The sequence below is a fragment of the Alteromonas sp. 4NH20-0104 genome, from assembly GCF_057547795.1.
In genome coordinates this window covers 115343-173013 of sequence record NZ_BAAJLP010000002.1, presented here as the reverse complement: position 1 = coordinate 173013, position 57671 = coordinate 115343, and the positions used below count along the sequence as shown (strand labels likewise).

The 57671-nt window shown below is 49.3% G+C and carries 52 protein-coding genes and 5 tRNA genes (2 of these 57 running past the window's edge); 15 read left to right on the top strand and 42 right to left on the bottom strand.

Features of this window, described 5'->3' with window-relative positions:
- On the top strand, nt 1-103 hold the end of the coding sequence (locus AC27IB_RS02375; protein WP_487118648.1) for a type IV pilin protein. Its footprint begins 263 nt before the window's first position; only the last 103 of its 366 coding nucleotides appear in the window; its start codon lies beyond the left edge, outside the window; it ends in the stop codon at nt 101-103.
- A 66-nt stretch (nt 104-169) separates the two neighbouring features.
- On the opposite strand, the gene ispH is transcribed toward AC27IB_RS02375, so the two are convergent.
- The 7 genes from ispH to AC27IB_RS02340 all read right to left on the bottom strand — a co-directional run bounded on the left by ispH (nt 170) and on the right by AC27IB_RS02340 (nt 8099).
- Nucleotides 170-1114 carry a 4-hydroxy-3-methylbut-2-enyl diphosphate reductase gene (gene ispH / locus AC27IB_RS02370; RefSeq protein ID WP_487118646.1) on the bottom strand — a complete coding sequence of 315 codons (945 nt, stop codon included), beginning with the start codon at nt 1112-1114 and terminating at the stop codon, nt 170-172.
- 19 nt (nt 1115-1133) lie between these two features.
- Nucleotides 1134-1589 (bottom strand): FKBP-type peptidyl-prolyl cis-trans isomerase, encoded by a 456-nt coding sequence (gene fkpB / locus AC27IB_RS02365; protein WP_487118644.1) that lies wholly within the window; start codon nt 1587-1589, stop codon nt 1134-1136.
- A gap of 16 nt (nt 1590-1605) precedes the next feature.
- Nucleotides 1606-2115 (bottom strand): signal peptidase II, encoded by a 510-nt coding sequence (gene lspA / locus AC27IB_RS02360; protein WP_487118642.1) that lies wholly within the window; start codon nt 2113-2115, stop codon nt 1606-1608.
- Nucleotides 2108-4930: an isoleucine--tRNA ligase gene (ileS, locus tag AC27IB_RS02355; RefSeq protein WP_487118640.1), complete on the bottom strand. Its 2823-nt coding sequence runs from the start codon at nt 4928-4930 to the stop codon at nt 2108-2110. Before ileS ends, lspA begins: the two co-directional genes overlap by 8 nt.
- Before the next feature lie 44 nt (nt 4931-4974).
- Nucleotides 4975-5919, bottom strand: coding sequence for a bifunctional riboflavin kinase/FAD synthetase (ribF, locus tag AC27IB_RS02350; RefSeq protein ID WP_487118638.1), 945 nt, complete (start codon nt 5917-5919; stop codon nt 4975-4977).
- An 80-nt stretch (nt 5920-5999) separates the two neighbouring features.
- Nucleotides 6000-7559, bottom strand: coding sequence for a murein biosynthesis integral membrane protein MurJ (murJ, locus tag AC27IB_RS02345; RefSeq protein ID WP_296045328.1), 1560 nt, complete (start codon nt 7557-7559; stop codon nt 6000-6002).
- A gap of 105 nt (nt 7560-7664) precedes the next feature.
- Nucleotides 7665-8099: a CBS domain-containing protein gene (locus AC27IB_RS02340; protein WP_296045326.1), complete on the bottom strand. Its 435-nt coding sequence runs from the start codon at nt 8097-8099 to the stop codon at nt 7665-7667.
- 291 nt (nt 8100-8390) lie between these two features.
- Here AC27IB_RS02340 and rpsT point away from each other — a divergent pair, with 291 nt between their 5' ends.
- The 3 genes from rpsT (at nt 8391) to olsF (ending at nt 11443) form a co-directional block, all read left to right on the top strand.
- Nucleotides 8391-8654, top strand: a complete 264-nt coding sequence (gene rpsT, locus AC27IB_RS02335) for a 30S ribosomal protein S20 (RefSeq protein WP_296045324.1) — start codon at nt 8391-8393, stop codon at nt 8652-8654.
- A 169-nt stretch (nt 8655-8823) separates the two neighbouring features.
- Nucleotides 8824-9624 carry a UDP-2,3-diacylglucosamine diphosphatase gene (locus AC27IB_RS02330; protein ID WP_296045322.1) on the top strand — a complete coding sequence of 267 codons (801 nt, stop codon included), beginning with the start codon at nt 8824-8826 and terminating at the stop codon, nt 9622-9624.
- Between the two features lie 100 nt (nt 9625-9724).
- Complete coding sequence (gene olsF / locus AC27IB_RS02325; protein WP_487118634.1) at nt 9725-11443, top strand: bifunctional ornithine lipid synthase OlsF; 1719 nt, start codon at nt 9725-9727, stop codon at nt 11441-11443.
- A gap of 3 nt (nt 11444-11446) precedes the next feature.
- Here olsF and AC27IB_RS02320 read toward each other — a convergent pair whose 3' ends face one another.
- The 3 genes from AC27IB_RS02320 to AC27IB_RS02310 are packed head-to-tail and all read right to left on the bottom strand — an operon-like array spanning nt 11447 to nt 14492.
- Nucleotides 11447-12586, bottom strand: coding sequence for an ABC transporter permease (locus AC27IB_RS02320; protein ID WP_487118632.1), 1140 nt, complete (start codon nt 12584-12586; stop codon nt 11447-11449).
- Complete coding sequence (locus AC27IB_RS02315) at nt 12583-13512, bottom strand: ABC transporter ATP-binding protein (protein ID WP_487118630.1); 930 nt, start codon at nt 13510-13512, stop codon at nt 12583-12585. The genes AC27IB_RS02320 and AC27IB_RS02315 overlap by 4 nt, the downstream gene beginning before the upstream one ends.
- Nucleotides 13509-14492, bottom strand: coding sequence for an HlyD family secretion protein (locus tag AC27IB_RS02310; RefSeq protein ID WP_487118628.1), 984 nt, complete (start codon nt 14490-14492; stop codon nt 13509-13511). The genes AC27IB_RS02315 and AC27IB_RS02310 overlap by 4 nt, the downstream gene beginning before the upstream one ends.
- Before the next feature lie 199 nt (nt 14493-14691).
- Here AC27IB_RS02310 and AC27IB_RS02305 point away from each other — a divergent pair, with 199 nt between their 5' ends.
- The 3 genes from AC27IB_RS02305 (at nt 14692) to AC27IB_RS02295 (ending at nt 16730) form a co-directional block, all read left to right on the top strand.
- Nucleotides 14692-15249 carry a DUF5655 domain-containing protein gene (locus AC27IB_RS02305; protein WP_487118626.1) on the top strand — a complete coding sequence of 186 codons (558 nt, stop codon included), beginning with the start codon at nt 14692-14694 and terminating at the stop codon, nt 15247-15249.
- A gap of 107 nt (nt 15250-15356) precedes the next feature.
- A complete protein-coding gene (locus AC27IB_RS02300) occupies nt 15357-16466 on the top strand; it encodes an acyltransferase family protein (RefSeq protein WP_487118624.1) in 1110 nt (369 codons plus the stop codon).
- A gap of 93 nt (nt 16467-16559) precedes the next feature.
- Entirely contained in the window at nt 16560-16730 is a 171-nt protein-coding gene (locus AC27IB_RS02295) for a hypothetical protein (RefSeq protein WP_487118622.1), read from the top strand.
- A gap of 73 nt (nt 16731-16803) precedes the next feature.
- Here the strand turns inward: AC27IB_RS02295 and AC27IB_RS02290 are convergent, their stop codons facing one another.
- The 11 genes from AC27IB_RS02290 to AC27IB_RS02240 form a co-directional block, all read right to left on the bottom strand.
- Nucleotides 16804-18690: a SurA N-terminal domain-containing protein gene (locus AC27IB_RS02290; protein WP_487118620.1), complete on the bottom strand. Its 1887-nt coding sequence runs from the start codon at nt 18688-18690 to the stop codon at nt 16804-16806.
- A gap of 198 nt (nt 18691-18888) precedes the next feature.
- On the bottom strand, nt 18889-19161 hold the full coding sequence (hupB, locus tag AC27IB_RS02285; RefSeq protein WP_073323035.1) for a nucleoid-associated protein HU-beta: 273 nt from the start codon (nt 19159-19161) through the stop codon (nt 18889-18891).
- A gap of 325 nt (nt 19162-19486) precedes the next feature.
- The gene (lon, locus tag AC27IB_RS02280) at nt 19487-21847 is read right to left on the bottom strand and encodes an endopeptidase La (RefSeq protein ID WP_487118617.1); all 2361 of its coding nucleotides are present in this window, start codon (nt 21845-21847) and stop codon (nt 19487-19489) included.
- A 195-nt stretch (nt 21848-22042) separates the two neighbouring features.
- The gene (gene clpX, locus AC27IB_RS02275) at nt 22043-23320 is read right to left on the bottom strand and encodes an ATP-dependent protease ATP-binding subunit ClpX (protein ID WP_487118615.1); all 1278 of its coding nucleotides are present in this window, start codon (nt 23318-23320) and stop codon (nt 22043-22045) included.
- Between the two features lie 62 nt (nt 23321-23382).
- Complete coding sequence (clpP, locus tag AC27IB_RS02270; RefSeq protein ID WP_487118730.1) at nt 23383-24012, bottom strand: ATP-dependent Clp endopeptidase proteolytic subunit ClpP; 630 nt, start codon at nt 24010-24012, stop codon at nt 23383-23385.
- Between the two features lie 96 nt (nt 24013-24108).
- Nucleotides 24109-25413 carry a trigger factor gene (tig, locus tag AC27IB_RS02265; RefSeq protein WP_487118613.1) on the bottom strand — a complete coding sequence of 435 codons (1305 nt, stop codon included), beginning with the start codon at nt 25411-25413 and terminating at the stop codon, nt 24109-24111.
- Between the two features lie 641 nt (nt 25414-26054).
- Nucleotides 26055-26131, bottom strand: a tRNA-Pro gene (locus tag AC27IB_RS02260).
- Between the two features lie 32 nt (nt 26132-26163).
- Nucleotides 26164-26248 (bottom strand) — tRNA-Leu (locus AC27IB_RS02255).
- 7 nt (nt 26249-26255) lie between these two features.
- Nucleotides 26256-26331 (bottom strand) — tRNA-His (locus AC27IB_RS02250).
- 211 nt (nt 26332-26542) lie between these two features.
- A tRNA-Arg gene (locus AC27IB_RS02245) sits at nt 26543-26619 on the bottom strand.
- Between the two features lie 25 nt (nt 26620-26644).
- Nucleotides 26645-26721, bottom strand: a tRNA-Pro gene (locus AC27IB_RS02240).
- A gap of 253 nt (nt 26722-26974) precedes the next feature.
- On the opposite strand from AC27IB_RS02240, the gene folD reads away from it, so the two are divergent.
- Both folD and AC27IB_RS02230 read left to right on the top strand, forming a co-directional pair.
- A complete protein-coding gene (gene folD, locus AC27IB_RS02235) occupies nt 26975-27829 on the top strand; it encodes a bifunctional methylenetetrahydrofolate dehydrogenase/methenyltetrahydrofolate cyclohydrolase FolD (protein WP_487118611.1) in 855 nt (284 codons plus the stop codon).
- Nucleotides 27830-27835: 6 nt separating this feature from the next.
- The gene (locus AC27IB_RS02230) at nt 27836-28393 is read left to right on the top strand and encodes a DUF1415 domain-containing protein (protein ID WP_487118609.1); all 558 of its coding nucleotides are present in this window, start codon (nt 27836-27838) and stop codon (nt 28391-28393) included.
- 18 nt (nt 28394-28411) lie between these two features.
- Here AC27IB_RS02230 and AC27IB_RS02225 read toward each other — a convergent pair whose 3' ends face one another.
- The 4 genes from AC27IB_RS02225 to AC27IB_RS02210 are packed head-to-tail and all read right to left on the bottom strand — an operon-like array spanning nt 28412 to nt 32910.
- Nucleotides 28412-29386 (bottom strand): DUF4340 domain-containing protein, encoded by a 975-nt coding sequence (locus tag AC27IB_RS02225; protein WP_487118607.1) that lies wholly within the window; start codon nt 29384-29386, stop codon nt 28412-28414.
- Nucleotides 29383-31251 (bottom strand): Gldg family protein, encoded by a 1869-nt coding sequence (locus AC27IB_RS02220; RefSeq protein WP_487118605.1) that lies wholly within the window; start codon nt 31249-31251, stop codon nt 29383-29385. Before AC27IB_RS02220 ends, AC27IB_RS02225 begins: the two co-directional genes overlap by 4 nt.
- 2 nt (nt 31252-31253) lie before the next feature.
- Nucleotides 31254-31988, bottom strand: coding sequence for an ABC transporter permease subunit (locus AC27IB_RS02215; protein WP_296050979.1), 735 nt, complete (start codon nt 31986-31988; stop codon nt 31254-31256).
- Complete coding sequence (locus AC27IB_RS02210; RefSeq protein WP_487118603.1) at nt 31981-32910, bottom strand: ABC transporter ATP-binding protein; 930 nt, start codon at nt 32908-32910, stop codon at nt 31981-31983. Before AC27IB_RS02210 ends, AC27IB_RS02215 begins: the two co-directional genes overlap by 8 nt.
- 300 nt (nt 32911-33210) lie before the next feature.
- On the opposite strand from AC27IB_RS02210, the gene tsaA reads away from it, so the two are divergent.
- The 4 genes from tsaA (at nt 33211) to AC27IB_RS02190 (ending at nt 37405) form a co-directional block, all read left to right on the top strand.
- Nucleotides 33211-33924: a tRNA (N6-threonylcarbamoyladenosine(37)-N6)-methyltransferase TrmO gene (gene tsaA / locus AC27IB_RS02205; RefSeq protein WP_296050974.1), complete on the top strand. Its 714-nt coding sequence runs from the start codon at nt 33211-33213 to the stop codon at nt 33922-33924.
- A gap of 71 nt (nt 33925-33995) precedes the next feature.
- The gene (locus AC27IB_RS02200; protein ID WP_296050972.1) at nt 33996-35582 is read left to right on the top strand and encodes a proline--tRNA ligase; all 1587 of its coding nucleotides are present in this window, start codon (nt 33996-33998) and stop codon (nt 35580-35582) included.
- 49 nt (nt 35583-35631) lie between these two features.
- The gene (locus AC27IB_RS02195) at nt 35632-36483 is read left to right on the top strand and encodes an MBL fold metallo-hydrolase (protein WP_296050971.1); all 852 of its coding nucleotides are present in this window, start codon (nt 35632-35634) and stop codon (nt 36481-36483) included.
- Complete coding sequence (locus tag AC27IB_RS02190) at nt 36461-37405, top strand: phospholipase A (protein WP_296050969.1); 945 nt, start codon at nt 36461-36463, stop codon at nt 37403-37405. Before AC27IB_RS02195 ends, AC27IB_RS02190 begins: the two co-directional genes overlap by 23 nt.
- 2 nt (nt 37406-37407) lie before the next feature.
- Here AC27IB_RS02190 and AC27IB_RS02185 read toward each other — a convergent pair whose 3' ends face one another.
- From AC27IB_RS02185 to guaB, 5 genes are all read right to left on the bottom strand, one after another.
- The gene (locus tag AC27IB_RS02185; RefSeq protein WP_487118600.1) at nt 37408-38307 is read right to left on the bottom strand and encodes a histone deacetylase family protein; all 900 of its coding nucleotides are present in this window, start codon (nt 38305-38307) and stop codon (nt 37408-37410) included.
- A gap of 57 nt (nt 38308-38364) precedes the next feature.
- Entirely contained in the window at nt 38365-39987 is a 1623-nt protein-coding gene (locus AC27IB_RS02180; RefSeq protein WP_487118598.1) for a methyl-accepting chemotaxis protein, read from the bottom strand.
- Nucleotides 39988-40163: 176 nt separating this feature from the next.
- A complete protein-coding gene (locus AC27IB_RS02175) occupies nt 40164-40394 on the bottom strand; it encodes a hypothetical protein (RefSeq protein ID WP_296050966.1) in 231 nt (76 codons plus the stop codon).
- 484 nt (nt 40395-40878) lie between these two features.
- A complete protein-coding gene (guaA, locus tag AC27IB_RS02170; RefSeq protein ID WP_296050964.1) occupies nt 40879-42456 on the bottom strand; it encodes a glutamine-hydrolyzing GMP synthase in 1578 nt (525 codons plus the stop codon).
- Between the two features lie 78 nt (nt 42457-42534).
- Nucleotides 42535-44004 carry an IMP dehydrogenase gene (gene guaB / locus AC27IB_RS02165; RefSeq protein WP_296050962.1) on the bottom strand — a complete coding sequence of 490 codons (1470 nt, stop codon included), beginning with the start codon at nt 44002-44004 and terminating at the stop codon, nt 42535-42537.
- 102 nt (nt 44005-44106) lie between these two features.
- Here guaB and xseA point away from each other — a divergent pair, with 102 nt between their 5' ends.
- Nucleotides 44107-45468 (top strand): exodeoxyribonuclease VII large subunit, encoded by a 1362-nt coding sequence (xseA, locus tag AC27IB_RS02160; RefSeq protein WP_296050960.1) that lies wholly within the window; start codon nt 44107-44109, stop codon nt 45466-45468.
- Nucleotides 45469-45542: 74 nt separating this feature from the next.
- Nucleotides 45543-46619: a hypothetical protein gene (locus AC27IB_RS02155; RefSeq protein ID WP_487118595.1), complete on the top strand. Its 1077-nt coding sequence runs from the start codon at nt 45543-45545 to the stop codon at nt 46617-46619.
- Nucleotides 46620-46666: 47 nt separating this feature from the next.
- On the opposite strand, the gene der is transcribed toward AC27IB_RS02155, so the two are convergent.
- The 12 genes from der to AC27IB_RS02095 all read right to left on the bottom strand — a co-directional run.
- On the bottom strand, nt 46667-48115 hold the full coding sequence (gene der / locus AC27IB_RS02150; RefSeq protein WP_296046236.1) for a ribosome biogenesis GTPase Der: 1449 nt from the start codon (nt 48113-48115) through the stop codon (nt 46667-46669).
- 99 nt (nt 48116-48214) lie between these two features.
- The gene (bamB, locus tag AC27IB_RS02145; RefSeq protein ID WP_296046242.1) at nt 48215-49435 is read right to left on the bottom strand and encodes an outer membrane protein assembly factor BamB; all 1221 of its coding nucleotides are present in this window, start codon (nt 49433-49435) and stop codon (nt 48215-48217) included.
- Nucleotides 49436-49489: 54 nt separating this feature from the next.
- Complete coding sequence (locus AC27IB_RS02140; protein WP_296046234.1) at nt 49490-50107, bottom strand: YfgM family protein; 618 nt, start codon at nt 50105-50107, stop codon at nt 49490-49492.
- Nucleotides 50108-50134: 27 nt separating this feature from the next.
- Nucleotides 50135-51415: a histidine--tRNA ligase gene (gene hisS, locus AC27IB_RS02135; RefSeq protein WP_296046232.1), complete on the bottom strand. Its 1281-nt coding sequence runs from the start codon at nt 51413-51415 to the stop codon at nt 50135-50137.
- Between the two features lie 93 nt (nt 51416-51508).
- Nucleotides 51509-52627 carry a flavodoxin-dependent (E)-4-hydroxy-3-methylbut-2-enyl-diphosphate synthase gene (ispG, locus tag AC27IB_RS02130; protein WP_296046231.1) on the bottom strand — a complete coding sequence of 373 codons (1119 nt, stop codon included), beginning with the start codon at nt 52625-52627 and terminating at the stop codon, nt 51509-51511.
- Nucleotides 52627-53604 (bottom strand): RodZ domain-containing protein, encoded by a 978-nt coding sequence (locus tag AC27IB_RS02125; RefSeq protein ID WP_296046228.1) that lies wholly within the window; start codon nt 53602-53604, stop codon nt 52627-52629. The genes ispG and AC27IB_RS02125 overlap by 1 nt, the downstream gene beginning before the upstream one ends.
- A 12-nt stretch (nt 53605-53616) precedes the next feature.
- Nucleotides 53617-54798: a type IV pilus biogenesis/stability protein PilW gene (pilW, locus tag AC27IB_RS02120; RefSeq protein WP_487118592.1), complete on the bottom strand. Its 1182-nt coding sequence runs from the start codon at nt 54796-54798 to the stop codon at nt 53617-53619.
- Nucleotides 54799-54833: 35 nt separating this feature from the next.
- Nucleotides 54834-55952, bottom strand: a complete 1119-nt coding sequence (gene rlmN, locus AC27IB_RS02115; protein ID WP_296046225.1) for a dual-specificity RNA methyltransferase RlmN — start codon at nt 55950-55952, stop codon at nt 54834-54836.
- A gap of 122 nt (nt 55953-56074) precedes the next feature.
- On the bottom strand, nt 56075-56506 hold the full coding sequence (ndk, locus tag AC27IB_RS02110; protein WP_073323091.1) for a nucleoside-diphosphate kinase: 432 nt from the start codon (nt 56504-56506) through the stop codon (nt 56075-56077).
- Between the two features lie 122 nt (nt 56507-56628).
- Nucleotides 56629-57042, bottom strand: a complete 414-nt coding sequence (locus tag AC27IB_RS02105; RefSeq protein WP_296046221.1) for a SufE family protein — start codon at nt 57040-57042, stop codon at nt 56629-56631.
- A 14-nt stretch (nt 57043-57056) separates the two neighbouring features.
- Nucleotides 57057-57590 carry a putative Fe-S cluster assembly protein SufT gene (gene sufT, locus AC27IB_RS02100; RefSeq protein ID WP_296046219.1) on the bottom strand — a complete coding sequence of 178 codons (534 nt, stop codon included), beginning with the start codon at nt 57588-57590 and terminating at the stop codon, nt 57057-57059.
- Between the two features lie 8 nt (nt 57591-57598).
- Nucleotides 57599-57671, bottom strand: partial view of a HesB/IscA family protein gene (locus tag AC27IB_RS02095; protein WP_296046218.1) — the 3' portion only. Its footprint extends 284 nt past the window's final position; only the last 73 of its 357 coding nucleotides appear in the window; its start codon lies off the right edge, out of view; it ends in the stop codon at nt 57599-57601.

Genomic DNA, 57671 nt, shown 5'->3' with positions numbered 1-57671 from the left:
TACGCTTACCGCTACAGCCAAAGGGAGTCAAACCAGTGATACCGGCTGCACCACTCTCACGCTGGATGAGTCGATGAACCGTTTGCCAGCCAGTTGCTGGTAATAGTGAGTACAGCCTGCTTGCCCCGCCGACCTCAGGGTTCGGCGAGGCGGGTAGTTAAAGCGTCGCCTAGCCTACCTGCTTAACACGTAATTCTTTAGGCACGGCAAATTCAATACTTTCTTCACGACCGCTTCGCTCACTGGCTTTTACCGCACCCCAGTCGAGTAATCGCTGAATAACCCGTTTTACCAGAATCTCTGGTGCGGAGGCACCGGCGGTAACACCGATATGTTCTACGCCATCGAGCCATTCCCGCTGAATACAGTTTTCATCAGCAATCAGATGAGCCTGCGCGCCCATTTTGCCTGCCAGCTCACGCAGGCGATTGGAGTTAGAGCTGTTTTGCGCGCCCACTACCAACAACACCTGACAGTCCTGGGCCAGTTCGCGTACCGCATCCTGACGGTTTTGCGTAGCGTAACAAATATCGTCTTTGCGCGGCCCTTCGATCGCAGGGAAACGCTCACGCAGCGCGTCAATGACTTCAGCCGTATCATCTACCGATAACGTCGTCTGACTGCAATAATACAACGCATTGGGGTTTTTAACTTCCAGCGTTTGCACATCGTCACTGGACTCAACCAGATAGATGCCGCCTTCAGGATTATCGTACTGGCCCATGGTCCCTTCGACCTCCGGGTGTCCGGCGTGACCAATCAAAATACATTCCGTACCACGACGACTGGCGCGGGTGACTTCAAGATGCACTTTAGTAACTAGCGGACAGGTCGCATCAAACACTTTCAAACCGCGACGCTCAGCTTCCTGACGAACGGCCTGGGATACCCCGTGTGCAGAGAAGATAACAATATTATCGTCAGGCACCTCATCCAGTTCATCCACAAAGATCGCACCCCGCTCTTTCAGGCCATCCACAACAAATTTGTTGTGGACCACTTCGTGGCGTACGTAAATAGGAGGCTGAAAAATTTCCAACGCCCGTTCAACGATGGTTATTGCCCGGTCAACGCCGGCACAAAATCCTCGGGGATTCGCTAAATGAATTTGCATGATACGCCCTTACTTAGGTCTAAGCGTTGATAACATCGATGATTTCAACATCAAAGATCACAGTTTGTCCAGCCAGCGGATGATTAAAATCCACCGTGACCGAGGTGCCGGCAATACTGCGAATGATCCCGGGCACTTCACTGCCGTCCGGTTGCGCAAAAGCCATGATCATCCCTTCTTCAAGGGTCATGTCAGCGGCAAAGCGGGTTTTATCCATGTGATGCACATTATCCGGGTTAGGCTGGCCAAAGGCATCTTCGGGAGCCAGCTCAAAGGATTTCTTGTCGCCGGCTGACAAGCCAAGTAAACAGGCTTCGAAGTTTGGCGTAAGGCTGCCATCCCCCATCACCAGTTTGGCTGGCTTTTTATTCACTCGTGTACTGTCGGCGGCAGAACCATCTGCCAGCTTGAGGTCAAAGTGCATAATGACTTCGCTCTTATCACCGATAATTTTTGATGCTTCGCTCACAATCACTCTCTCTACGTTCAGGTTAATTAGCGCTACTGGTTGATGCTTTTTCGTCTTTACTGGTCAGCATGTCCCAGATAAGCAGAGCAGCCCCAATAAAAATGGCGCTGTCGGCCAGATTAAAAGCCGGCCAATGCCAGTCATTTACGTAGAAATCCAGAAAATCGATGACATATCCATGCACGATTCGGTCGTAAACGTTACCCAGCGCGCCGCCTAAAATAAAACTAAAGGCTACCGGCAGCAGCTTTTGTTGTTTAGGCGTTTGCTTGAGCCACCAAAGGATCACGCTGCAAACGGCTACCGCAATGGCAGTAAAAAACCAGCGCTGCCAGCCGCCTGAGTCATGCAGAAAGCTAAACGCGGCGCCGTAATTATGCACATAAGTGAAGTTGAAAAACGGTGCCAGCTGGACCGATTCATATAACTCCATGCTACCCATCACGGCGTACTTGCTCCACAGATCAAGTATCACAGTGATCGCGCTAATCCATAAAAAGCGCAAGCCGGTTTCGCTGATGAACTTAGGCATAGTGACGTGTTTCTCCGTCACCATCAACATTGGTTACACAGCGTCCACAGAGTTCCGGATGTTCACTGTGTGAACCCACATCATCGCGTACGTGCCAGCAACGAACGCACTTCTCACCGCTGCTTTTCGCCACACTGACAAACAAGCCTTCGACTTCGGTGGCAGTAGCATCAGCCGGCTTATTCGCCAACGCCTCAACGCTCACACCAGAGGTGATCAGGACAAAGCGTAATTCATCTGCCAACAGTGCCAACTGGCTCTTAAGTGAATCATCGGCATACAAGGTAACAGAGGCCTCCAGTGAGCCACCCAGTAACTGCGCTTTGCGAGCTTGTTCCAGTGCCTGGTTAACCGCATCTTTAACCACCATTACCTGTTTCCAGTATGCATCGTTAAATGTGTTATCTTCAGCAAAGTCACTGAATCCCTGATACCAGGTTTCGGTAAACACAAAGCGGGCTCTGTCGCCCGGCAGTTCCTGCCAGATTTCCTGTGCGGTAAAGCTGGTGATGGGTGCCATCCAGCGAACCAGCGCTTCCACAATATGGTACAGCGCGGTCTGGCAAGAACGACGGGCTACGCTATCTGCTTTGGCGGTATACTGACGATCCTTAACGATATCCAGGTAGAAGCTGCCCAGTTCAATGGAACAGAAGTGAGCCAGTTTTTGGGAAACCACCAGCATGTCGTACTTTTCATAATCAGCGACAATTTCAGCTTGTAACTGTTTGGCCCGAGACACCACCCAACGATCCAGCGCCACCATATCGGACTCGGCCACTGCATCGGTTTCAGGATTAAACCCATTCAGGTTGGCCAGTAAGAACCGCGCGGTGTTACGCAAGCGACGGTAGTTGTCGGCCGCCCGTTTCAGGATTTCATCAGATACCGCAATTTCACCACGATAGTCGGTAGACGCCACCCACAGACGCAGAATATCGGCGCCCAGCTTGTTGGTGACTTCCTGCGGCGCTACCACGTTACCCAGTGACTTGGACATTTTCTTGCCCTGGGCGTCAACGGTAAATCCGTGGGTCAGTACCTGACGGTACGGTGCATGACCATGCATGGCGGTGGATGTCATCAGTGACGACATAAACCAGCCTCGGTGTTGGTCGGAGCCTTCCAGATATAAATCGGCTTTGGCCGGAATATCGTCACGGCAGTCCACAACAAAATAGTGTGTTACGCCTGAATCGAACCATACATCCAGCGTGTCGGTCACTTTGTCGTATTGGTCGGCATCGCTGCCTAACAAGGCGGCATCGTCGATGTCCCACCAGGCCTGAATGCCAGTCTTTTCTATTTGCACTGCGACCTTCTCGATCAGAGAAGCGGTATCAGGGTGTAATTCACCACTCACTTTGTGGATGTACAGAGGGATCGGCACGCCCCAGGTACGCTGACGAGAGATACACCAGTCAGGTCGACCTTCCACCATCTTGGTGATACGGTTTTCGCCCCACTCCGGGATCCACTCCGTGTTACGAATTTGTTCCAGTGACTGCTCGCGCAGACCCAGTTTGTCCATACTGATAAACCACTGCGGCGTGGCGCGGAAGATAATTGGCGTTTTGTGGCGCCAGCAATGGGGGTAGCTGTGTTCAAAGTTAACATTCAGCACCAGGTTGCCGCTTTCAGCCAGGGTATCGATGATAGGCTGATTGGCTTTAAATACGTGCATACCGGCAAACAGTGGCGTGTTTTCCAGATAAACCCCATTATTACCTACCGGGTTATAAACCTCGATATCGTAGTGCTTACAGACGTTAAAGTCGTCCACACCGTGAGCTGGCGCGGTATGAACACAACCGGTACCCGCGTCGGTAGTGACGTGATCACCTAGTACGATTAACGATGTTTTATCGAGGAACGGATGCTGTAGTTTAGCTTTATCCAGTGCCTGACCTAAACAAGTAGCCACGGTTTTGTATTCTTCAACGCCATAGCGCTGCATGCAGCTTTCCACCAGGTCGGTCGCCAGCATCATCCACTGAGATTCATCGCCAAATTCAACCAGTGAATATTCTAACTCCGGATGTAAGCTCACCGCCAGGTTGGCTGGTAAGGTCCATGGTGTGGTAGTCCAGATCACTACGCCGGCTTTATGCGCGGTTAGCTCGTCGCTGCTCAGGCCAAAAGCTGTGGCAAACGTCTCGACATCTGCCAGCGGGAATTTAACGTCGATAGCCGGTGACGTTTTATCTTTATATTCCACTTCGGCTTCTGCCAGTGCAGAACCGCAATCAGTACACCAGTGTACCGGCTTAAAGCCTTTTTCCAGATGACCTGCGTCGATGATTTTGCCCAGCGCACGCACAATATTCGCTTCTGAATCAAAATCCATGGTTTTGTATGGTTTGGCCCACTCACCGAGGATGCCCAGACGTTTGAAGTCAGTCATCTGACCCTCAATTTGCTTCTGCGCGTAATCACGGCATTTTTGGCGAAATTGAGCCGCCGTGACTTTTTTACCGGGCTTACCAACTTTCTTTTCGACCATTAATTCGATCGGCAATCCGTGGCAATCCCAGCCAGGCACATAAGGCGCATCAAAATCGGCTAAGGTTTTGGACTTAACAATAATATCTTTGAGGATTTTGTTGACCGCGTGACCAATGTGAATATTGCCATTGGCGTAGGGAGGGCCGTCATGCAATACAAAAGGCGTTTTACCGGCTTTTGCCTGGCGAATTTGCTGATACAAGCCGTCTTTTTCCCAGCTTTTCAGCATCTGCGGTTCGCGTTGCGCCAGGTTTCCTCGCATCGGGAAGGCGGTTTCCGGCAAATTCAATGTGGCTTTGTAATCACTCATAGCTTTTGTTCTATCCGTCCACGTTATCGGGAGTTATCCCGGATTCAGACCTGCAGCAGGTCGTCGTTATTCGTTAAAATGTGTTGTGCTTTGGCAACGTCGAGAGCGATTTGCTCCCGCAGCGCGTCCAGACCACTGAAGCGCTGTTCATCTCTGATTTTGGCTACCGGAACCACAGTAATACGCTGGCCGTATAGCGAACCGGCAAAGTCAAAAATATGCACTTCAAGCTGCTTACGCTGACCGTTTACCGTAGGCCTTGAGCCAATATTGGCAACCCCGGTATATAACTTACCGGCGATATTCAGCTTAACGGCAAACACCCCGGTGATGGGCGTCTGAACCCGATTAAGCAAAACGTTAGCCGTTGGAAACCCAATGGTGCGCCCTTTCTTCTCGCCGTGGATAACCCGGCCAGCAATAAAAAACGACCGGCCGAGCATAGTGTGAGCCAGACTAAAGTTGCCTGCAGCCAGTGCTTCGCGTACTGCCGTGGAACTTATCCGGCAATCTTCCATGCGATAGCTTCGGGTACTAACAACGTCAAAACCAAATTGTTTACCGGCCAGTTCAAGCCGGCTAAAGTCTCCCAGACGGGCTTTACCGAAGCGAAAATCATCGCCGACTACCAGAAACTTCACGCCGAGTTTTTCCACCAGCAGGTGTTCAATAAACTCATCGGGTGACTGGGCGGCAAACTGCGCATTGAAACGCACACATAACAGGCGGTCTACCCCCTGCGCCTTAAGCAACTGGTATTTTTCGGCCAGCGGGCTAATTCGGGCAGGTGCCGAATCCGGCGTAAAGACTTCTTCCGGATGAGGCTCAAACACCATCACGGTGGCCGGTAATGACAATCTGCGGGCTTGTTCAATGACATTCGCCAGCACCGCCTGGTGCCCCAGATGAACCCCGTCAAACTTACCGATGGTCAGTACACAGCCGTGATGATGGTCTTTTAAATTGTTAAGGCCCCGGATTAGCTCCACGTTTTACAGCAACCTTTTTGTTGAGATGAATATGCTACAAAGCCGGCGATTATAAACTACCCGGCCAGCAATACCAATCGCTAAAAGGCCTTGGCTTTGAAATGGCGCATGCGAATGCCGAAACTAAACAAACAGGCGCTGAAAACGCCAACAGCCAGCAAAATTGTCAGTGTTAATGAGATGATTTTGTCACGTATATCCAGCCCCGTAAAATCAACGCCCTGCTGCATCCACAAAATGGCGGCAACCATCGCACAGGTTGAGAAAATCACCCGTACCACAAACCCCAGGGTCAGACGGCTCATGGTATACACTTTTTGCCGGGTTAACCCACTATACAACAACGCTGCGTTCAGGGTAGCAGACAAACTGGTGGCGATCGCCAGCCCCACATAGCCATAAGGCACCGCAAAGATAAGATTAAACAGCATATTGGCAGCCATGCACCAGATGCCAATTTTCACCGGCGTTTTGGTATCCTGGCGCGAGTAGTAACCGGGAGCCAGCACTTTCACCAGCATAAAACTCAGCAGCCCAAAGGCATATGCCATTAAACTGTACGAGGCCATGCGGGCGGTTTCTGCCGTAAAGGCACCGCGCTGGAAAATGACAGACAAGATAGGCTCTGCCAGCACGCCCAACCCTGCAGCCGCCGGAATGCCCAGTAAGCTAACCATTCTTACCGCCCAGTCCATGTTACCGGAAAACCCCAGTTCGTCTTTGCCCACATGATTCCGCGACAATGTGGGCAAAATAACGGTCGCGATGGCAATGCCGAATAAGCCCAGCGGAAACTCTAATAAACGGTCTGAATAATACAGCCAACTGATAGACCCGGTGACCAGAAAGCTGGCGATAAAGGTGTCGAGCAGCAGGTTAATTTGCCCAACCGATACGCCAAACAGAGCCGGTATCATCAGCGTTCTGACCTTTACCACGCCCGGATCCCGCCAGCCCCATTTGGGTTTAACCAACAAACCGGCGCGATATAAGAACGGTAACTGAAAACTCAATTGCACAATACCGCCAATAAACACGCCCCAGGCCAGAGCAAAAGCTGGCTCATCCATGGTCGGTGCCAGCAGGTAAGCGCACGCAATAATACACACGTTCAGTAATACCGGTGTAAAAGCAGCCACGGCGAATTTATTCAGCGTGTTTAAAATGGCGCCAGACAAGCCGGTCAGTGAAATGAAAGCGATATAGGGGAACGTTATTTTAAGCATGGCGCTGGCCAGCTCAAATTTGGCGCCGTCGGGTTTATCATTGAGATAATCAATAAACCAACCGGCTCCGAACATAGCGGTAATGGCTGGCGAGATAACCACACCAATCAGCGCCGTGATAAACACAATCGCTCCCAGCGTACCGGATACCTGCGCCACAAACTGCTTGAGCTTTTGCTCATCATTTTTTGCATGGACCTCAGTAAGTACCGGGATAAACGCCTGGGCAAAAGCCCCTTCAGCAAACAGGCGACGCAAAAAATTGGGAATTTTACTAGCAAAAAAGAAGACGTCGGCGGCGGCTTCAGCCCCCATCAACCGGGCAATCACTACATCGCGAATTAATCCCAGCACCCGGGATAGCAGTGTCATCGTACTAACAATCAGGCCTGACTTTATTAATTTTTTTGACACAAACTTCCCTTTTCGGCGCCTTGCCGACAGCTCAATCTACTTTGTGCCGTTATTGTACCTTATGTCACCACAATGAAATCAATGAATAATTGCTCTGTTTATACCCTATCTATCGGCCAGCTTATCAATCAACATCATCGACAGGTTAACAAAGTCGGTAGAAGTGACGATACCAATCACATGCTGGTCGTCATCAACCACGGGTAAACAGCCATGCTTATTGCGTAGAAAAAACGGCGCAACCTCCTGAATGGATTCGCTGGCCTTCACCGTATCAAAATCGCAGACCGCCACTTCCATGATGTTAGTTTGCTTCTCGTGCTGCTCCAGCACATCGTTACCGTATAACACCATCAGGCTCATTACCTTGGCAATCAGACTTTTTTGCGTGACCACACCAATAATTTGCTGGGTCTCTTTGTTCACCACGGGCAAATGACGAATGCCACGGTGGCGGGTAATATAATGGGCATCGTGTAAAGTATTCCCTTCATGCAATTGCATTACCGGGCAGGTCATAATATCGGCAACGGTTAACATTCACCAACTCCTGTTATTTATTGGCTATTATTTCATAGACTTACCGCTAACTTAGCGGTTTGCTATGACTACTGTAGACTATTATCACCGGTTATGCCGACAAGCTATTGACCTGCATCAACGACCCATGTCAGCGTTTATTTACTGGAGCCTTACCCATCAACTCAGGTATACTGTCGCCAATGCGGAAGAAAGTTTCGCTTAACAGCGATAAATTGTTTGACAATTAGCCGATAGCTAGGCACAATCCGCACCCTCGTTTTTGACATGAATTTTTTTGGGAGTTACACCTTGGCTAACATCAAGTCTGCTAAGAAACGTGCAATTCAAGCCGAAAAGCGTCGCCAGCATAATGCCAGCCGTCGCTCCATGACTCGTACAAGTATTAAAAAAGTAGTAGCGGCTATCGCCACTGGTGATAAAGAAGGTGCCCAGGCTGCACTGACTGCTGCAACTCCAATTCTTGACAGAATGGCTTCAAAAGGTTTGATTCACAAGAACAAAGCTGCTCGTCATAAGAGCCGTCTGGCTGCGCAAATTAAAGCGCTGGGCTAATCACCCACTGACGTTTAGTTTAAAAAAGCGCCTTCGGCGCTTTTTTTATGCCTGTCATTTAACTTTCAACAACTCGTCATCGAATAGTCAACCCCCCGTCACCTAACTGTCAAGCCACCCCAGTAAAGTACCAGTCACGTTACCAGTTGCGAATCGCCGGGAAAATGTGATGGCAAAAATCCACTATAAGGCTGTATGGTTATCTGATATTCACCTTGGAAATAAAGACTGCAAAGCTGAGTTTTTACTGACATTTTTGCAGAGTATTTCGGTAGATACCCTTTATCTGGTGGGTGACATTGTCGATATGTGGCAAATGGAGAAACAGTTTCGCTGGCCGGAAACCCATAATCGGGTTATGCACAAACTGATGCAGATGAGCAATAGTGGTACCCGTGTGGTGTATTTGCCCGGCAATCATGACGCCCCTATCCAGAAGTATTCAGGCATGGCATTTGGCGATATCGCCATCGAACGCGAGCTTGTCCATACGACTGCCAATGGCAAACGCTATCTGGTCCTCCACGGCGATCAATTCGATGCCGACGTTACCCTGGGTAAATTCCACGCCTGGATTGGCGACAAAGGTTACGACTTACTGCTGTTCCTCAATCGCTGGTACAACCGTTTCAGAGCCTGGCGTAACAGTCATTACTGGTCACTGGCGGGTTACATCAAAAAGCACATAAAAGGGGCCAACAAAGCGATTGAACGCTACCGCGCTGCTGGCTGCCGACACGCGGCAGAAAGAGGCCTGGATGGCATCATTTGTGGTCATATCCACCACCCTGAATCCCTCATGGTAAATGGTATCCATTACATCAATGATGGTGACTGGATAGAGAACTGTTCAGCCTTGGTGGAAGACAATAACGGTCAGTTATCACTTATCCATTTTAATGAATACCTTAAACACTCCGGGAATGTGTCGGTACTGGCAGACTTCATAAAAACCGGCAAAGCAGCCTGACACAACGGGCCAATGTTGTAAAGGAACTGCAATACAACTGTGAGGATATCGTCACAATCGGTTGCTATCGTGTGGCGAAATAACCTTAAGTGTACTGAATATGTTTACTGTTGATGAATTGCTCAATGAGTACTATCCGCAGGTCGCCAAACACAGCCTGCTAAGCAAACCCCTGCGCTTTGCGCTGCGTCATTTACTGCACGAAAGGGAAATCGCTGACTTCGGACGGACCTACCCCCACTACCATGATATCGACTTTGTTGAACAGGTATTGGAGTATTTTAATGTCAGCACCTCGGTCAGAGACACGGAACGGGAGCGGATCCCCAACGAAGGGCGCGTCGTGATTATCGCTAACCACCCCATCGGTTCCATTGATGGGCTGGCGTTAATTAAGCTGATATCCGAGATCCGCCATGATTTAAAAGTGGTGGCTAACCAAATGCTAATGGCTATCGAACCACTGCGGGATATGCTGCTGCCGGTCAATAATATGCAGGGTGGCACACGCAAAGGACATCTGGCTGCCATTCATGAACACCTGGCCGGCGACGGCGCGGTACTGATATTTCCGGCCGGCGAAGTGTCAAGACTACGTCCTCAGGGAGTCCGCGACACCCATTGGCACAGTGGCTTTCTGCGCCTTGCCAGACAAGCCAAAGCGCCCATTCTACCGATTTTTATCGATGCCAAGAATTCACCGCTATTTTACGGTGTATCAATGGTTTATAAGCCTCTGGCTACGGCTTTGCTGGTCAAGGAAATGTTTAAGCAACGGCGTAAATCGCTGCCAATGCGTATTGGTGAACTAATCCCCTTTTCCAGCTATCAGTCATTAAATATCTCCATACCCGATCAGGTTAAACTGTTCAAACGTCACCTTTACCGGGTCGCCACGAATCGCCAGGGTATTTTTGCCACCCAGGCTGCCATTGCTATGCCTGAAGATCGCAAGGAACTGTCACGAGCGATTCGCCAGTGTGAACATTTAGGTGAAACATCCGACGGTAAACACATCTATTTGTATCTGCATCAGGGCAGTTCTGTGATCATGCGCGAAATTGGCCGTCTGCGGGAAATCGCTTTTCGGGCGGTAGGTGAAGGTACGCTGCATCGACGTGATATCGATAAGTACGATAATCACTATTATCATCTGATTCTATGGGATGAGAACGATCTGGAGATAGTGGGTGCTTACCGGTTTGGTGATGCCAGACTGCTTAGCCAGCCTGATCATCCTACCGGCTTATACTCAGCAACTTTGTTTGATTACGCACAACACAACCCGCAACTCTTCGAGCAGGGCCTGGAGCTGGGTCGCAGTTTTGTTCAGCCACGCTACTGGGGGAAACGGAGTCTCGACTATTTATGGTTTGGTATTGGGGCGTTTCTAACCCGCTACCCACATTACCGCTATTTGTTTGGCCCGGTCAGTCTGAGCGACAGCTATCCCCAACCTGCCAAACAGCTTATTGTGCAGTTTTATGCCACGCACTTTCCTGCCCGGTTTGGCGAAGCGGCGGCGAAAATCCCGTTTTCATTGCCCGGCGATACACTCACCGAGTTTAAGGGCGAAGACTATAAGAAAGAGTTTACCCAGCTGAAACATCTGCTGGCCAATATGGGGGTGAATGTCCCTACCCTTTATAAGCAGTACACAGAAGTTTGTGAACACGACGGTGTCGCTTTTCTGGACTTCAACATCGACCCGGACTTTTGCGATTGTGTGGATGGCCTGGTCGTCGTCGACACGGATAAGCTGTTAGCCAAAAAACGCAAACGCTATCTCCTTAGTCATCAGCTGGCACAAACGGCCTGAGCACTAATCCAGGGTTCGCTGGTATCTGAGGATGGCCAGCAGCCCGGCAACCAGTGTAAACAGGATGATAGCGTAAAACTCGGTGGCAAGGTGCTCCCACCCCGCTCCCTTTAACATGACACCGCGAACAATTCTTAAGAAATGAGTAAGCGGCAGCCCCTCACCAAGAAACTGGGCCCACGCCGGCATGCCCCAGTAGGGAAACATAAATCCAGACAGTAATATCGACGGCAGAAAGAAGAAAAAGGTCAGTTGCATGGCCTGCATTTGCGAGCGCGCGATGGTTGAAAAAGTAAATCCCAGACACAGATTGGCAATGATAAACAAGGTAACGCCGCCTAGTAATAACGTGAGGTGGCCAACAAAAGGCACATTGAAAACCACTTTCGCGGCAACAATAATAATAGCGGTCTGTACTGCGCCAACCATAACATAAGGCATTATTTTGCCCAGCATCACCTCAATGGGCTCCGCTGGCATGGCCAGAATATTCTCTAAATTTCCCCGCTCCCTTTCCCGGGTCATCGCCATAGCGGTAATCATAACTGAGGTCATCGTTAATATCACTCCCAGTAACCCCGGCACAATATTGTACTGGGTAATGTTTTCCGGATTAAACTTGCGGTGAATCACTACCTCTACCGGCCCGGGCCCAGCCTGAAGGGAGGTTAACTTGCCTTTCAGATCGTGCCTCAAAGACTGATTAATAATTTGCTCTGCCTGCGCCAGGGCATTGGACGAGACAGCCGGATCCGATGCATCAGCAATAATCAGCAACTGGGGCCTGAGCCCTTTTATCAGATCGCGGCTAAAGCCTGCGGGAATACTGATCACAAAAGCCACATCGCCCGCTTTGATAAGTGCATCTGCGCTTTGTAAATCAGCCACCTGATAATCAAATTCATAATACTGACTCACCGCAAAGCCTGACAATATTGCGCGGGTCAGATGAGTATCCTCTTCAGTGTAAATGGCAGCAGGTAATCCCTTCGGATCGTTATTGATAGCAAAGCCAAACAGAATAAGTTGCAATACCGGGATCCCCAGCATCATGGCAAAGGTCATACGGTCCCGCCGCATCTGGATAAATTCTTTTATCATCAGTGCCCGGAATCTGGCCCAGCGACCGCTCAGACTGTTCACTGATACCTCCTGAGATCGGCACCCGCCTTTTGGGTTAGGGCAATAAAGACATCTTCCAGCTCCGGGCTCACCGGTTCAACGGTAAGGGAGTTGAAAGCCGCCTCGGCCAACAGCGCCTCAAGCTTTTGCTTAGAGTGCCCGGTGACAAACAGCGCTGCACCATAGTAAGCAACACTGACCACATCACCAGAGCATTCGAGCAATTCACTGTACTGACGAATATGCTCACCGGTTAACCGATAACAAACCAGATTTGCCTGTTTGATCACCGCTGCCACCGTCCCCTGGGTAATCAACTTACCATTGGCCAGATACACAATATTATCGCAACGCTGGGCTTCATCCATGTAATGAGTCGACACCAGCACAGTCACGCCAGCTTGGGCCAGGTTTTGGATGTGATGCCAGAATTCCCGGCGTGCCTGCGGGTCAACCCCGGCGGTCGGTTCATCCAGCAGCAACAACCTGGGCTGATGCATAGTGACAGCAGCCAGTGCCAGTCGCTGTTTCCAGCCGCCGGATAAGGCTGCGGCTAACTGGTGCTGACGGTCTGTAAGTCCCGACGCCTGAAGCGCATTAATTACCGCGGCTTTGACATCGCAAAGATGATACATACGGGCCACAAACCGCAAGTTTTCAGCAATGGTTAAGTCTTCCCAGAACGAGAATTTCTGGGTCATATAGCCCGTTTGGGCTTTAATTTGTTTCGCCTGCCTGAGTATATCAAACCCGAGGCACTGACCGGAGCCAGCCGACGGCGTTAATAATCCACACATCATACGAATGGTCGTGGTTTTTCCTGATCCGTTCGGCCCTAAAAATCCCCAGACCTGGCCTTTCGGGATGGCCAGACTCACGCCATCCACCACTGCTCTGGAGCCGAATCGCTTAACTAGTCCCTGCACATCAATAGCATTGTCGGTCATAACAGGGCTACGCTAACCGGCTGACCCGGATGCAGGCTGACGGGCGATGCGAAACGGGCTTCAATAAGAAACACCAGATCTTCCCTGGCTTTTTCACTGTAAAGCATCGGCGGCGTAAATTCGGCCCGCTGGCTGATATAACTCACCGCAGCCTGGTATGTCTGCCCGGCACCATCCTGGGTGACCACTACCTTTTGCCCTGCCTGGAATTGAGCTACCTGATGCTGAGGAATATAGAACCTGACTTTCAGCGTTTGGTTGAGCTGCACCAGCAACAAAGGCTGACCGGCGATGGCATGCTCTCCTGCCTGAGTGTAGATTTCTTTTATCGAGCCGCTGAACCGAGCGATCAGCGTGCGTTGAGACAGAGACCATTCAGCCTGCTGTTCGGCAGATTGCGCCGCACTCACTTTTTCCTGCAGACTGTTCAGATAATCCGGGCGGCCAGCGAGCATCTGCACTTCAATCTGGTGACTGGTGACCTGTGCAGCCGCTTCAAGGGCTTTTAAATTCAACACGGCTTTATCATAGTCGGCCTGGGTCGCCAGCGCTTTCTCACGTAATGTGCTTATCCGCGTTAACTCGAGCTTCGCTTCATCAATGGTAAATTGCTGCTCATCCAAACGGCTTTGCAATACGGCAATCTCTTCACTTCGTGCGCCGTGCAGCGCGTCATTTAACTGTGCTTTAAGTGACGCCACATTAGCCCCGGCTTCCTCCAGCCTGAGTTGCTGCAGGTCGGTATCGAATTGAATTAACATGTCACCCGGCACCACCGCATCACCATACTGCCACTGTGGCCCCTCGACCCAGCCGGCTGCGGGCGTTGACACCGTTACAAATTCAGCTTCAACGTAGCCAATATAGCCGTCGTTAAACGGGCGCTCCTCACACCCAGATAACCCTGCTACCAACAGAAAGTAACCTGCCAGTATGGCAACCTTTCCCACCACAGCCGGAAATTGCTTTAACTTATTCATGCCGCCACCATCACGTTTCAGGCAGTAATATCTTTAAGTCAGTATACGGTGGCTTGCCTGAGGTTTACAAAGCCGATTAAATCCCGGTTGTTCTAAATCAAAGCCAGGGGTTTCGCCAAAAACTCCCAAACCTCCGGCGACACTGCTATAGTAAATAATAACGAACCGTTGAGGTCGCTGGGCGGCGGGATCCATTACTATGGCAACTATCGAGCAGGCACAGGCTACACAAATCAGCAATATTGAAACTGCTACCGGTAAATCACTGGAGGTACTGTGTAAACAGGTAAATGACAGTGGGCTCACCAAACACAGTGATATTGTAAAAATGCTTAAGGCCGAATTGGGCCTCGGCCACGGGAATGCGAATCTCATTGCCCACATGGCAAAACAGGCGGCTCATCCAGCCGATTCTGACACACCACCACTGGACCTTCTTTATGTCGGAACCAAAGCCCATCTTCGCCCTATCCACGAGGCGTTACTGGAGGTGATAGATAGCTTTGGGTCATTTAACACATCAACCAAGAAAAACTATATCAGCTACCGCCTGAGTAAACAGTTTGCCACCATTGGCCCGGCCACTAAAAACGCCGTAGAGGTAGGTATTAACAGTCGCTCACTGACTGAAGGAGACAGACTGGAGAGGCTACCGCCCGGCAGAATGACGCCTTACCGGGTGCGTCTTACCGCGCCGGACCAGGTTGACGAACAAATCACGGGCTGGCTCCGAACGGCCTTTAACGAATCTCAATAACACATCTATTTACAATTACTTACATACAATCTATCAATAACCTTTGTAAATTTAGTTAGCATAGACCCAGCGATTTTCTAGCCATATTTATTCAGGAAACGGGATTCATGGAAGTGACCAACCAACGTTATGCGGAGCTGGACTGGCTGCGGGTGATACTTATCATCGCGGTGTTTATGCATCATGTGTTTATGCCTTTTAACGGTGATGACTGGCATATCGTGAACAGTGAATCGAGTAAGTTACTGGACGATATCATGGTCTATTTTGAGCAACTGAGACTGCCCGTTTTATTTCTGATTGCCGGTGCCGGCAGTGTTATTCTTCTGAATCGCCTCAACAGCAGGACTTTTCTAATCAGTAAGTCGAAACGGCTGTTACTGCCCTTATTACTGGCAATGATGTTTATTACTCCTCCTCAGGCTTATTTTGAGGCACCGGCGCAGTTTGCCTCGCTGCTGGATGCCTACCAACAGCGAATTCTGTTATTTGATAACAAACACCTGTGGTTTATTGAGTTCCTGATAATCTTCATGCTCCTGGCTATCCCTTTCAAAAGGGCGCTGGATACCTCTTCTGGGCAATCCCTGCTGGCGTTCGTCGAGAAACTGGTCCGTCGGCCATTCGGTCTGATGCTGTCCGTCGTGGTGCTCGTTACCGTGCGCTGCTTCTTAAAGACTTTCTACCCGGAGCAGGACGGTGCTATCGAAAATCTTTCAGTCTCCGTTTTTTATCTGGTATTTTTTCTGACCGGTATGGTGTTTATGTCGAGACCGGCAATCTGGCAGTCGTTGCGCCGTTACAGACGAGTTAACCTGTATTCGTTTATCACCTGCAGCCTGGTATTTTATATTTATTATCTGGGTGACTTTAGTTTTATTGGTTCGCTGGCTTTAAGATGGCAAATTTGGTGGGGACTCACCGCCCTGGTCTCCTGGTCGGGCATGCTGGTAATGCTGGGTTACGGGGGGCATTATCTCAATGAATCGCCGGCCTGGTTGCGACAAACCAACGAGCTAATTTATCCGTTCTATATTTTGCATCAGACGGTCATTGTAGTGCTTGCCTACTATATCGTTCAGTGGCAAGCCGGCATTGCGTTAAAATCGCTGACTTTACTGGTGTTTGCTTTTATTCTGACCGCCGGCCTTTGTTATTTCGTCATCCGTCCGGCCACCTGGTTACGGCTTGCTTTCGGTCTGAAGCAACGCACCTGAATGCGTTAATCCTCGATTAGTGCTTGATATTATTGGTCCATCAGGAAACACTTAACGTATCGATTTTAAGTTTGTTTAGCGGGTAACATTATTATGCTAAAAATTATTGTCTTAATCCCTCTTATCCTGAGCGTGTTGTGGTTTGGGTATCTGACAGTTAACAATTACAGTGTGGCTGACGGCAAACAGGGATTTAAGTATATTCTGGTCATCTCATCGGTGATCGCCGTCTTTTTCACCTTTATGTATTTGGTCACCCATTGATTGTTGTTTGCTTCTAAACACAAAAAAGCAGGTCTGAGACCTGCTTTTTTATTATCTGAACTGCTCTTCGCGTTTACAGATTAACCGTGACTTCAGCAGCAGAGCGTAATGAATCGATAAAGCTCTGGTAATTAGCCTGACTGTAGTTTGTCATCAGCTGTTGCTTCAGACTGGCTAGCTCTTCTTCGCCCAGCGCTTCCGGCATGTTCACTGCCGTCAGGCGTACTACGCCCACATCACCTGAACCCAGCTTAGCGACTTCGAGGTTGTTACCGGCTTCAGTACTCAGAGTAAACACGGTGTCTACCAGATTACGTGGTAACTCGTTGCTGTTACGGGCAATGGCTTCCTTACTTTGCCATTCCAGAGTGACATCACCAATGGTCAGTTGCGGTGACTCTCCAGCCTGTACCTGCTCCACTACGTTGTCAGCCCACTCTGCCGCTGCTTCCTGGGCCTTACGCGCCCGCAGTTGCGCCAGAATTCGCGTTCTTACTTCATCAAGCGACTGAGTACGCTGCGGTTCATGACCTATCACCCGAATCACTACCACTTTATCGTTGCTCAGCTCAATAACATCACTGTTAAGGGCTTCGTCAATAAAGTCCGGGTCGAACATTTTGCTGGTCACTGCAGGCACATTGAGCGCCGCAGGCACTGCCGCAGCAGTCACTAAACCGGTTTCCTGAATCTTTCCATTTACCGCGCCTGCCACATCTTCCAGGGTATCGGGTACCTCAAATGCCAGGTTGGCCATTTCTGACTGCAGAGCATAAAACTCATCGGTTGCTTTGTCTGTTAACAACTGCGCTTCGATTTCATCGCGTACCTCAGCCAGCGGAGTCACTTCAACCGGCTTCATATCGGTAAGCTTGATAATATGGTAACCAAACTCCGTTTCGATAACCTCAGACGTATCACCAACACTGGCAATCGCAAACGCTGCTTCATCAAATGCCGGATCCATCATCCCAGCCGAAATGAAATCCAGGTCGCCACCATTTTCAGCAGAGAACGTATCCGCAGAGTTTTGTTCGGCCAGTGTTGCAAAATCGGCCCCTTGCTCCACTTCAGATAACAACGACTCGGCTTTCTCTTTCGCCGCGTCCTTATCATCGCCGAACTCAATCAGGATGTGCGAAATACGACGCTCTTCGGTGGTTTTATAAAGCGCGATGTTGTCCTGATATTCCTGTTCAACTTCGTCTTCGCTAACCATTACGTTGGCTTTTAGATCGTCTACCGCAAGCGTTACATAGGCCAGGTTGACCTTTTCCTGCGTATCAAAGCGGGAAATGTTTTCCTGGTAAAACGCTTCAACCTCTTCGTCGCTCAACTCTACTGAAGCAGCGAACGGTGCAGAGTCAACAATCAAATAATCAGCGTTACGGGTCTGGCCCTGTAAACGGTGAGCTAAGCTGACTTCTTCAGGCAAGCTGAAGTCGCTGGCTTGTACCGCACGAGACAATTGCTCGCGGGTCATTTGCTGACGCATGTAATCACGGAAACCACTTGGCTGAAAACCGTTCTGACGCAGTAGCATCAGATAACGTTCGTTATCGAAAACGCCATCCGTCTGAAACTCAGGCATTGCTGTAATGGCATCGCGGATTTGTTTATCCGAGACCCGCATTCCCAGCTCTTTCGCTTTTTGTTCAATAAGGGTATCGGCAATCAGGCGGTCCAGCACATTCATGCGGAAATCACGCAGATAGTTTTCATCGCTGAATAACGCGCTGATCCCTTCTCCGAACTGCGATTCCAGTCGGGCACGTTGTGCCTGATAGGCGCGTTCAACATCCTGCTGACTAATTGGCTCACCGTTGACTTCAGCGGCGGCACTGCTGCCCGATGAAGACACATAGCTGCTAACGCCAGCAAATACAAAACTCAATACGATCAGGGCAATAATCGCCATCGCCCATGGGCCTTGAGAACCTTCTCTGATCCTTTCTAGCATGACTCGATTTTAACTCCGTTGCATTACAACTCTTCCAACCGATTTATGCCTGCAGAACATCTGCGGCTCGGTGGGACAAATAAGCGGGGATTATAGCTTAATACTTACCCCGATAGAATGCTGAACAGGCATTCCTTTGCTGCCAGCAATAAAAAAGGCGATGGAAAACCATCGCCTTTTCAAAAAAATATCTAATGCTTAGTTACAAGCGTCTTTCAGTGCTTTACCAGCTTTGAAAGAAGGTACTTTTGCTGCAGCAATTTCGATAGTCTCACCAGTTTGAGGATTACGACCACTGCGTGCAGAGCGCTCTCTTACAGAGAAAGTACCGAAACCAACCAGAGCTACCTGATCGCCTTCTTTCAGCGCGTCTGTTACCGCGTCAGTGAAAGCGTCCAGTGCACGGCCAGCGGCAGCTTTAGAAATATCTGCACCAGCAGCGATTTTATCGATGAGTTGAGACTTGTTCACAATTAGATCCCCTTCGTTTGTTATTATGCTCTCGTCCGCAAAACAATTATCAGTTCATTGCTCAGACGTTATAGCAAGCTTAAAGATTAACATCAAGCTTCGCTTTACAATTTTTTAACTTATTGTTGAATCGCTGCCATCCCTTTAGTGACAAGGCTTCAAGCGAATACAGCAGTTAAGGTAACACAACTTTTGGGACTTTGAAGCCCCTAAAGTTAAAAAAAACGGCTTTTGTCACACCATATGGATAAAAATTAACCAAAAGGTCCAATTAAACCGCTGCTGCGCAGCATTGGCGCGCGCTTCAGCGGTGTTCACTGGTGATTTATTCGCCGTCCAGTGCGACCGGTTTAAATTGTTCAACCGGTTCTTGCAAAGCAATATCCAGGACTTCGTCAATCCATTGTACCGGATGTATATCCAGATCTTGTTTCACGTTATCCGGAATTTCTTCCAAATCACGTTCATTTTCTTTTGGAATCACAACGGTTTTAATACCACCGCGGTGAGCTGCCAACAGTTTTTCTTTTAGCCCACCAATGGCCAGCACTTCGCCACGCAGGGTAATTTCACCGGTCATGGCAACTTCGCATTTAACCGGGTTACCGGTTAACGATGACACCAGTGCGGTGCACATAGCGATACCCGCACTCGGACCATCTTTAGGCGTAGCCCCTTCCGGCACGTGAACGTGGATATCACGTTTCTCGTAAAAATCACCGTTAATGCGCAGCTTCTCTGCCCGTGAGCGAACCACGGTCATGGCGGCGTGGATAGACTCCTGCATAACATCACCGAGTGAACCGGTAGAGGTCATTTTACCTTTACCCGGTACCGAGGTAGTTTCGATGGTTAACAGATCGCCGCCCACCTGAGTCCAGGCCAGACCGGTTACCTGACCAATCTGATTGTTCTTATCAGCCTTGCCGTAATCGAAACGTTGTACGCCCAGATAATCCTTCAGGTTGTCCTGGTTAACCACGACTTTCTTGGTGGCTTTATTCAGCAGGATATCCTTGACGGCCTTACGGCATACTTTGGAAATTTCACGTTCCAGTGAACGCACACCCGCTTCGCGTGTGTAGTAGCGAATCATGCCGATAATGGCGGAATCATCAATTTCCAGCTCATTCTTCTTCAGACCATTACGCTCAATTTGCTTGCCAATTAAGTGACGGGTAGCAATGTTGAGTTTCTCGTCTTCGGTGTAACCGGATAAACGAATAACCTCCATCCGATCCAATAACGGCCCCGGAATATTCATGCTGTTTGACGTGGCGACAAACATCACGTCTGAGAGGTCATAATCCACTTCCAGATAGTGATCGCTGAAGGTACTGTTTTGTTCCGGGTCGAGCACTTCCAGTAAAGCCGAAGCGGGATCACCACGCATGTCTGATGACATCTTGTCGATTTCATCAAGCAGGAATAACGGGTTCTTTACCTCAACCTTGGCCATTTTCTGAATCAGCTTACCTGGTAACGAGCCAATGTAGGTCCGGCGGTGACCGCGGATTTCCGCTTCATCACGCACGCCGCCTAATGCCATTCGTACATATTTACGGCCGGTTGCTTTAGCCACAGACTGACCCAGTGAGGTTTTACCTACACCAGGAGGCCCTACTAAACAAAGAATGGGGCCTTTCAGCTTACGCACTCGTTGCTGTACGGCTAGATATTCGATAATCCGCTCTTTCACTTTCTCCAGACCATAATGGTCCGCATTCAGAATTTCTTCGGCTTTCGCGAGGTTCTTTTTAACTGCCGAGCGTTTGTGCCAGGGCACGCTGGTCAGCCAGTCAATATAACTGCGCACTACGGTAGCTTCAGCAGACATCGGCGACATCATTTTAAGCTTTTGCAGTTCTGCTTTGGCTTTTTCTTCAGCTTCAGCAGGCATTTTCGCTTCTTCGATTTTCTTACTTAGCGCTTCAAACTCATCCGGCGCATCATCCAGCTCACCCAGTTCTTTCTGAATAGCCTTCATCTGCTCGTTGAGATAATACTCACGCTGAGATTTCTCCATTTGCTTTTTAACCCGCGTGCGGATTTTCTTCTCAACCTGGAGTAAATCAATTTCGCCTTCCATCAGTGCCATCAGATATTCAAGACGTTCATTGACGCCTTTCATCTCAAGCACTTTTTGTTTTTCTACCAGTTTAAGCGGCATATGCGCTGCCATGGTATCGGCCAGGCGTGCGGCGTCGTCAATCCCGTTTAAGGAAGTGAGAACTTCCGGTGGGATCTTTTTGTTTAGTTTCACGTAGCCTTCAAACTGCGATACCGCAGAACGAATAAGCACTTCCTGTTCACTTTCAGGGAGGTCTTCGTCGGTAGTGCGGTCTATACCCGCAATAAAATAAGGCTCGGATTGATTGTATTCGGCAATTTCGCCTCGCACATTCCCTTCAACCAGTACTTTTACTGTACCGTCAGGTAACTTGAGCAATTGCAAAATGGTGGCAATGGTACCTACTGAATAGATATCATTAGTATCGGGTTCATCGATCCCTGCATCTTTTTGAGCAACCAGAAAGATCTGCTTGTCGCTGTCCATGGCCGCTTCCAGGCAACGAATGGATTTTTCTCGTCCAACAAATAAAGGTATGACCATATGGGGGTACACAACCACGTCCCGTAAGGCCAGTACAGGAATTTCAATGCGATTTTCTCGCTCTGACGTCATACTTCTTCTCTAACTTTTTCTATTAATGAGTCTTTATATGGGGATAGGCAGACAAAGTTCAATCAGCCTAAGAATGTTTTGTACTATTTTCAGCATTGATATGCCGACTATTCAATACGTTGAATCTAAGATAGCGCAAAAACAAAGAGTTTTGATACAAAAAAGGCCCTTTAATTAGGGCCTTTTGCATTTTTCTTATTCACTTGCCGCTTTTTTATCAGCGTTATCGTAAATCAGTATGGGTTTCGATTCGCCGCGAATGACCGTCTCATCGATAACGACCTTGGACACATTGTCCATCGAGGGTAGATCGTACATCGTTTCCAACAGCACCGCTTCTACAATCGAACGCAGACCCCGGGCACCGGTTTTACGCTGCATCGCTTTTTTCGCAATCGCGAATAAAGCGTCTTCACGGAATTCCAGTTCGGTATCTTCCATAGCGAACAACGCACCGTATTGCTTGGTAATCGCGTTCTTTGGTTCTTTAAGGATCTGAATCAACGCTTCTTCGTTCAGCTCTTCCAGACTGGTCACTACCGGTAACCGGCCAATGAACTCAGGAATGAGGCCATACTTGACCAAATCTTCCGGCTCTACCTGCTTGAACAGTTGAGACACCGCCTGTTTGTTCTCTTTGGATTTCACTTCCGCACCAAAGCCCATACCGCTGCCTTGCGCCGAACGTTGCTCGATAACTTTATCGAGACCGGCAAACGCACCGCCACAGATAAACAGGATCTTGGACGTATCCACTTGCAGGAATTCCTGCTGAGGATGCTTGCGTCCACCTTGAGGTGGAACAGATGCTACCGTGCCCTCGATTAATTTAAGCAGCGCTTGCTGCACGCCTTCACCGGAAACGTCGCGGGTAATCGAAGGGTTATCAGACTTGCGGCTGATTTTGTCGATTTCGTCGATATAGACAATACCGCGCTGGGCCTTTTCTACATCGTAATCGCATTTTTGTAACAGCTTCTGGATGATATTCTCGACGTCCTCACCCACATAACCGGCTTCGGTTAGTGTGGTGGCATCGGCCATGGTAAACGGCACATCCAGCAGTCTTGCCAGGGTTTCAGCCAGCAGCGTTTTACCACTACCCGTTGGGCCGATCAGTAATATGTTACTTTTACCCAGTTCAACCCCGTCGTGCACATCGCCGTTACGTAACCGCTTATAGTGGTTGTAAACCGCAACCGACAACACTTTTTTAGCGTGGTCCTGACCGATCACATAGTCATTCAAATGTTCATGAATTTCCTGTGGTTTCGGTAACGCGTTTTGATTTTGCTTATTCGGTGAAATATCTTTAATTTCTTCGCGAATAATATCGTTGCAAAGCTCAACACACTCATCACAAATGAACACTGATGGTCCTGCAATGAGTTTTCTGACTTCGTGCTGGCTTTTGCCACAAAACGAGCAATACAGAAGTTTGTTGTCGCTATCGCTGCCTTGTTTATCGCTCATAAATTCTTGCCTCTAGACTGCCCGGCAAACACAAAAACCAGTGCCGGGCTTATATAACTATACTACTTAGTGGCGGATGCGTCAGCGCGGTTTGTTAAAACCTGGTCTATTAAACCATACTCTTTGGCTTCACTTGCACTTAAGAAGTTGTCGCGATCAGTATCACGTGCCACGGTATCGTAGTCTTGTCCGGTATGCTCAGCCATCAGTCGGTTGAGTTTTTCCTTGATGCTCAGAATTTCCCGGGCGTGGATTTCAAAGTCTGACGCCTGGCCCTGGAAGCCGCCTAATGGTTGGTGAATCATTACGCGCGCATTGGGTAAACAATAGCGTTTGCCCTTGGCACCACCTGACAACAGGAATGCGCCCATGCTGGCGGCCTGACCAACGCACACAGTGCTAACGTCAGGTTTGATAAACTTCATGGTGTCGTAAATTGCCATACCCGCTGTGACAGAACCACCAGGAGAATTGATGTAGAGGAAAATGTCCTTTTCCGGATTTTCCGCTTCCAGGAATAACATTTGAGCCACAATGAGATTGGCCATGTGATCCTCAACCTGACCAACCAGAAAAATCACGTTTTCTTTCAGCAGACGAGAATAGATATCGTAAGAACGCTCCCCTTTCGCGGTTTGCTCAACAACCATGGGGACCAGTGCATTCATTGGATCTAACGGGCTTTGCATTATGCGGTTACCTTAAGTACTTACAGAAATAAAAATGCTCGGACTAGACCGAGCATTTAAACAGTTGCGTGTAGGTTAAGTCAAACTGGGAGTGCAAAATTACCCCTGTTTGTTCATAACCTCATCAAACGGCTTGTTCACTTCGGTGACTTTCGCTTGATCTACAACCCACTCGATCGCTTGTTCTTCGAGTGCAACATTTTGCATTTGTTGCATCAGTTCCTGATTATTTTTGTAGTAATCAACAACTTCTTGTGGGTCTTCATACGCAGAAGCCATAGTTTCGATCAGGCTGTCTACTTTTTCCTGGTCGGCTTTCAGCTCGTTCTGCTTGATGATTTCACCCAACAGCAAGCCGATGCTAACGCGACGCTGTGCATTGTCTTTGAACAGGTCAGCTGGCAGATCCGGCAGGTTTTCACCACCGCCCTGTTGGCTGAAACGTTGTTTAGCCTGTTCACGTAACGCGTTCACTTCCTGATCGACTAATGCAGCAGGCAGGTCAATTTCGTTCTTTTCAAGCAGCTTGGCAATGACTTCTTCTTTAAGCTGTGTCTTAAGCGTCTGGCTTAATTCACGCTCCATGTTCTTGCGTACTTCTGCTTTAAGCGCTTCTACATCACCGTCTTCAATACCGAACAGTTTAGCAAACTCTTCGTCAACTTTAGGCAGTGACATGCCTTCCACTTTCTTCACGTTAACAGTGAATTGAGCGGCTTTACCTTTCAGTGCTTCAGCGTGGTAGTCTTCCGGGAAAGTCACGTCAACGATGACTTCTTCATCCTTTTTAGCGCCTACCAGCGGCTTTTCGAAACCAGGGATCATGCGATCTTTGCCCAGCTCGAGAGTAAAGTCTTCAGCTTTACCGCCGTCGAATTCTTCACCATCGATTGTGCCCACAAAATCCATTACGATGCGGTCGTCTTTGCGTGCTTTACGCTTAACTTCTTTCCACTCACCGTGCTGCTTCTGCAGGGTTTCTAACATGTTGTCCAGATCTTCATCGGCGATATCAACAACTGTTTTTTCGATCTCGATTTCGTCTACGCCTTTCACTTCCACTTCTGGGTAGATTTCAAACTTGGCAACAAACTCCAGGTCTTCACCGTCCTGATCTTTGGTCAGTTCAAATGAAGGCATGCCGGCAGGATTGATTTTTTCCTGAACAATAGCCTGATAAAAGTTTTGTTGCATTACGTCGCCAGCCACTTCCTGACGAACCGCTTGTCCGTAACGTTTCTTAATTACGCTTACTGGTACTTTACCTGGACGGAAACCGTTAATACGCTGAGTTTTCGCTAATTGCTGTAAACGCGATTTAACGGCGTTATCCACTGACTCAGCAGGAACAGTAATAGTAAGACGGCGTTCTAAACCCTGAGTCGTCTCGACTGAAACTTGCATTGTATTACCTCAACTTTGCGCCAAATACGCTTTATTTTCCAGCCTCTCGCCCGTCACTGATGACAGTGATTAAAACTCAGGTAAGAGGTCGTTTCATCGCGCTATAATCTACGCGCTGCCTTAAAAAGACGCAGTAGTATACAGTTTGATAACATCAGAGTCGAGCACAAATCAGCGCTTTCTGTTTTCGTGCTGAAAAAGCGCTTAACCACAAGGAATATCAGGGCTTGAAGACTAATAGTCCGGCGCAAAACCGACACCAGAAAAACGCCGCAATCCGGCATTTCTTCAAAACAGTCTGTTTAGAAATGATTTAGAGGGTCGCTGAGACAGAATTGACTTCGGACGCCTGTCCTTCGCTCTCCAGGCCAGCATTAGGTGATTTGCAACGTGTTCCAGACAATGTGCTGAACTGCTCCCCTTTACAAGGGGTCTACGGCTTTCTTCGATAAGAATCTTTCGAACTTTTTTAGAGAGATGGTCGGTGAGACAGGATTGACTGCGGACTCCTGTCCTTCGCCCTGTGGGCCAGCACTAAAGTGCTGTTGCACATTGTTCCCGACAATGTGCTGAACTGCTCCCCCTTTACAAGGGGTCTACGGCATTCTTCGATAAGAATCTTTCGAACTTTTTTAGAGAGATGGTCGGTGAGACAGGATTTGAACCTGCGACCCCTTGTACCCAAAACAAGTGCGCTACCAAGCTGCGCCACTCACCGACTGTAATCTGCGTTGCTAAAAATGGTGTAAATGGTGCGGAAGGAGAGACTTGAACTCTCACGCCGTGAAGCACTGGAACCTAAATCCAGCGTGTCTACCAATTCCACCACTTCCGCGAGAAAATGGGGTGGACGATGGGACTTGAACCCACGACAACCGGAATCACAATCCGGGGCTCTACCAACTGAGCTACGCCCACCATTGAGGTGTTGCATTATACAAATAATAGTTGTGGTATGGTAACTATTATTTATCTTTTTGCTAATCAACCTGCCGACATCGCACTGGCGCGTCCGGCAGGATTGCAACATACATCGTGTATGTTGTCCTTCGGACCAGCCTGAAGGCTGTCCCAATTTGTTCAAGACAAATTGGTCGAACCTGAGCTTCTCAGCCTGCCGAATTCGCACTGGCGCGTCCGGCAGGATTCGAACCTGCGACCCACGGCTTAGAAGGCCGTTGCTCTATCCAGCTGAGCTACGGACGCTTGGCGAATCTTCGCTAGCAAAAAGTGGTCGGTGAGACAGGATTTGAACCTGCGACCCCTTGTACCCAAAACAAGTGCGCTACCAAGCTGCGCCACTCACCGAACCTGTGTAACGGCGTGAACTTCCTCACCGCTACGGGGTGCGCATACTACCGGCTTGCCCCTACCCCGTCAAACACTTTTTTACCCTAAAATTATCGTCTGCTCACAAAGTCGACAACTCGATATAAATTTAGTCAAATTTACACAGTGACCAAGATTTCATGTTGGTTGTTTTGCCTTAGCCGCTATAATTGTGGGAAAATATCGTTCCTATCATTTTTTAATTAATTACTTCATTAAGCAGCCAGTAACTATGACCGCCCATTTGATTGACGGCAAACTTATTGCCAAACAGGTTCGACGAGACGTCGCTTTATATGTTGATTCACTAAAACAAGCAGGCAAAAGGGAGCCCGGTTTGGCAGTGGTGCTAGTTGGCAGCGATCCGGCATCACAGGTTTATGTTTCTAATAAACGTAAAGCCTGTGATGAAGTAGGCTTTAATTCCCGCTCGTATGATTTGCCCGCCGACACCTCACAACAGCAACTGCTGGATCTGGTTGATGAATTAAATAACGATGCAGCTATTGATGGCATTCTGGTGCAATTGCCCCTGCCAGCCGGATTAGACGCAGAACATATCCTCGAACGCATTCATCCGCACAAAGACGTGGACGGTTTTCATCCGTACAACATTGGTCGTCTGGCTCAACGTATCCCGGCATTACGCCCTTGTACACCCAAAGGCATTATGACCATGATTGAAGCCACCAAGCGCCCGGTAAAAGGCCTTGATGCGGTTATCATTGGCGCTTCTAATATTGTCGGTCGGCCGATGTCGCTGGAACTGTTACTGGCAGGTTGTACAGTGACCACCTGTCATAAATTTACCCAGGACTTAAAAAGCCACGTCAGCCGCGCTGACCTGTTGGTGGTGGCGGTAGGCAAGCCAGCGTTTATTCCCGGTGACTGGATTAAACCCGGCGCTATCGTTATTGATGTAGGTATTAATCGTACCGCCGCGGGATCACTGGTGGGTGATGTAGAGTTTGATAAAGCGGTAGAAAGAGCCGGTTGGATCACGCCGGTGCCCGGCGGTGTTGGCCCGATGACGGTGGCCAGCCTGATCGAAAACACCCTGGAAGCCTACGTTAAGTTTCATTCTTAATTCACCATGACGTATAAGCCCACTACGCCAGCCTGCCTTCATGTGCAGCGCTGGTTGGATGATATGGTTATCGGCCACAATTTTTGCCCGTTTGCCCGCTTTGTTAGCGAGCAACAACGGGTAAGGTATGTGGATATGGCGTCATCAGACATGGCCACGGTGCTGGAGGCATTACATGATGAGTTCATTCATCTGGATACAACGCCCCATACGTCCACTACGCTGTTGGTATTATCGACCGGTTGGGCAAGTTTTGATGACTACCTGATGTTGGTGGATGTGGCTCAGCAATCTCTGGAGCACTGGGGATATGAGGGCGAATATCAGTTAGCCAGCTTTCACCCCGATTACCTGTTCGCTGGTGAAGCTGAGAATGCCCCCAGCCATTTTACCAATCGTGCCCCTCACCCGGTTATCCATATTATCCGGGAAGCGGAAATGGCACAGGCCCTGGCACACCATCCGGACCCCGAGTCGATTCCACACACAAACATCAACACTACCGAAACCCTCGGCGAGGCCACTTTGCGGGCCCAGCTTAAAGCCTGTAAAACACCACGCTAACCGCAGTGCAGGCTGCCTTTATCTGGGACTGCCGGGCTGCTGTAATAAATCTGCTTTAGGTGCCAGCAGGCCGCGAGCCTGAAAATCAGTCAAACGATACAACCACTCCGTGAAAGTAGCCGGCACCAGATCGCCATTAAGCGTCAGGGCGTAACCACCGTCGGCATCCTCCATCTGGTATAGCCTAAGTGTGAGCACCCTGCCATCTTCTCCGGTGATACTGATAGTCCGGCGCAGCTGCGATTCAGCCGGCGTATCGATCAATGGTTCGATACTGTCGTATTCAAAGTTAACAATGTCATTGAGCGTATGAGCAAGAACCCCGGGATACGCCAGCGGCAGCTTGTTCTCGCTTAACTGCCAGTCGCCTTCGGAACCTTTGAATAGCGTAAAGGCCGGGTCATTGTCGATAACAATCGACGCCAGCCCGCTGAGTCCGGCGTTAATGACATCGGGTAACAACCATTCATAGGGCGTCAGGGGTAAAGAAAGGACTTCATCTATCAGATAACTCTGCTGCTGCGACGGCTCCCTGGCATAACGCCCCATGCCGCTAGATGCCAGATTACCAATCACTACCCGCCATTGTTGAGTATCGGTAGCGATGGTTAACAAGGTACTTTGCGCGCCGGGTTGGGTAACAGGCTCAACGCCTAACAAACTATAACGCGACGCTTTGGCCGTTTTCGGTTCAATTATATGGGCCTGAGTCAGTGCGCTCACAAATTCGGCCAGCTTTTGCACATCCACCGGAAAAGTCATCACCGAGTCCAGATGGGTAGCCAGCCACTGCTCGTCCTCCCGACGGGCTTTAAATAATGTTCCTTCTGCGTTTTCAACAGTAACCTGAGTCAGCTTCGTACTCTGCGAGGCTAATCCGCCTAACAACAAATGAGACTCGGTAGTCTGGTCTGGATGGCGTTCAAACACCAGGTAATAAGCCGCTCCAAGAGTAACTACGACCAACAAAAATAAAATAACAACACGGGTCATGAGCCGATGGCCTCCAGTGTTTTCTTCCCTGCTCTGCGACGAACCAGTCGTGCCAGCCCCCACAACACAGTGACCAGCAATAAGGGAGTGATAGCGATATTTAATAGTTTGAGATAGTTCCCTAACTGGTCGATGTCCCTTTCCAGTTGATAGCGAACCTCCCGCAACTCACGACGGATCTCATTACGCTGCGCAATAAATGCATCGAGCGCCGCTTGCTGCTCCGGCGTAAGGGTAAGAGCACCTGATTCAGTTTGCACATTCTGTAACTGAGCCAGTTGCTCTTCCGTTTTTTGGAGTTGTTTCTGCAAACGCTCTTCCTGCTCTCGGAATCTCGCCTCTGCGGCGACCTGCAAAGCCTGCACCTGTTCAAATGGCCGGGCGTAGGTTCCCCGACCACGGATACTGATCAGAGCGTCACTGCCCGCCAGGTTATCGCTGGCATTAATGATTGCATCACCGTTATTGGCAAATGGCGTGTAAATGGTTTCACCAAAAAAGTTTGCCTGCTGTACCCAAAAGCGATCAGCCAGTAAATCTGCATCATTAACAACAATCAGGTTCAATTTTGCGGTACGGCTGACATGGGCCATATTCAGTTCACTCGCCGACTCTGATGCCGGAGCCTGGGTAAACGCTGAGCTAGCCGGGCCGCTGAAACGGGCTGCCAGGGTGATGCGCTGAGTGTCTTTGTCATCGAGCATTCGCTGCAAAGCCTGTGGGTCTTGTGTCATGGCGTAGTCAGCCCCCTCTACCACAACGGCATCGGCAGATGAAAACGCCAGTGGCGTCAGAGTTAAATCACTCCCCGGCATCAGAGCCAGTGGTGCAAAAGAGGCACCATTCACCAGCTCGAGGTTGGCCGTAATCACATCTTCGCGGTTCAGTTGCTCCGCCGTCAGGCCAATGATGCCCGGATGACGCGTTACCGCCCCTTCAGGTGTTCGGATATCCAGCCCTAACCGACCATCAAGCACCACCGAATCAAGCCCGGCATCAATCCCCCAGCTTTCCAGCAAGCCAAAATCAGACTTGTTCGCTTGCAAAGAGCCCATCATGGCCATGGCATCCGACTCAAAGTGGGGATCCACAAATAACAGGATCCGCCCCTGCCGCATGGCGAACTGGTCAATGGAATACTGCAATCCCTCACTCAAATTTTGCGGGTGAATAATCACCAGCACATCAGTGCTATCCGGAATTTGTGTAGCATCACTACCGATGGTAGTGATGTCATACAGCTGGGATAACTGATTGTAAAACGTCATGGCTGGCATCATCTGGCCGTTCATCGGGTTCTGCCCGCCCATCAGATTAATATCGGTTAACACCGTGAGCTGCACTGGGTCAGGCTCACTAAGCTGATAGATAAGCTTGCTGATGTCATATTCAAGAAAGCGTTCTTTTTGCGGGTCAAAAAAGATTATCGTAAACTGATTATCCACCGCATTCGTGCCGGCCAGACCAAAGTAAATGGCATCACCTACCGGACCAAGGGTTGCGCCGGTGAGGCCAAACTGGTTAGCGCGGTCTTCAGCTTCTGAGAACGGCTCAGGATCAATAACATTCAGCGTGATTTTGCCGTTTGCGCGCGACTCATACTCTTCCAGTAAACTCTGTACCCGGTTGGCATAGTTTCGTAACGATGTCATGCCCTTAGAAGCCGTATCTGAGAAGTAGAAATTCAGCACTACAGGCTCATCAATGTCGTTTAATACCCGTTGGCTGCCTTCAGACAGTGAGTAAACCTGGTCCTCGGTTAAATCAATACGATAGTTACCCAGCAGTTCATTGTTAATAACCACCAGCCCTAAACACAGCACTGCGAGTAATAATAAGGTTAAAAAAGCGATTAATTTTTGCATGGTTAATCGGCCTTTTTCTGTTCAATAACTATCAGGCTGGCGTACAGCCAGACCAGCATGATAATGAAGAAATATCCCACGTCATTGAGTGCCAGCACGCCTTTGGCCATGGCCTCAAAATGACTGAGGAAACTAAAACTGGCGACAGTATCCAGGATCAGGTTGCCTGCCCATGGCTGAAACGCGTCCAGCACAATACTGCTGCCTGATACCACAAACAGGAAACACACCACTACCGCCAGAATAAAGGCAACCACCTGGTTGCGGGTGAAAGCGGACATACAGGTGCTGATAGCCAGAAATGCACCGGCCATGAGCCAGCTACCTATATAGGCCGCTACAATAATGCCGTGGTCAGGCTGGCCAAGAAAATCAACGCTCAGCCATAGCGGAAATGTAAGCCCTAACGCCAGTCCAAGCACCAGCCAGGCGGCGACAAACTTGCCCACTACAGCCTCAGCTGCGCTGATTGGCAGGGTCATCAGTAGTTCGATTGAGCCGGACTTGCGTTCTTCGGCCCAGCTTCGCATGGCAATCGCCGGCACTAAAAATAAGTACAGCCAGGGGTGAAAGTTAAAAAACGGGATCAGGTCTGCCTGCCCTCTTTCATACAAATTACCGATAAAAAAAGTAAAGATGCCCGATAGCATTAAAAAGATCGCAATAAATACGTACGCCACCGGTGTAGCAAAAAAGCTCGCGAATTCCCTTTTTGTTACAATCCAGATGTTACCCATTGGCCACCTCCGCGGTGGTAATTTCCCGAAACACCTCATCCAGGCGGCCGGTTTCCAGAGTCAGTGTATCCACCGGTAAGCGTCGCTGGGTGACATATTCATTAATGGCGTGAAAAATATGTTTACCCGGCTCCGGAAACAAGGTGACCAAACCGGTTTTGCGATCGATTTCCATTTCTTCAACACCATCAAGTTCAGCGAGTCCGGAAATATCCGCTGCATAGCTAAGCCGCAGACTAACGGCATTGCAAAAACGGGAGCGGTGCCGCAGCACTTCCGGAGTATCATCAAAGCGTAATTGGCCATCGGCAATAATCATAACCCGGTTACACACGGCCGCCACTTCCTCAAGAATGTGGGTTGAGATGATTACAATTTTTTCCCGCGACAAATCTTCAATCAGCTGTCGGACATGATGCTTTTGATTCGGGTCCAGTCCGTCGGTGGGCTCATCCAGAATTAAAATATCCGGGTCATGCAGTATCGCCTGAGCCAGGCCTACACGGCGCTTAAAACCTTTAGATAAGTTGTCAATGGGCCGGTTCAGCACTTCACTTAACTCCACACGATGTATCACATCGTAAAGGCGCTCTTTACGGTATTCGCCTTTCAGCCTTCTGACATCGGCGATAAAGTGTAAGAACTGCCAGACAGTCATATCGCCATAAGCCGGTGCGCCTTCTGGCAGGTAGCCAATATCGCGCTGAATGGCTTTGGCGTTACTGTCGATTGACCGTTCCTTAATGTAAATTTCGCCTTCGCTGGGAGGCAGAAATCCGGTCAGCATTTTCATTGTGGTGGACTTGCCGGCACCATTAGGGCCCAGAAACCCCACAATGTTGCCTGGTGCAATGTCAAATGACAGGTTATCGACTGCTTTAAAATGGTCGTAAAATTTAGACAAATTTTTTACCGAGATCATAGCCATCCTATTTACGATCTACTGTTTATCAGCGCCTTTGCTGAGCGTCTTTAAATACGGCAAAAGCACAGGGTGTGTGGTTGATTTATACCACGGCTATATATATTGGCATACGCAGGATTTTCAATCATGTAAAAAATCGGCAAATTGGAGACTTATCTGCGAACGGGGTAAAAAAAAGCCCGTACCAAGACGGGCTCAAAAGTGTTCCAGGGACTACCAGTAATTTGATAGCGGCGCTAATATAGCGGATAAATGTTTGAACTTTGTTTCAGTCCAACTACAAAAGTGTTGCAATTTATGTCTGAGCCTGCGGCTTTTGGGGTGACTCCCATCGGTAAGATTTCCTCGCCCTTTAAACAAAAATTTGCCATTCCCCGTCAGCCAGCTCTGGCCGATGCTCGCGGCAGCGTTGGCTTTCTGCCACCATTCGACGATGTAAATTGCTTGCGCGGCATCGAGACCTACTCCCATCTCTGGCTGCTGTTTTTATTCCATGAAAACCTCGAACAGGGTTGGACTCCTACGGTAAGGGCTCCCCGCTTAGGCGGCAACAGTCGCATAGGTGTTTTCGCTTCTCGCAGCACCTTCAGGCCCAACGGCATAGGTATGTCAGTAGTCAAAAATCTTGGCACAGAGCTGGTTGGCGGTCAGTTAAGGTTGCATGTTGGCGGCATCGATTTACTTGATGGCACACCCATAATCGATATCAAACCTTATTTGCCTTACAGCGACAGCCGCGGGGAAGCCGAAGCACAATTGCTGAACGAACATCCCCTGCCAGCCCGAGAAGTACAGTTTACTGAGCAAGCCATTGCTCAGCTACAGGCCCAGCCCCACAAGGACCTGAAGGCATTGCTCGTGCAGTGCCTCGGTCAGGATCCCCGCCCGGCCTACCGGCAATCCCAGGACACCGATCCTAAGACTTATCAGGTGATTTTTTACGACCGGGATATACAGTGGCGCGTTGTGGATGGCAAAGTACTGGTTACATCACTACAACAAGTCTCTTAGGGCTATTTTAGCGCCCCTAACACTGCTAGAATACGCGGGTTTTGTAATCATCCAACGGATATATGCCATCAATGCGCACTAGTCAGTATTTATTAGCAACACAAAAAGAAACCCCTGCTGACGCTGAGGTAATTAGCCATCAGCTTATGCTTCGGGCCGGTCTCATTCGTAAACTTGCAGCGGGGCTTTACACCTGGCTGCCAACCGGGTTACGAGTGCTGAATAAAGTCGCCAATATTGTTCGCGAAGAAATGAACAAAGCCGGGGCGGTTGAAGTGTTAATGCCAGTAGTACAACCTGCGGATCTCTGGCAGGAAACTGGCCGTTGGGAAGAGTATGGCCCTGAATTACTGCGCATTAAAGACCGACATCAGCGGGACTTCGTGTTAGGCCCAACCCACGAGGAAGTCATTACCGCCTTGGTACGTAACGAAATTAGCAGTTATAAACAGCTGCCGTTGAACCTGTACCAGATCCAAACCAAATTCCGTGATGAAGTGCGTCCCCGCTTTGGTATTATGCGCGGCCGTGAGTTCACCATGAAAGATGCCTACTCTTTCCACATTACTCAGGAATCATTGCAGAATACTTACGACGCCATGTACGGCGCCTACTGCAAAATTTTTGAACGCATGCAGCTCGATTATCGTCCGGTCATGGCTGATACAGGTTCGATTGGTGGCAGTGTGTCGCACGAATTCCATGTGCTGGCAGAGTCTGGTGAAGACAACATCGCCTTCTCTAACGGTTCAGACTATGCCGCCAACGTTGAGCTGGCCCAAACTCAGCAGGTACCAAGTGCCAGTGTTGATGGCTTGCAATATGTGCTGGTACAGGCGGCCGACGAAGACGGTGAAGCCGATGCCAATAACTGGGTACTGCTGGTGCTGTCTGCCAGCCATACCTTAAACGACATCAAAGCCGAGAAACTCAGTGGCGTTGCTGTGCCACTGATTACCGCGAATGATGAAACAGTAAAAAGTGTGCTGGGCGCGAGTGGTGGTGAAATCGACCTGGCCAGTGTCACGGTACCGGTTTTTGCCGATTACGTCGTAGCGGCGGCATTAAAAGACGATGCCAGCGCTGCGAAACTAACGCCTGCTGACCTGCGCAACATTGAAGCGGGTGACCCGTCACCTTGTGGTAACGGCACCATTGAAATTAAACGTGGTATTGAAGTCGGTCATATTTTCCAACTGGGCGATAAATATTCTGAGGCGATGAACTGCGGCGTGCTGAATGAAAATGGCAAGCATGAAATCCTCAGCATGGGCTGTTACGGTATTGGTGTATCACGCGTGGTAGCTGCTGCGATTGAGCAAAATCATGATGAGCACGGTATTATTTGGCCTGACCCTATCGCACCGTTTAAAGTAGCCCTCATCCCCATGAACATGCACAAGTCACAACGTATTATGGAAGCTGCCGAAGCACTGTATGCAGAACTGACCGCCGCGGGTGTGGAAGTCTTGTTTGACGATCGTAAGGAACGTCCGGGTGTTATGTTTAAAGATATGGAACTGGTCGGTATTCCGCACAGTATCGTAGTTGGCGAACGCAACCTCGACGAACAGTTAGTTGAGTATAAAAATCGTCGCAGCGGTGAAAAATCTCTATTACAATTAACGGAAGTGTCCGCATTTATCAGCGGATTGTAGTATAACGAGGGGATGCCATCCGGCGGATCCCGTTAGGTAAGGAGTCAGCATGCAGTTAACCTTTTATGGTGTAAGAGGTTCTATTCCAACACCGGGCGCCGAATACGTGCGCTATGGGGGCAATACTGCGTGCGTGCATATCGAGTTAAGTGACGGCACCGACATATCGTTGGATGCCGGCACCGGTATTCGACTACTTGGCGACAAGCTGGTCAAAAAGCAAACCCCTATCCATATCCTGCTGACCCATAATCACTGGGATCACATTCAGGGGTTTCCTTTTTTCACCCCTATCTATCAGCCAGACCGTGAAATATTGATTACCCCCGGCCAGACTACCCTGCCAGAAAATGATGCCATTATAAAACAAATGCAGGGCTCTGTTTTTCCAGTGCCATTCTCGGCATTGCGTTCAAAAATAAGCATCACCCCCCAACCGGATGAGGTGGATAGCTGGCAACTCAATGGGGCTACCGTAGCGCGTTTACCGATGAACCATCCCGGTAAGGGAAGCGCCTATTCAATTACCGAAAACGGTTTTAAAGTCGCCTACATTACTGACAATGAGCTCTATCCTCCCTACAAAAAAGAAACCGACTTTCTAACTTTTGTTGATTTTGCCAGAAACGCAGATTTAATTATCCATGATGCTCAGTACATGTTATCTGACATGCCCGCCAAAAGCGGCTGGGGACACTCCGTAGCCGAAGAAGCGGTGAAACTGGCCATGGCATGCAATGCCAAACGACTGGCACTCTACAGTCATGATCCGAGCCGAACTGACAAAGACATCGACGACATTATTGACCACGGCAACCAGTACATCACCATTGCAGAATCGCCATTGCAGTTGATTGCAGCCCATGAAGGACTCACCATTGATTTTACCGCTGAGCCTTAATCGCTTCGCTCTTGGTCTGGTGCTGCTGACAACTTCAGTATTCGGCTATTGCGACGATAACGAGCAACAAAGCGAAGTGGCAGCTCAGGAGCAGCAAAGCGGACTGATTGCCCGGCCAAGCCTGTTAAAAAAGCGCTTCGAAGCCGATAAAAACCTGTTAAATAATGCCTTTGCGATTACCCAGTACAAACGCAACTATTTTCTGCCGTTCACTTATGTGGATAACCCCAATGCGCTGGGCAACGCCGGACTGACCGAAGATAACGTCGACAGCAAAGAAGCTAAGTTTCAGGTAAGTGTAAAACTGCCGCTATACACCCAGCCGGATTCGGTCGAAGGCGTTTATTTCGGTTTTACGCTCACATCATTCTGGCAGTTGTATAACAGCGAAGTGTCAAAGCCATTTCGTGAAACCAATTACGAACCGGAAATTTTCTACCAGTGGAACACCGATATAAAGCTCCTTGGTATCGATTTTAATGCTCTACAGCTGGGCTTTAACCATATGTCTAACGGTCAGAGTGAACTCCGCTCCCGGAGCTGGAACCGGATCATGGTGACCAGTTTATTCAGCGACGCTGACGACATTTACTATTTGCGCACCTGGTATCGCATTCCTGAGGATGAGAAACAGTCACCTGACGATCCGGCGGGTGATGATAATCCCAGAATAAACCATTACTACGGACGCATCGAGCTTGGTTACGGCACTCGAATTAAGGGCTTTGGTTTATTTGCCCGCCTACGCAATAACCTTGAATTTGATAATAACCGCGGTAGCCTGGAGCTGTCAGTCAGTTACCCGGTGTCTCCCCGTTATGAAGTGGTACTGCAGTATTTTAATGGCTATGGTGATAGCCTGATTGATTATGATCGCCGTCAAAACCGAATTGGTCTGGGCTTTCAACTGGCGGCATTTTAGCGCTACGGAATAACCCCTGCCGCCCGGTACATCTGCAGATGCACGTCGACCAACGCATTGATATCCCGCTGATAGCCGCCGCCAATAACACAAGCCACGGGCAGGTTATGCCGCCGACACCATTCAAACACCATACAGTCACGCTGATAAACACCTGGGGTACTGATATTTAACAGTCCTAAATCATCGTTTTCATGCACATCCACACCGGCGTCATAAATTACGGCGTCGGGTGCATAAAGGCGTTCCGCCACACTCAGCGCCTCATCCAGCGTGGCCAGGTAAGGTTCATCCGTCATCCCTTTGGGCAACGGAAAATCCATATCTGACTGCTGCTTACGGTGGGGAAAGTTCTTTTCGCCATGCAATGATAAAGTGATCACCGAGGTATCATCCTGCGCAAGTAACGCGGTCCCATCGCCCTGGTGCACATCTAAATCAATAATGAGCACCGAATCTATGCCGGGGGTGGTGAGCATCTGCCGGGCGGCGAGATACAAATCATTAAATAAACAAAAACCTGAGCCCCAATCTGCCCCAGCGTGATGATAACCGCCGGTAAGGTTAAGCGCCAATCCATGTTGCAACGCCAGTTCAGCGGTTTTGAGGGTCCCCCCTACTGCGGTGAGGCTGCGTTTAATGAGCTGTTCAGACCAGGGAAAACCAATGCGGCGCATTGCCTTGGTATCTAATGTGCCACCAATCAGTGCATCAACATAACTGGCATCGTAGCAGGCGGTCAGTGTTTCCCTGGCCACCGGTGTTGGCGTAATAAACGACGACTCTGCTACGCCGCCCGCGCACAGGGCATCATGGATCCCCTGGTATTTTTCGATGGGGAACCGATGCCGGACCGGCAATTCGAGCTGACTGTAAATCGGGTGAAAAACCAAATGCTGCAAAATATCAATGTTACCAATTGCTGTTACACGAATTTGGTATTGTACTGCATTGAGCGGTTATCGGCTCAATGCAGAAACCACAGACATCACATTTTTTGACATCATGTTAATCGCTTCTGAAATATGGTTGCTTTGCGACAGACGCTTATAGTCTTCAGCTGATCTCATCACTTTTGCAATAACACCATCGAGCTGATGCTGAATACTGCTTTGATCGTTTGCCGCTTCCTCCAGCGCACCGACGACACTTTGCGTTTCGTCTATGTAACGTACCAGCTCATTGAGCAAAGCCAGCGCCTGCTGGGCACTTTTCGCGTTGACATCAGCATGTTGCTGACCGCTGGCCATAGCCGTGACGGCTTTAGACGCATCAGCCTCAAAGGCACTTAAAATGGCATTAATTTGTTGGGTAGATTGTTGGGTTTTTGCCGCCAGTGCCCGCACTTCATCGGCCACTACGGCGAAGCCTCGGCCATGCTCGCCAGCCCGGGCCGCCTCGATGGCTGCATTAAGTGCCAACAGGTTGGTCTGATCGGCAATTTCATTAATGACGTTCACCACGGTGAGAATACTGGCGCTGCGGGCCTGTAACTCATTCACAATCTGACTGGCTGAAGAAACGGTTCTGGCCAGCTCAGCAAAACCTTTATTGGCACTGTCAAAGGTGGTGTAGCACTCCTGGACCTGCTGCTGGGAATGACCCGATGCCACTGACACCTGACTGGTGATCGTCACCAGCCCTTTGACAATTTCATCCAGCTTCTCATTCGCCTGCGCCAGTGAATCTGAAGAGGTGTGCTGATCGCTAGCGCCTTTCGCGATGGCGCTACTGACATCTTCGAGGATGTCATGGGACTGACGAATTTGATACTGCGCATCAGACAATATCGTCACGGTATCCTGCAGCTTTTTCTGCAAGTGGCGCGTGGCGCTGGCCACTTGCCCCAACTCATGGTCGCTACGATATTCAAGCCGATAGTCGTAATCTTTCTGCTCCATTTTTTGCAAACAGGTGGCTATTTCGCGGGTAGGTTTTACGATATTGCGACGCAGGTTGGTAATTAAATAAAATATACACAGTCCGCTCAATACGACTGACAGTCCCATAATGAGCCAAAGGCGCTGACTGGTTTCAGCCGTTACACGCTGCTTTGCTTGCTGAGTTGCCAGTGCAATTCGATCGGTCGCCTGCTGCAATAAATCAGCTGGCTCGCGGTCGATACCCCGGACAAACGTATCGCCGGTATGCGGATTGTAGCCAGCGGCAACAAACGCCTGAAACCCTTCCCGGTACTTTTTCCCCATTTGCTGATGGGCCCTTAAAAATTGTTCTATCAACCCCAATGAATCAGCATTCAGCTCAGCCCCGGCCACCAGCTTGCGCAGTGAGGACTGCACATCCGCTTCCCGCGACTGAAAGCGTGACCAGTATTTCTCTCTGTCTTTATCAGAAGCTCCACGCAACAGAACATTTTTCCATTCCTGGACCTGGGTCTTAAATTCGGTTAATGCTTCTGAGACTAAGCGTTCATGCACAACATTGGTTTGCTCAACCTGCTCAATGTCATTCATTAGCGAAAAAGCAATAGTGAGAGAGCCCGCATTAAGCAGGACAAGAACGGCAATAATAGCCAGAACGGGGGTCATTATCAGACGATTGATACTCGTAAATCGTATCATTTAAGTCTCCGGAAAGCGCTTGTTAAAAACCATGAATTCACCCTCCGTGTGAAAGGAGCACAATTACATCGCGATAATATGACAGTTGTGTGAAAGCCTGGGCATAAATCATACAAAAGCTAACATTTATCGCTACTAAAGTAGTGATCTATGCCCTGGTCAAAAGAGCGCTGTCGTTAGCAGTTCAGATCCTGAGGGATTTTGTCAAAATCGTCTCTCTCAGGCAGTGTATAGGCAGTCAGTCCATCTGAATGACTGGCTTCAGTAGTCTGCCTCAATTCATCTTCTGCCGATGGCGTTACTGAAGTATCAACCTGACTGTTTTTATCATATAAACAACCGGAAAGTAGCGTAAGGCAAACCCCGGTAGCAGCAGAACGAGAAATACAAAGTGATAGCGTTTTCATTGAATATCATCCATGGATTATAGACTTTAACTTAGAACAAATTAGAGCGTTATCACATTAGGAACCACTTACTTTTCCATACCTTTGTATTGCCTTTACAGTAGCCTCAAAGTAATGAATTCAGTTTAAAAGTAGTTAACTAAGTTACAAATTAAATTAAATCAATAAGTTGACTAATATAAAAACGCCCATTTATTTTTACCTAACAACACACTCTAGTATTAGCACAAAACGTGTCTTTTCATATAGCGAAAGCGGTGCTGATAAACCGCCACCGGAAAAAAAACAACATGGATCAATAATCAGACAAAAAACCACATAGGATATGAGAAATTTCGTGGCGTTCGGTTATACAGGCAGGATTGATTGTGCAAAAAAATACTCAAAAAAGCAGAAAGCCTTGCATCGCAAGGCTTTCTGGATTCAGTAATTTCCCGGTAACTACTGAAGAATAGGTATAACGAAATATCTTACTCCGCCAGACTTATTCCCATTCAATGGTGGCCGGAGGCTTACCTGAAATATCGTAAACCACACGGGAAATACCATCGATTTCGTTGATGATGCGGTTAGACACTTTACCCAGGAAGTCATATGGCAGGTGCGCCCAGTGCGCAGTCATAAAGTCGATGGTTTCTACCGCGCGCAGCGATACAACCCAATCATACTTACGGGCATCTCCCATTACGCCAACCGATTTAACCGGCAGGAATACGGTAAAGGCCTGACTTACTTTGTGGTAAAGCTCTGCGTTATGCAGTTCTTCAATAAAAATGGCATCGGCGCGGCGCAGCAAATCGCAGTATTCTTTTTTGATTTCGCCCAGTACACGTACGCCCAAACCCGGTCCCGGGAATGGATGGCGATACAGCATGTCGTATGGCAGACCCAACTCTAAACCAATTTTACGCACTTCATCTTTAAACAGTTCACGCAGTGGCTCAACCAGACCCAGTTTCATGTCTTCCGGCAAACCACCGACATTATGATGCGACTTGATTACGTGCGCTTTACCGGTAGCAGAGCCGGCTGACTCAATAACATCCGGATAAATAGTGCCCTGTGCTAACCATTTGGCGTTAAACAGTTTGCTGGCTTCTTCATCAAACACCGCGACAAATTCGTTACCAATGGCTTTACGCTTAAGTTCGGGATCTTCTATCCCATCAAGCTTAGCCAGGAAGCGCTCTTCGCCATCAACTTTAATAATGTTGAGTCCAAAATGATCGCCAAACATGTCCATGACCTGCTGGCCTTCATTCAAACGAAGTAAACCGTTATCAACAAATACGCAGGTCAGCTTATCACCAATAGCGCGATGGATGAGCATGGCCACTACCGAGGAGTCAACTCCCCCTGACAAGCCAAGAATCACTTCATCGTCACCCACTTTTGCTTTAATGCGGGCAATGGCATCTTCGATAATGGCATCCGGGGTCCAAAGCTTTTCGCAGCCACAGATATCCATTACAAAGTGCGATAATAAACGCATGCCCTGACGGGTATGGGTCACTTCCGGGTGGAATTGCACACCGTAAAATTGCTTTTCTTTATTGACCATAGCGGCATGAGGGCACGAGGGCGTAAGGGCAACCGTTTCAAAACCATCCGGAATAGCAATAACCTTGTCACCATGGCTCATCCACACATCCAGCAACGCATTGCCTTCGGCGCTAATCGCATCCTCAATATTGGCTAACAGATCATTAGGTTTAACTACCTCTACCTGAGCATAACCAAATTCACGCTTATCAGAGCCCTGTACTTTACCGCCAAGCTGCTCAGCCATAGTTTGCATGCCGTAACAAACGCCCAGTACCGGTACACCGGCGGTAAACACATATTCTGGTGCGCGGGGCGAGTTTTCCTCGGTAACCGATTCGGGACCACCAGAAAGAATAATCCCCTGAGGATTAAACGACCTGATTTGCTCTTCGGTGACATCCCATGCCCAGAGTTCGCAATAAACGCCAAGCTCGCGCACGCGGCGGGCAATAAGCTGTGTATACTGTGAGCCAAAATCCAGAATAAGTATGCGATGATCATGGATGTTTTGTGTCATGGTGTTTGCCTTAAAATAGAAAACAAGCAGGCTGGTATTAACCAGCCTGATAAATCAATCGATTCGTGTTGGTAAAGTTTAACCTAAACGGTAGTTAGGTGCTTCTTTAGTAATGCTTACATCGTGAACGTGTGATTCACCCATTCCGGCAGACGTAACCCGTACGAACTGTGGTTTGGTATTCAGTTCGTTAATGGTAGCACAACCGGTTAAGCCCATCGCAGAGCGCAGGCCGCCCATTTGCTGATGAATAATGGTGGCGATTGGGCCTTTATAGGCGACACGACCTTCAATACCTTCCGGTACCAGTTTTTCGGCGTTGTCGCTTTCCTGGAAGTAACGATCTGATGAACCATTGCGCTGATTCATAGCCCCTAACGAGCCCATTCCACGGTAAGACTTGTAGTAACGCCCCTGATACAGTTCTACTTCACCGGGCGCTTCCTCGGTACCGGCCAGCATAGAGCCAACCATTACGCAGCTTGCACCGGCTACCAGCGCCTTGGCAATATCACCGGAGAAGCGGATACCACCATCGGCAATAACCGGAATATCACGGTCTTTCAGTGCTTCAACCGCATCAGAAATAGCCGTAATTTGCGGTACACCACAACCGGTTACGATGCGGGTGGTACAGATTGAGCCAGGACCAATACCTACCTTAATACCGTCTGCACCAGCATCAGCCAGCGCCAGAGCACCTTCGGCAGTCGCCACGTTACCCGCAATGATTTGCAGTTCAGGATAAGTTTCGCGAACCGTCTTAACGCGGTCGATAACACCTTGTGAGTGGCCGTGAGAGGTATCGATAAGTAATACGTCAACACCTGCTTCAACCAATAGCGCGATGCGCTCATCAGTACCCGGACCAACACCTACCGCGGCGCCAACGCGTAAGCGTCCCAGCGAGTCTTTACAGGCATTGGGCTTGCTTTCTGCCTTCTGGAAATCTTTTACTGTGATAAGGCCGGTAAGCTTGAAGCTATCGTCCACCACCAGAATCTTTTCGATGCGGTGTTCGTGCATCAGCTCCAGTACTTCTTCCGAGCTGGCACCTTCTTTTACCGTTACCAGACGCTCTTTGGGCGTCATCACTTTGTCGACCGATAAATCAAGCCGGTTTTCAAAGCGCATATCGCGGCCGGTAATAATGCCGATAAGGTTATTTTCGGAGTCGGTAACCGGGAATCCGGAATACCCCATTTTTTTACTCAACGCCTGCACGTTGCCGAGGTTTTCAGTAGCACTTACTGTAACCGGGTCGGACACCACGCCGCTTTCGTATTTTTTAACTTCGCGTACATGTTTGGCTTGCTCCTCTGGGGTCATGTTCTTGTGAACAAAACCAATACCGCCTTCCTGGGCTAATGCAATTGCCAAACGCGCTTCCGTTACAGTATCCATAGAAGCTGATACCATAGGGATATTCAGATTTACCTTGCGGGTCAGACGGGTTTGTAGACTGGCTGTGTGCGGGAGCACTGTGGAATGCGCCGGAACCAATAAAACATCGTCAAAGGTTAGCGCTTCTTGAGCGATTCGTAGCATGCAAAAACACCTGTATATTGAGGTTTAATTGCGGCGCAATTGTAGTGTTTTTTCACTTTCAGGTAAACTGTATTTGCATTAAAGCTGAGGTTTTTTCATTCAATGACAGTTTTCTCTGCCCCAGAGGGGCAAAAAGTTCACAGCGTAACAACATTAAATCGCCTGGCGCGTAACATTTTAACCAGTGAAATCGGACTGGTGTGGTTAAGTGCTGAAATTTCCAATTTCACCCGGGCGTCTTCCGGCCACTGGTATTTTACCCTCAAGGATAATAAAGCTCAGGTCAGAGCGGCTATGTTTCGCTCCGCTAACCGGGTGGTTCGCAATCCACCGCGGGAGGGAGATAAAGTACTGGTGCGAGCCAGCGTCGGCATTTATGAACCGCGGGGCGATTATCAACTGGTGGTTGAAAGCATGGAGCCGGAGGGCGAAGGCCAGTTAAAACTGGCTTTTGAGCAGTTAAAGTACAAGCTGCAAGCCGAAGGTTTGTTCGACCCGGCTACTAAGCAAGCGCTGCCGGCCCACGTAAAGCGGATTGGCGTGATCACCTCTGCCCAGGGTGCCGCCTTGCACGACGTATTGAGTGTTTTAAAACGGCGAAGCCCGGCTACAGAAGTCATTGTTTACCCTTCTATGGTGCAGGGCGAGCAGGCCGCTGCCCAGTTAGCCCGAAATATCTGGCTGGCTAATCAACGCAACGAGGTGGACGTGCTCCTGCTCACTCGCGGCGGTGGCTCGTTGGAAGACCTCTGGTGCTTTAACAACGAATCACTGGCCAGGGAAATCGCCCGCTCGCCCCTGCCGCTTGTCAGTGCGGTAGGTCACGAAGTGGACGTCACTATTGCCGACTTTGTCGCCGATCTTCGAGCCCCTACCCCATCGGCCGCAGCTGAACTGCTGTCTATGGATCAGCGGGAACTGCAAGTGCAAATAAGACAACTCCAACAGCAACTCACACGCAGCTTTCATACCACGGTTCAACGCAGCGCACATCAGCTAACGGTGTTAAACCAGCGCCTGAAATCGAGACATCCTGAGGTGATGCTGCAACAACAAAGTCAGCGGATAGACCAGCTAACACAAAAAATGACTAATCAACTGACGCACCAGTTAAACCGTGCGCAAACCACAGCGCAGCGGCTCGACAGCCGACTGGCGCGCCAGCATCCGGCCATTCGGCTCGATAAAATTAAAACCCAGCAGGCCTATTTGTATCAACGGATGGGGGCGGCGATGCAGCAACGACTAGAGACCCGCAAGCAGAAGCTTGGTACACTGGCGCACCTGTTGCAGTCAGTTAGTCCTCTGGCAACGATGGCCCGCGGTTACTCAGCAACATTAAAAGCCAATCAGGCTATTACCAGTATTACCGCGGTGAAAGAAAAGGATGAAATTATTAGCCGGGTCAGTGACGGTGAGATTGTCAGTGTGGTCACAGCAATAAAAGCTAAACCAACCTTATAAAAAGCTCACTGTAAAGGTAACACCAGCGCGGTTTTTACAGGGAATTGTTAAGCACTTCATATGAGTATTGTTGTTTGATTAAAGTTATTCGCCAATTTTTAGTATGGTCAGTATTGGTACTGACTACCGGCTGCGTTGCCAATGCGGTCAAGCCACCCAAGCAACCATTGTTGAGTGCACCTGAAGCAACCCCTTTCGATTTGGCGGTAAATGTTTACTCATCCTATATCAGTGACGAGGTTGAGCAGCAATGTAATACCGCCGCCTTATCAAAGCGCCCCTGCAAAAACGATGGTATCCCCGCCAATGACTTTCTGAAAGGTCTTGAAAAACTCAGCTTATTTGCCGAGCTAAGCCCTTCGGTGAGTCGCCATGACTATGAATTGCTTATCGCCAATCAGCTAGCCGATTTCCCTACAGGACAACAGCAGTTATCTTCTGATTTACCTCTGCAAAGCTTTACCGAGTTTGCGGTAGAATGGCGCGGCGTGCACCTTGACAGCTTCCTGGTGCACTACTGGCATGAAAGCAAGGTTGAGCACGAGGATGTTGAGCAAATCATCCTGCGCTGGAGTGAGCATGCCAGGCAACAACACATTTTTTCTACCCCCTACCTGTATCAGACCATGGGCGCGAGTGATTATTCTACCGCGCTGACCCTGCCGGACTTACTGGGTGAATTTCAGTTAGCCCGCCAGTTTCTTTACCCGGACCCGTTTAAAGGTGTGCTGGCCAGGTACCTTCACCCCTCTTTTAGTGAAGCCATTATGGATATCGCCATTTATCCGGTGTTAGCCCCGTTAACAGGCGATCAGGCTCAGCGAGTCAGTCACGAACTGGAAGATGCGGTAGAACAAGCTAAACAGATTGCCGTGGAGCGCGCGATGGCAATGGAAATCAAACAGCACCAGAAAATATTCCGCCATGACAGCAGCGCAATGCAGGGCGTAATGTCAGAAATTGCGGCCGAAGGAGACAGTGGCGAAGCTCTGTATGCCACCATTTATGTCTTTCAGTTAGAAGATAAGTTTGTCAAATTCAGTACAACGTTCCCATCACGGATTGGCGATCCGTTGGTTAAAGAGGCTTTGTCGCAACTTTCTGTACCCGCTGAGTCAGCGCTAATGAAAGAGTTACGTAAAGCCCTGTAGTTCAAATCCCCATAAAAAAGCCCTGCTATGCAGGGCTGTTGTTTCGGTTATTTCTTATTCTTGTGGTAATCCATCATCCGGCGACGCTTACGTTGCTGGGCTAACGTTAACTGATTCTTTTTCCCTTCAAAGGGGTTAGCCCCTTCGCGGAATTCAATTTTGATAGGCGTTCCCATGACATCCAGCGCCTTTCTGAAATAATTCATCAGGTAACGTTTATAAGAACTGGGTAAATCCTGTACCTGGTTGCCGTGCACTACGATAACCGGTGGGTTGTATCCTCCGGCGTGGGCATACTTCATTTTAATCCGGCGTCCCCGCACCAACGGCGGCTGATGGTCTTCCTGAGCCAGCTCCATTATCTGCGTCAGCATAGAGGTATTAATCCGCTTAGTGGCGCTACGATAGGCCTCCTGCACAGACTCAAAAAGATTTCCTACGCCTGAGCCATGCAAAGCTGAAATGAAATGCAACCGGGCAAAATCAATAAAGCCCAGGCGACGATCCAGTTCTCGCTTAATGTCATCCTTGATATCGGTATCCAGGCCATCCCACTTATTCACCGCTATCACCAGTGAACGGCCTGAGTTAAGAATAAAGCCCAGCAGGCTGAGGTCCTGATCGGAAATACCTTCCCGCGCGTCAATTACCAGCAACACCACGTTAGCTTCTTCGATAGCTTTTAAAGTTTTAACAATCGAAAATTTCTCAACCGCTTCTGATACTTTTTTGCGTTTACGAACTCCCGCGGTATCAATCAGTACGTAGTCCCGCTCATCCCGTTGCAGGGGGATATAAACACTGTCCCGTGTGGTGCCTGGCATATCAAACACAACTACACGGTCTTCGCCCAGAATACGGTTAGTAAGTGTTGACTTACCAACGTTAGGTTTACCGACAATAGCCAGTTTAATAGGCAAACTTTGCAGGTGTTTCAGCTGATCTTCCGCATCGAGTTCTTCGTCTTCTTCGCTGGACCTGGTCACCAGCATTTCCGGAAATTGCTCATCGAGCGGCAACAGAGAATCCTGGATCAGCTGAGATACACCGCGACCGTGGGCAGCCGCTATCTGATGAACATGACCAAGACCAAGTGAGAAAAATTCTGCACTTTCGCTGTCGCCATTAATGCCATCCACTTTATTAGCCAGCAAAAATACAGTTTTGTCACTTTTGCGCAGGTGGTCGGCAATCAGTTGATCGGCAGGTAGCAAACCGGCCCGGGCATCGACTAAAAAGAACACCACATCGGCCTCTTCAATGGCCTGAAGAGACTGTTGGGCCATTAAGGTATCAATACCTTCCTCATCGCCGGTAATACCACCGGTATCAACTACGATGAAGTGACGTTGCTCATAACTGGCCCGGCCGTACTGGCGATCACGAGTCAGGCCCGGAAAATCGGCCACCAGCGCATCACGGGTATGAGTTAAACGATTAAACAGCGTTGACTTACCCACATTGGGCCGGCCAACTAACGCCACAACAGGCAACATATTGGTGTTCCTTTAAATAATAAACAAGCAAACGGCCGCGCATATAGCGCGGCCGTTAAATTATATCGGAATATCCTGAGAATTACAGGATAAGCATGGTTACTGAGCTGACAAGGCAGCAATTTCCCCATCACGGGTAATGGTTACTACCAGATCGTTAACTTTAACCGGGGTAGCGTAGATGGCTTCATCTTCATCATCACCGCCCAAATCGTAACGGGCAACCAGTTTGCCGTCTTCAGCATTTAACCAGTGCATCAGGCCCCAACGGTCGCCAAGCACTAATTGTTCACCCATAACCAATGGCGCAGTCAGATTTCGCTCTTTTAAGCCACTCTGAGACCAGATTTCCACACCGTTACGACGGTCCAGAGCGTATACAATAGAACGCGTATCGACGACATAGATACGATTTCCGCTCACGGCTAAATCGCGGTATGAACCGTATTCACGCTTCCACATAATACGACCACTGCGTAATTCAACGGCAGCCAGAGTGCCGTCGTAAGACACAATATAAACCGTATTGCCATAAACTACCGGCGCAGAGTCAACATCGATAATACGTTCGAGCTCTGTTGCACCCGCCGGAGCGGTAATAGCGGTTTCCCAGGCAGGAATACCACTGGTCAGAATATTAACCAGCAATTTACCGGTTGGTGTACCCACCAGTGCGCCACCATTAGTAGCAACTGGGGCTGAAATACCACGCAGACTCAGCGGCGGCACATCGGTTTCACTTCGCCACAGCTGCTCACCGGTTTTGGCATCCAGGCCAAATAACACGCCGGCGCCGGTATTCAGTACCAGAATACCTTCGTCCATAGCAGGCGTAGCCAGGATCTCACCTGGAACCGTTGTTTCCCACAGCGTTTCACCAGACTCTTCGTTCAGCGCACGGATAATGCCGTCTTCGGTGGCCACAAACACCATGTTGTAGCCTGCCGCAATGGCACTGACTTTAGCAGATGCACCGCTGCGCCATAGCCGCGCTATGTCATCCCAGAACGATTCGTCCGGGAAAATAGCAAAATTGCGTTCCCACACTACGTCGCCGGTATCCGGTGTTAGCGCCACGACTTCGCCATGACGTTCAGCGGCATAAACCATGTTATTGGCAAAGACCGGTACCAGACGCGAGAAATATTCATCGACACCATCACCAATAGAATAGCTCCAGACTTCTTTTGGACTTATCTGGTTTTCAATAGGCGCGATACGACGGATTTTGATTTCGTCTTCATCAGCGAACCAGTCTGACACGGTGGCACAACCAGACAAACCAATAATGGCTGCGGTTAAAACGACCCGTTTAAACATACGGCCACACAGAGTTGATTGCTGTGAGATGTTTCGAGTATTTAAATTCATTCACTATCCTGCGCTAACTGCAAGGTTATCTAACTTCATTTGCAGTAATCGATTGTTAATATTTTTCTCCAAGGCAGAGGAGTAGGCTATGCGAGCCTTGTCAAAGTTCCCCTGCGCGGCAAAAATATCACCTTTCACTTCTTCAACCTGCGCTGTGAACGCTTCATCAGTCACAGATTCAATTGTCGCTAATGCGTTATCGAACTGTTCCAGAGCTAACTGAACCCGTGCCAGGCGCACATTGGCAACTTGCTTGAGACTTTCGTCAGCGGCATTGGAGGCAACCCCTTTGAGATAAGTGGCAGCACTTTCCAGATCGCCATCATCGGCAGCCTGTTTAGCAGCAAGCAGGCCCGCCACGTTGGCATAGCCGGCACCACTTTCAGCACTGATAACAGCATCAATGGGCTGATTGTTCGCTTCGTTAACCAGCGACTCAAGTGCAGCCTGATAAGATTGAGAGGCGCTTTCTTTGGCAGCAATCTGCGAATCGCTGTAATACTGCCAGCCAAATAAGCCAGCCAGTCCCAGTACCGCACCCACAATCAGAGACGTGCCATGCTCTGACCAAAATCGCTTAATCGCTTCTACCTGTTGTTCTTCTGTAGCGAATTGTTCCATCTTTAAACCTCTTTATTTTGCTAACGGTTATACAGATAACACGTTATGTAATGCTGCTGGCAGCTCATCAAGAGCTACATTGACTTGTTCGCCGTTGCCACGCAGTGGCTTGAGGGTCACTTGCCGGGCTTCCATTTCTTCTGAGCCAATCAATAAGGCAACACTGGCTCCTACTTTGTCTGCCCGTTTTAGTTGTTTCTTCAGGTTGCCGCCACCGCAATGCAGCATTACCCGAAACTGATTGTCAGTATCGCGTAAAGACTCAGCTACCTGGCTGGCGTAGCCCCGGGTATCATCACCCAGTGCAGTCACATAGATGTCGGCCGCAGGCTGATTCTGTGCAATTTTTTCGAGGGTATCAAGCAGCAGAACCAGGCGCTCCATACCCAATGCAAAGCCAACACCTGGCGCGGGCTTGCCACCGAGTTGCTCAACCAGGCCATCATACCTGCCACCAGCACATACCGTACCCTGAGCGCCGAGACTTTCTGTCACCCATTCAAATACCGTGCGGTTATAATAATCAAGACCGCGTACCAGTCGCGGGTTGATTTCATACGCTACCCCGGCATTATCCAACAACTCACACAACAAGCTGAAGTGGGCTTTAGAATCTTCATCCAGATAATCGAGCAGTGATGGCGCATCAGTGACTAACGCTTGCACCTCTGGATTTTTGCTGTCCAGTACACGCAGCGGATTAGATTCCAGGCGACGCAAAGAATCTTCATCAAGGGCGGATTCGTGTTGTTTAAGATAAGCGACTAACGCGTCTTTATAATTCTGCCGGGCTTCATTTGACCCGAGCGAATTAATTTGTAACGTAACATGGTCACTGATACCGAACAGTTTCCATAAACGAGCCGATAACAGGATCACTTCTGCATCAATGTCGGCGCTTTCTAACCCGTAGGTTTCTACCCCAAACTGATGAAACTGGCGATAACGGCCTTTTTGTGGACGTTCATGACGGAACATCGGCCCCATATACCACAGGCGTTGCTGCTGATTATAAATCAGGCCATGTTCATTACCGGCGCGCACGGCACTGGCTGTTCCTTCCGGACGCAGCGTCAGGCTATCGCCGTTGCGGTCAGCAAAAGTATACATTTCTTTTTCGACAATATCGGTGACTTCACCAATAGAGCGCTTGAACAGGTCGGTACTTTCGACGATTGGCGTTCTGATTTCCTGATAGCCATAACTGGCCACAACCTGCCGAATTCCTGCCTCGACCTGTTGCCATTTACCCGACTCCGTCGGCAGGCAGTCATTCATACCTCGAATAGCCTGGATTGTTTTTGCCACCTGTTCTCTCTCAGCCTAATTAAAAGCCCCGCATTATAGGGGCTTTAGTGATTAACCACAAACATTCTTGCCAGCCAGGTCCGAAGCCCGGCGTTAAGGTTTTTCTACCACGGGAATCGCATTGGCAGAATCCAGCATCGCGGCTTTAGCCCGAATGCGTTTTTCCAGCTGTTCAACTAACTCGTCGTTAGCCAAACGTTCTTTCTGACGTTTACCGTCCAGATAAAAACCGCTCATATTGCGAGCACCGGTTAACCCCAAATCTGACACTTCCGCTTCACCTGGGCCATTTACCACACAGCCGATTATCGAGACGTCCATTGGCGTTAAGATGTCTTCAAGACGCTGTTCCAGGGCATTTACTGTGCCAATCACATCGAACTCTTGTCGCGAACAACTCGGGCAGGCGATAAAGTTTATGCCGCGGGAACGGATCCGCAGCGACTTTAGAATATCAAAGCCCACTTTAATTTCTTCCACCGGATCAGCAGCCAGTGACACGCGCAGCGTGTCGCCTATCCCTTCGGCCAGTAACATGCCAAGCCCAACTGCGCTCTTTACCGCCCCTGCACGCTGGCCGCCGGCTTCAGTGATGCCCAGATGCAATGGTTGCTCTATTTGTTTGGCCAGCAACCGGTACGCCCCAACGGCTAAAAACACATCAGAGGCTTTTACCGACACCTTGAACTGATCAAAGTTAAGCTTATCGAGAATATCCACATGGCGCATAGCCGACTCGAGCAGCGCTTCTGGCGTTGGCTCGCCGTATTTTTCCTGCAGGTCGCGTTCTAATGAACCACCGTTTACCCCAATACGAATAGGTATATTTTTGTCTTTGGCACAGTCGACTACCGACTTAACCCGTTCCATATTACCGATGTTACCCGGGTTGATACGCAGGCAATCCACGCCGTAATCAGCTACTTTAAGTGCTATCCGATAATCAAAATGGATATCAGCAATCAGCGGCACACTCACCTGCTCACGAATTTGCTTAAACGCTTCGGCAGCATCCATGGTAGGCACTGACACTCGCACTATCTCACCGCCGACGGCGACTATCCGATTTATCTGTGCAACAGTGGCCGCCACATCGGTAGTTGGCGTGTTGGTCATTGATTGCACGGCAATAGGCGCACCATCACCAATTGGCACGTTGCCTACATTAATGCGAATTGATTTTCTGCGTTGGATTGGACTATCAGCAAACATTATTGTTCCTGCCTGGGTAACGAAAACTTCGCGGTGCGGGTAGGATCGAATCCAGACATGTCTACCGCCTCACCGTCATAACTAATTTGCACCACATTGGGAGCACCGAGGGTCACTTCAAAAGGCGGCATGCCTGTTACCTGCATTTCATAACCAGACGCTTTAATGCCATAGGCAATGGCTTCACCACTGGCATCGGTAATATTGACCCAACAATCAGCGCTAAAACTGAACACCAGTTCAACGGGAACTCCATCACTGAGGGCATCCTGTTCCGCGCTGGCTTCGACAGGCTGCACGGTTGGTTCATCCGGCTCATCTGTTGCCGTAATGGCCGCTGCAGTGTCATCTTCAGTATTCATGTCCTGCAGGGGTTCAGTAATATCAGCAGCAGTTTCAGTAGCAGTAATCGCTGTTTGCGGGGTACCCTGCCCCTGCATTTGTTGCGCCACCGGTTGTGGCCGGCTGGTTGCGGTAATGGGCTGAGTGCTGGACTGATTAGTGGGCTGACTTTGTGTACCTGGCGGTGTAGCCGGCTGCTCAGTACTTTCATTGGCAGGTTGTTGATACCACCACACCACCACACCGGCAATCAGCACGATCGCAATACCGTAAGTCACCATCATCCAGCGGTCATCGTGGGCCTGCTTGGCAACACGACGGGAAAAACTCTGTAATTTAGCCGGCGGTTTAGGAGTAGTGTGATATTGATTGAAAAGGGTTAATACTTCTTCCGGGTTAAGCCCCAGGTTCTTTGCATAAAGACGCACATACCCCTTAAAGAATGTCACAGACGTGGAATCATCAATACGATTTTGTTCGAGATCGTCAATGATTCCGACTTTTAAATACAACTTATCAGCGATTGCCTGTTGTGTCAGGCCCTGCTCTTCCCGCGCTTCCCGCAATACCTGACCGGGACTGGGTGCGGCAGGCACATGCTGCTCATCAGCTTCAATGTGCTGCTCTTTGTCCATTTGTTACCTGCGTTAGTTGGTTTGTTCTGCTGGCGGCACCAGCCATAATTTCATGCCGACCTTAATAGACCCGTTTTTGTCCAGGTCGTTCCACTCTTTCAGTGTGTTCAGCTTAATATTATATTTGAGCGACAACCGATAGAGGTTTTCTTTCGGCTGAACGATATGAAACCGGGTGTCGGTTTTATCAACCGGCGCATTCTGGCTAACTTCAGCTGCCGGTTCAACCTGCTCTTCTGCTGGTTCTTCAGGCTCTTCGGCCACTATAACCGGCCCGCGCTCAGGCGCTTGTGATTGAGTCGGCTCAGAGAGCTCAGTTTGCGGAACGGCTGGCTCAGACACTGTCGCGTCTTCAACGACAGGCTCCGGGACTTTTTCGGGTGCCGGTGCAGGTTGCGACTGAGGCTTGTTTTTTATCTTGATGACTGGCTGTGGCACCGTCTTTTGACGCTCAATGTATAACCGGGCCAGAGAACTGTCCGGGTACATGCGCAGGAGCATATCACCATAACCATTGGCAGCACGTAAATCACCCTGACCTTTTGCAATCTCTACAGCCATCCACAAGGAGTCAGCAGAGACTCTTGCCACCTTTTCATAGCGGCGCAAGGTTTCAGCTGCCAAATCATATTGTTCAGTCGCTGCGTACATCTCGGTAAGAATAAATAAGGTTTTGGCTCGACCCGGCTGGTGCTTCAGGGCGCTGTTTAGGTAGTCAATAGCATCTTCGCCCTCACCCTGACTCTGTGCACAAAGCGCCATGTTCTCGTAAGTTTCTGCGGAGCTGGCATACTGCTTGGCATTGAGAGCCTGCATAAAGAATGTTTTGGCTTTTTCATAGCGCCCGTCCTGGCATAAAAAGGCGCCGTAGCTGTTGGCTATGTTAGCGTCACGTGGCGCCAGGCTCATCGCAGTTTGGTAAGACTCATCAGCGCGTTCGGTTTCGCCCACTACCTGATAGTAATAGGCCAGCCCGTAATGGGTGTCGGCGAGACGCGGTGCGAAAGACAACGCTTTATCCAAATTTTGCTTGGCTTGTGAATAATTGCCGTTTTTAAGGTAAGTTAATCCTAAGGAAACACGGGTTTTGGCTGCTTCCTGTTGATCAAATTCAGAACTAAAGGCTCCGGGCTGGGTTTCACTGACACAGCCAGCCATGGCTATCATCAGACTCAAAACTATCAGTACTCTCATCGGCAGCGCTTACCTTATGTTTTTTCGATATATTGTTATTGGGACATTTTTACCGAAATTGGCTCGCCCTTCATCTGTTTTTTCAACATTCTTTTCGTTCGGTCCACTACGTCACCCACTAACTGACCACACGCGGCATCAATATCGTCGCCACGGGTTTTACGTACAATCACCGTATAACCGTACTCCATAAGCACTTTAGCAAAGCGATCGATACGAGAGTTGCTGGAGCACGTATAAGGCGAACCCGGATATGGGTTAAACGGGATCAGGTTAATTTTACACGGCGTATTCTTCATCACTTTAGCCAGCTGGTGGGCATGCTCGGTTGAGTCATTAATCTGATTCAACATAACGTATTCCACCGTTACCTTGCCCTGATTCGCTTTCGACTTAGCCAGATATCTGCGAACGCCTGCCAGAAAGGCTTCGATGTTGTATTTTTTATTAACCGGTACAATCTCATCACGCAGCTCATCATTTGGCGCATGTAACGAAATAGCCAGCGCCACATCGATTTGATCACCCAACATATCAAGGGCCGGCACCACACCGGAAGTGCTCAGCGTAACCCGGCGTTTTGATAATCCAAAGCCATAATCATCCAGCATGATATCCATAGCCGGCACCACGTTTTTCAGATTCAGCAAGGGCTCACCCATGCCCATCATCACCACGTTAGTGACCGGTCTTGCTGAGGTGTCATTGGACAAGCCTAACGTGGTCGCGACCCGCCATACCTGGCCAATAATTTCAGCCACGGTGAGGTTACGGTTAAAGCCTTGCTGGGCGGTTGAGCAAAAGGTGCATTCCAACGCACACCCTACCTGCGAAGAAACGCACAAGGTAGCGCGGTCGGCTTCCGGGATCCACACCGTCTCCACTTCCTGACCGCCATCGAGCTTAAGAGCAAACTTGATGGTGCCGTCGGTAGCCTGCTGGTGATAGGCAATTTCTGGCGCTCTGACTTCACACTGTTCGATTAACTTAGCGCGCAGGTTTTTGTTGATATTGGTCATCTGCTCAAAGTCACTGATACCGTGCTGGTAAATCCACTTCATGACCTGATCGGCACGGAATGGCTTCTCGCCGATTTCAGCGAAATAGTCGCGCAATCCCTGCCGATTAAAATTAAGTAGGTTTGTTTTGGTCATAAAGCGTTATCAACTCTTCAAATTAGTGGCGTGGAACGGGTATAGAATATCACGAAAACGAAAATCGATCACAGACAGAAAAGGGAGCCGAAGCTCCCTTTTTGTATTGCATCAGGCTGAGCTTAGCGAGTGCGTGGGCAGATTTCTTCTTCTGAGAAGAAATACGCGATTTCACGCGCTGCTGATTCTGGCGCATCTGAGCCGTGAACCGCATTTTCGTCGATAGATACTGCATAGTCAGCGCGCAGTGTACCGGCAGCCGCTTCAGCCGGGTTAGTCGCACCCATGATTTCACGGTTTTTAACTACGGCGTTTTCACCTTCCAGTACCTGAACCATTACCGGGCCAGACGTCATGAAGTCTACCAGGGCGCCAAAGAAAGGACGCTCTTTGTGTTCAGCATAGAAGCCTTCAGCTTGTTCTTTGCTCATGTGAACCATTTTAGAAGCAACGATGCGCAGACCAGCAGATTCGAAGCGGTTGTAGATTGCACCGATTACGTTCTTTGCAACGGCATCAGGCTTAATAATTGAAAACGTGCGCTCAAGAGCCATTTTCTGTCTCCGGGTTTAATTGTAAAATTTTGGTCGCGAATTATAGGCAATCTTTACGCCTGTGCCTAGGGGGTAGCAAACAATTATCAAAAAATCTTAACAAAGGTGCTGATAAATGCAGATTATCCGCCGTGCTGAGCGGCTAAATGCTGTATTTTCCCTACAATAGCGCGTAAACCATTGCCCCGGGTTGGCGTGATGTGGCGCTCAAGGTCCAGCGCTTCAAAGTACCCATCGATATCAAAGGCGGTTATTTCAGCCGGAGTTTTATCGTTATACGCTGCCATCACAAGTGCCAGTAATCCGTGAACAATAACGGCATCACTGTCGACTTCAAAGTGAATTTTATCATCCATCATTGAGGTAACCAGCCACACGCTGCTCTGACAGCCTTTGACTAACCGTTCCGGGGTTTTCTGAGCATCATCAAGGCGCGGCAGAGCTTTGCCCAAATCAATGATGTATTGGTACTTTTGTTCCCAATCATCAAAGAACTCCAGATCTTCAACGATTTCCTGACTAGATGGTAACTGCATTGTTTATTCCCGAATTAAAAAAACAGGCCGGCTTCAAGCTGGGCTTCTTCGCTCATTTTATCCCGTGACCAGGGAGGATCAAACACCAGCTCTACTTTGACGTCCTCGACGAACGGCACCAGTCCCACGCGGTATTCCACATCGCCAACCAGCACCGGCCCCATGCCGCAACCTGGTGCGGTGAGAGTCATGTCGATGGTAACTTGTTTCGCGTGCTGGTTGATGTCGACGTTATAAATCAAACCAAGAGAAACCAGGTTGATCGGAATTTCCGGATCGTAGATGGTTTCCAGCGCGTCCCAGACCTGCTGTTGATCAATATTCCCGTCTGCTGGCGCGGTAAAATCGAGACTTTGTGGCTTACGACCAATGGCGTCGGCATCGGTGCCATCAATACGCAGCATGTTGCCATGCCAGGTAACCGTATAGTTGCCGCCTAAATCCTGGGTGATATTGACAAATTCGCCATCGGGAATGATAACGGTTTCGCCGGAAGGCACTTTACGCGACTTCACTTCACGCTCAGTCACCACCATTTTTTGTTTCATAAATTACCTTATCCGACGTTAAAGCTTTCGCCGCAACCGCATTCATCGACAACGTTAGGGTTGTAATACTTAATTACCCCG

What these genes read in the sequence shown, in the direction of transcription:
- ispH (WP_487118646.1), bottom strand. Translation starts at nt 1,114, where the DNA reads ATGCAAATTCATTTAGCGAATCCCCGAGGATTTTGTGCCGGCGTTGAC.
- lspA (WP_487118642.1), bottom strand. Translation starts at nt 2,115, where the DNA reads ATGCCTAAGTTCATCAGCGAAACCGGCTTGCGCTTTTTATGGATTAGC.
- ileS (WP_487118640.1), bottom strand. Translation starts at nt 4,930, where the DNA reads ATGAGTGATTACAAAGCCACATTGAATTTGCCGGAAACCGCCTTCCCG.
- AC27IB_RS02340 (WP_296045326.1), bottom strand. Translation starts at nt 8,099, where the DNA reads ATGTTAACCGTTGCCGATATTATGACCTGCCCGGTAATGCAATTGCAT.
- AC27IB_RS02330 (WP_296045322.1), top strand. Translation starts at nt 8,824, where the DNA reads ATGGCAAAAATCCACTATAAGGCTGTATGGTTATCTGATATTCACCTT.
- olsF (WP_487118634.1), top strand. Translation starts at nt 9,725, where the DNA reads ATGTTTACTGTTGATGAATTGCTCAATGAGTACTATCCGCAGGTCGCC.
- AC27IB_RS02315 (WP_487118630.1), bottom strand. Translation starts at nt 13,512, where the DNA reads ATGACCGACAATGCTATTGATGTGCAGGGACTAGTTAAGCGATTCGGC.
- AC27IB_RS02310 (WP_487118628.1), bottom strand. Translation starts at nt 14,492, where the DNA reads ATGAATAAGTTAAAGCAATTTCCGGCTGTGGTGGGAAAGGTTGCCATA.
- AC27IB_RS02305 (WP_487118626.1), top strand. Translation starts at nt 14,692, where the DNA reads ATGGCAACTATCGAGCAGGCACAGGCTACACAAATCAGCAATATTGAA.
- AC27IB_RS02300 (WP_487118624.1), top strand. Translation starts at nt 15,357, where the DNA reads ATGGAAGTGACCAACCAACGTTATGCGGAGCTGGACTGGCTGCGGGTG.
- AC27IB_RS02295 (WP_487118622.1), top strand. Translation starts at nt 16,560, where the DNA reads ATGCTAAAAATTATTGTCTTAATCCCTCTTATCCTGAGCGTGTTGTGG.
- AC27IB_RS02290 (WP_487118620.1), bottom strand. Translation starts at nt 18,690, where the DNA reads ATGCTAGAAAGGATCAGAGAAGGTTCTCAAGGCCCATGGGCGATGGCG.
- lon (WP_487118617.1), bottom strand. Translation starts at nt 21,847, where the DNA reads ATGACGTCAGAGCGAGAAAATCGCATTGAAATTCCTGTACTGGCCTTA.
- clpX (WP_487118615.1), bottom strand. Translation starts at nt 23,320, where the DNA reads ATGAGCGATAAACAAGGCAGCGATAGCGACAACAAACTTCTGTATTGC.
- tig (WP_487118613.1), bottom strand. Translation starts at nt 25,413, where the DNA reads ATGCAAGTTTCAGTCGAGACGACTCAGGGTTTAGAACGCCGTCTTACT.
- folD (WP_487118611.1), top strand. Translation starts at nt 26,975, where the DNA reads ATGACCGCCCATTTGATTGACGGCAAACTTATTGCCAAACAGGTTCGA.
- AC27IB_RS02230 (WP_487118609.1), top strand. Translation starts at nt 27,836, where the DNA reads ATGACGTATAAGCCCACTACGCCAGCCTGCCTTCATGTGCAGCGCTGG.
- AC27IB_RS02225 (WP_487118607.1), bottom strand. Translation starts at nt 29,386, where the DNA reads ATGACCCGTGTTGTTATTTTATTTTTGTTGGTCGTAGTTACTCTTGGA.
- AC27IB_RS02220 (WP_487118605.1), bottom strand. Translation starts at nt 31,251, where the DNA reads ATGCAAAAATTAATCGCTTTTTTAACCTTATTATTACTCGCAGTGCTG.
- AC27IB_RS02215 (WP_296050979.1), bottom strand. Translation starts at nt 31,988, where the DNA reads ATGGGTAACATCTGGATTGTAACAAAAAGGGAATTCGCGAGCTTTTTT.
- AC27IB_RS02210 (WP_487118603.1), bottom strand. Translation starts at nt 32,910, where the DNA reads ATGATCTCGGTAAAAAATTTGTCTAAATTTTACGACCATTTTAAAGCA.
- tsaA (WP_296050974.1), top strand. Translation starts at nt 33,211, where the DNA reads ATGTCTGAGCCTGCGGCTTTTGGGGTGACTCCCATCGGTAAGATTTCC.
- AC27IB_RS02200 (WP_296050972.1), top strand. Translation starts at nt 33,996, where the DNA reads ATGCGCACTAGTCAGTATTTATTAGCAACACAAAAAGAAACCCCTGCT.
- AC27IB_RS02195 (WP_296050971.1), top strand. Translation starts at nt 35,632, where the DNA reads ATGCAGTTAACCTTTTATGGTGTAAGAGGTTCTATTCCAACACCGGGC.
- AC27IB_RS02180 (WP_487118598.1), bottom strand. Translation starts at nt 39,987, where the DNA reads ATGATACGATTTACGAGTATCAATCGTCTGATAATGACCCCCGTTCTG.
- AC27IB_RS02175 (WP_296050966.1), bottom strand. Translation starts at nt 40,394, where the DNA reads ATGAAAACGCTATCACTTTGTATTTCTCGTTCTGCTGCTACCGGGGTT.
- guaA (WP_296050964.1), bottom strand. Translation starts at nt 42,456, where the DNA reads ATGACACAAAACATCCATGATCATCGCATACTTATTCTGGATTTTGGC.
- guaB (WP_296050962.1), bottom strand. Translation starts at nt 44,004, where the DNA reads ATGCTACGAATCGCTCAAGAAGCGCTAACCTTTGACGATGTTTTATTG.
- xseA (WP_296050960.1), top strand. Translation starts at nt 44,107, where the DNA reads ATGACAGTTTTCTCTGCCCCAGAGGGGCAAAAAGTTCACAGCGTAACA.
- der (WP_296046236.1), bottom strand. Translation starts at nt 48,115, where the DNA reads ATGTTGCCTGTTGTGGCGTTAGTTGGCCGGCCCAATGTGGGTAAGTCA.
- bamB (WP_296046242.1), bottom strand. Translation starts at nt 49,435, where the DNA reads ATGTTTAAACGGGTCGTTTTAACCGCAGCCATTATTGGTTTGTCTGGT.
- AC27IB_RS02140 (WP_296046234.1), bottom strand. Translation starts at nt 50,107, where the DNA reads ATGGAACAATTCGCTACAGAAGAACAACAGGTAGAAGCGATTAAGCGA.
- ispG (WP_296046231.1), bottom strand. Translation starts at nt 52,627, where the DNA reads ATGTTTGCTGATAGTCCAATCCAACGCAGAAAATCAATTCGCATTAAT.
- AC27IB_RS02125 (WP_296046228.1), bottom strand. Translation starts at nt 53,604, where the DNA reads ATGGACAAAGAGCAGCACATTGAAGCTGATGAGCAGCATGTGCCTGCC.
- pilW (WP_487118592.1), bottom strand. Translation starts at nt 54,798, where the DNA reads ATGAGAGTACTGATAGTTTTGAGTCTGATGATAGCCATGGCTGGCTGT.
- rlmN (WP_296046225.1), bottom strand. Translation starts at nt 55,952, where the DNA reads ATGACCAAAACAAACCTACTTAATTTTAATCGGCAGGGATTGCGCGAC.
- ndk (WP_073323091.1), bottom strand. Translation starts at nt 56,506, where the DNA reads ATGGCTCTTGAGCGCACGTTTTCAATTATTAAGCCTGATGCCGTTGCA.
- AC27IB_RS02105 (WP_296046221.1), bottom strand. Translation starts at nt 57,042, where the DNA reads ATGCAGTTACCATCTAGTCAGGAAATCGTTGAAGATCTGGAGTTCTTT.
- sufT (WP_296046219.1), bottom strand. Translation starts at nt 57,590, where the DNA reads ATGAAACAAAAAATGGTGGTGACTGAGCGTGAAGTGAAGTCGCGTAAA.